This window comes from Massilia sp. TWP1-3-3, from assembly GCF_049897805.1.
Taxonomy (GTDB): Bacteria; Pseudomonadota; Gammaproteobacteria; order Burkholderiales; family Burkholderiaceae_D; genus Telluria_A.
In genome coordinates this window covers 57,672-115,342 of sequence record NZ_JAFCWX010000013.1, presented here as the reverse complement: position 1 = coordinate 115,342, position 57,671 = coordinate 57,672, and the positions used below count along the sequence as shown (strand labels likewise).

Annotated in this window: 41 protein-coding genes and 3 pseudogenes (2 of these 44 cut by a window edge); 39 read left to right on the top strand and 5 right to left on the bottom strand. The window is 62.8% G+C overall.

Going from position 1 to position 57,671, the window contains the following annotated elements:
- From ACP7D4_RS15175 to ACP7D4_RS15110, 14 genes are all read left to right on the top strand, one after another.
- Positions 1 to 624: the 3' portion of an MFS transporter gene (locus ACP7D4_RS15175; protein WP_426104966.1), read on the top strand. The gene continues 729 nt to the left of window position 1, outside the view; only the last 624 of its 1,353 coding nucleotides appear in the window; its start codon lies beyond the left edge, outside the window; the stop codon is at positions 622 to 624.
- Between the two features lie 4 nt (positions 625 to 628).
- Positions 629 to 1,573: a glycoside hydrolase family 43 protein gene (locus ACP7D4_RS15170; RefSeq protein ID WP_426209886.1), complete on the top strand. Its 945-nt coding sequence runs from the start codon at positions 629 to 631 to the stop codon at positions 1,571 to 1,573.
- A 30-nt stretch (positions 1,574 to 1,603) separates the two neighbouring features.
- On the top strand, positions 1,604 to 2,662 hold the full coding sequence (locus tag ACP7D4_RS15165) for an aldose epimerase family protein (RefSeq protein ID WP_426209885.1): 1,059 nt from the start codon (positions 1,604 to 1,606) through the stop codon (positions 2,660 to 2,662).
- Positions 2,663 to 2,664: 2 nt separating this feature from the next.
- Positions 2,665 to 3,528 (top strand): SMP-30/gluconolactonase/LRE family protein, encoded by an 864-nt coding sequence (locus ACP7D4_RS15160; protein ID WP_426104970.1) that lies wholly within the window; start codon positions 2,665 to 2,667, stop codon positions 3,526 to 3,528.
- Positions 3,529 to 3,644: 116 nt separating this feature from the next.
- The gene (locus ACP7D4_RS15155) at positions 3,645 to 4,877 is read left to right on the top strand and encodes a hypothetical protein (RefSeq protein WP_426209883.1); all 1,233 of its coding nucleotides are present in this window, start codon (positions 3,645 to 3,647) and stop codon (positions 4,875 to 4,877) included.
- A 488-nt stretch (positions 4,878 to 5,365) separates the two neighbouring features.
- Positions 5,366 to 7,105: an IlvD/Edd family dehydratase gene (locus ACP7D4_RS15150; protein ID WP_426209881.1), complete on the top strand. Its 1,740-nt coding sequence runs from the start codon at positions 5,366 to 5,368 to the stop codon at positions 7,103 to 7,105.
- A gap of 13 nt (positions 7,106 to 7,118) precedes the next feature.
- Positions 7,119 to 8,099: an AraD1 family protein gene (gene araD1 / locus ACP7D4_RS15145; RefSeq protein ID WP_426209879.1), complete on the top strand. Its 981-nt coding sequence runs from the start codon at positions 7,119 to 7,121 to the stop codon at positions 8,097 to 8,099.
- A complete protein-coding gene (locus tag ACP7D4_RS15140; protein ID WP_426104976.1) occupies positions 8,096 to 9,670 on the top strand; it encodes an aldehyde dehydrogenase (NADP(+)) in 1,575 nt (524 codons plus the stop codon). The genes araD1 and ACP7D4_RS15140 overlap by 4 nt, the downstream gene beginning before the upstream one ends.
- A gap of 45 nt (positions 9,671 to 9,715) precedes the next feature.
- Positions 9,716 to 10,480, top strand: coding sequence for an SDR family NAD(P)-dependent oxidoreductase (locus ACP7D4_RS15135; RefSeq protein ID WP_426104977.1), 765 nt, complete (start codon positions 9,716 to 9,718; stop codon positions 10,478 to 10,480).
- A 75-nt stretch (positions 10,481 to 10,555) separates the two neighbouring features.
- Positions 10,556 to 12,463 (top strand): glycoside hydrolase family 97 catalytic domain-containing protein, encoded by a 1,908-nt coding sequence (locus tag ACP7D4_RS15130; RefSeq protein WP_426209877.1) that lies wholly within the window; start codon positions 10,556 to 10,558, stop codon positions 12,461 to 12,463.
- 27 nt (positions 12,464 to 12,490) lie between these two features.
- Entirely contained in the window at positions 12,491 to 14,044 is a 1,554-nt protein-coding gene (locus tag ACP7D4_RS15125; protein ID WP_426104981.1) for an alpha-N-arabinofuranosidase, read from the top strand.
- Positions 14,045 to 14,046: 2 nt separating this feature from the next.
- Complete coding sequence (locus ACP7D4_RS15120; RefSeq protein ID WP_426209875.1) at positions 14,047 to 15,624, top strand: glycoside hydrolase family 43 protein; 1,578 nt, start codon at positions 14,047 to 14,049, stop codon at positions 15,622 to 15,624.
- 19 nt (positions 15,625 to 15,643) lie between these two features.
- The gene (locus tag ACP7D4_RS15115) at positions 15,644 to 16,648 is read left to right on the top strand and encodes an arabinan endo-1,5-alpha-L-arabinosidase (protein WP_426209873.1); all 1,005 of its coding nucleotides are present in this window, start codon (positions 15,644 to 15,646) and stop codon (positions 16,646 to 16,648) included.
- Complete coding sequence (locus ACP7D4_RS15110; RefSeq protein ID WP_426209872.1) at positions 16,645 to 18,993, top strand: beta-L-arabinofuranosidase domain-containing protein; 2,349 nt, start codon at positions 16,645 to 16,647, stop codon at positions 18,991 to 18,993. The genes ACP7D4_RS15115 and ACP7D4_RS15110 overlap by 4 nt, the downstream gene beginning before the upstream one ends.
- Positions 18,994 to 19,008: 15 nt before the next feature.
- On the opposite strand, the gene ACP7D4_RS15105 is transcribed toward ACP7D4_RS15110, so the two are convergent.
- Positions 19,009 to 20,337: an alpha-amylase family glycosyl hydrolase gene (locus ACP7D4_RS15105; RefSeq protein WP_426104987.1), complete on the bottom strand. Its 1,329-nt coding sequence runs from the start codon at positions 20,335 to 20,337 to the stop codon at positions 19,009 to 19,011.
- A gap of 213 nt (positions 20,338 to 20,550) precedes the next feature.
- Between ACP7D4_RS15105 and ACP7D4_RS15100 the strand changes: the two genes are divergently transcribed.
- From ACP7D4_RS15100 to ACP7D4_RS15055, 10 genes and pseudogenes are all read left to right on the top strand, one after another.
- The gene (locus tag ACP7D4_RS15100; RefSeq protein WP_426104989.1) at positions 20,551 to 21,507 is read left to right on the top strand and encodes an ABC transporter substrate-binding protein; all 957 of its coding nucleotides are present in this window, start codon (positions 20,551 to 20,553) and stop codon (positions 21,505 to 21,507) included.
- A gap of 2 nt (positions 21,508 to 21,509) precedes the next feature.
- The gene (locus ACP7D4_RS15095) at positions 21,510 to 23,021 is read left to right on the top strand and encodes a sugar ABC transporter ATP-binding protein (protein ID WP_426209870.1); all 1,512 of its coding nucleotides are present in this window, start codon (positions 21,510 to 21,512) and stop codon (positions 23,019 to 23,021) included.
- Positions 23,018 to 24,037 carry an ABC transporter permease gene (locus tag ACP7D4_RS15090; RefSeq protein ID WP_426209868.1) on the top strand — a complete coding sequence of 340 codons (1,020 nt, stop codon included), beginning with the start codon at positions 23,018 to 23,020 and terminating at the stop codon, positions 24,035 to 24,037. Before ACP7D4_RS15095 ends, ACP7D4_RS15090 begins: the two co-directional genes overlap by 4 nt.
- A complete protein-coding gene (gene yjfF, locus ACP7D4_RS15085; protein ID WP_426209866.1) occupies positions 24,034 to 25,008 on the top strand; it encodes a galactofuranose ABC transporter, permease protein YjfF in 975 nt (324 codons plus the stop codon). Before ACP7D4_RS15090 ends, yjfF begins: the two co-directional genes overlap by 4 nt.
- Before the next feature lie 45 nt (positions 25,009 to 25,053).
- Positions 25,054 to 26,007, top strand: coding sequence for a glycoside hydrolase family 43 protein (locus ACP7D4_RS15080; RefSeq protein ID WP_426104995.1), 954 nt, complete (start codon positions 25,054 to 25,056; stop codon positions 26,005 to 26,007).
- 57 nt (positions 26,008 to 26,064) lie between these two features.
- Complete coding sequence (locus ACP7D4_RS15075) at positions 26,065 to 27,006, top strand: LysR family transcriptional regulator (protein WP_426105092.1); 942 nt, start codon at positions 26,065 to 26,067, stop codon at positions 27,004 to 27,006.
- Between the two features lie 165 nt (positions 27,007 to 27,171).
- Positions 27,172 to 27,828: pseudogene (locus ACP7D4_RS15070) on the top strand (outer membrane beta-barrel protein); the annotation flags it as partial.
- A 45-nt stretch (positions 27,829 to 27,873) separates the two neighbouring features.
- Positions 27,874 to 28,317 (top strand): annotated as a pseudogene (locus ACP7D4_RS15065) (OmpA family protein); the annotation flags it as partial.
- A 267-nt stretch (positions 28,318 to 28,584) separates the two neighbouring features.
- Complete coding sequence (locus tag ACP7D4_RS15060; protein ID WP_426209864.1) at positions 28,585 to 29,913, top strand: ice-binding family protein; 1,329 nt, start codon at positions 28,585 to 28,587, stop codon at positions 29,911 to 29,913.
- 27 nt (positions 29,914 to 29,940) lie between these two features.
- Entirely contained in the window at positions 29,941 to 31,080 is a 1,140-nt protein-coding gene (locus tag ACP7D4_RS15055) for an OmpA family protein (protein WP_426104998.1), read from the top strand.
- 87 nt (positions 31,081 to 31,167) lie between these two features.
- Here ACP7D4_RS15055 and ACP7D4_RS15050 read toward each other — a convergent pair whose 3' ends face one another.
- Positions 31,168 to 32,646 carry an aldehyde dehydrogenase family protein gene (locus ACP7D4_RS15050; protein ID WP_426209863.1) on the bottom strand — a complete coding sequence of 493 codons (1,479 nt, stop codon included), beginning with the start codon at positions 32,644 to 32,646 and terminating at the stop codon, positions 31,168 to 31,170.
- A gap of 168 nt (positions 32,647 to 32,814) precedes the next feature.
- Between ACP7D4_RS15050 and ACP7D4_RS15045 the strand changes: the two are divergent.
- The 7 genes and pseudogenes from ACP7D4_RS15045 (at position 32,815) to ACP7D4_RS15015 (ending at position 44,546) form a co-directional block, all read left to right on the top strand.
- Positions 32,815 to 35,356: pseudogene (locus tag ACP7D4_RS15045) on the top strand (excinuclease ABC subunit A).
- A 497-nt stretch (positions 35,357 to 35,853) separates the two neighbouring features.
- Positions 35,854 to 37,530, top strand: coding sequence for a RecQ family ATP-dependent DNA helicase (locus ACP7D4_RS15040; RefSeq protein WP_426209862.1), 1,677 nt, complete (start codon positions 35,854 to 35,856; stop codon positions 37,528 to 37,530).
- A gap of 10 nt (positions 37,531 to 37,540) precedes the next feature.
- On the top strand, positions 37,541 to 38,617 hold the full coding sequence (locus ACP7D4_RS15035) for a ligase-associated DNA damage response exonuclease (protein ID WP_426105006.1): 1,077 nt from the start codon (positions 37,541 to 37,543) through the stop codon (positions 38,615 to 38,617).
- On the top strand, positions 38,610 to 40,244 hold the full coding sequence (locus tag ACP7D4_RS15030) for an ATP-dependent DNA ligase (RefSeq protein ID WP_426209861.1): 1,635 nt from the start codon (positions 38,610 to 38,612) through the stop codon (positions 40,242 to 40,244). Before ACP7D4_RS15035 ends, ACP7D4_RS15030 begins: the two co-directional genes overlap by 8 nt.
- Complete coding sequence (locus ACP7D4_RS15025) at positions 40,241 to 42,703, top strand: ligase-associated DNA damage response DEXH box helicase (protein ID WP_426105009.1); 2,463 nt, start codon at positions 40,241 to 40,243, stop codon at positions 42,701 to 42,703. Before ACP7D4_RS15030 ends, ACP7D4_RS15025 begins: the two co-directional genes overlap by 4 nt.
- Positions 42,700 to 43,350, top strand: a complete 651-nt coding sequence (gene pdeM / locus ACP7D4_RS15020) for a ligase-associated DNA damage response endonuclease PdeM (RefSeq protein WP_426105011.1) — start codon at positions 42,700 to 42,702, stop codon at positions 43,348 to 43,350. The genes ACP7D4_RS15025 and pdeM overlap by 4 nt, the downstream gene beginning before the upstream one ends.
- A 122-nt stretch (positions 43,351 to 43,472) precedes the next feature.
- Positions 43,473 to 44,546 (top strand): glycine zipper 2TM domain-containing protein, encoded by a 1,074-nt coding sequence (locus ACP7D4_RS15015; RefSeq protein ID WP_426209859.1) that lies wholly within the window; start codon positions 43,473 to 43,475, stop codon positions 44,544 to 44,546.
- A gap of 75 nt (positions 44,547 to 44,621) precedes the next feature.
- Here ACP7D4_RS15015 and ACP7D4_RS15010 read toward each other — a convergent pair whose 3' ends face one another.
- From ACP7D4_RS15010 to ACP7D4_RS15000, 3 genes are all read right to left on the bottom strand, one after another.
- Positions 44,622 to 45,434: a Crp/Fnr family transcriptional regulator gene (locus ACP7D4_RS15010; protein ID WP_426105093.1), complete on the bottom strand. Its 813-nt coding sequence runs from the start codon at positions 45,432 to 45,434 to the stop codon at positions 44,622 to 44,624.
- A gap of 455 nt (positions 45,435 to 45,889) precedes the next feature.
- Positions 45,890 to 46,534: a response regulator gene (locus ACP7D4_RS15005; RefSeq protein ID WP_426105015.1), complete on the bottom strand. Its 645-nt coding sequence runs from the start codon at positions 46,532 to 46,534 to the stop codon at positions 45,890 to 45,892.
- 180 nt (positions 46,535 to 46,714) lie between these two features.
- Entirely contained in the window at positions 46,715 to 47,179 is a 465-nt protein-coding gene (locus ACP7D4_RS15000; RefSeq protein WP_426105017.1) for a universal stress protein, read from the bottom strand.
- Between the two features lie 414 nt (positions 47,180 to 47,593).
- On the opposite strand from ACP7D4_RS15000, the gene ACP7D4_RS14995 reads away from it, so the two are divergent.
- The 8 genes from ACP7D4_RS14995 to asd all read left to right on the top strand — a co-directional run.
- Positions 47,594 to 48,448, top strand: coding sequence for a protein phosphatase CheZ (locus ACP7D4_RS14995; RefSeq protein ID WP_426105018.1), 855 nt, complete (start codon positions 47,594 to 47,596; stop codon positions 48,446 to 48,448).
- Positions 48,448 to 50,400: a chemotaxis protein CheA gene (locus ACP7D4_RS14990; protein WP_426209857.1), complete on the top strand. Its 1,953-nt coding sequence runs from the start codon at positions 48,448 to 48,450 to the stop codon at positions 50,398 to 50,400. The genes ACP7D4_RS14995 and ACP7D4_RS14990 overlap by 1 nt, the downstream gene beginning before the upstream one ends.
- 72 nt (positions 50,401 to 50,472) lie before the next feature.
- Positions 50,473 to 51,735, top strand: a complete 1,263-nt coding sequence (locus ACP7D4_RS14985) for a hypothetical protein (protein ID WP_426209855.1) — start codon at positions 50,473 to 50,475, stop codon at positions 51,733 to 51,735.
- 151 nt (positions 51,736 to 51,886) lie between these two features.
- Complete coding sequence (locus ACP7D4_RS14980) at positions 51,887 to 53,968, top strand: DUF805 domain-containing protein (RefSeq protein ID WP_426209853.1); 2,082 nt, start codon at positions 51,887 to 51,889, stop codon at positions 53,966 to 53,968.
- Positions 53,969 to 54,141: 173 nt separating this feature from the next.
- Positions 54,142 to 55,545, top strand: a complete 1,404-nt coding sequence (gene leuC / locus ACP7D4_RS14975; protein ID WP_426209851.1) for a 3-isopropylmalate dehydratase large subunit — start codon at positions 54,142 to 54,144, stop codon at positions 55,543 to 55,545.
- 32 nt (positions 55,546 to 55,577) lie between these two features.
- On the top strand, positions 55,578 to 56,225 hold the full coding sequence (leuD, locus tag ACP7D4_RS14970) for a 3-isopropylmalate dehydratase small subunit (RefSeq protein WP_426105024.1): 648 nt from the start codon (positions 55,578 to 55,580) through the stop codon (positions 56,223 to 56,225).
- Positions 56,226 to 56,234: 9 nt separating this feature from the next.
- The gene (gene leuB / locus ACP7D4_RS14965; protein ID WP_426209849.1) at positions 56,235 to 57,305 is read left to right on the top strand and encodes a 3-isopropylmalate dehydrogenase; all 1,071 of its coding nucleotides are present in this window, start codon (positions 56,235 to 56,237) and stop codon (positions 57,303 to 57,305) included.
- Positions 57,306 to 57,492: 187 nt separating this feature from the next.
- Positions 57,493 to 57,671: the 5' end (the start) of an aspartate-semialdehyde dehydrogenase gene (gene asd / locus ACP7D4_RS14960; RefSeq protein WP_426105094.1), read on the top strand. The gene runs 949 nt beyond the window's last position; 179 of the gene's 1,128 nt are visible here — the first part of the coding sequence; its start codon is at positions 57,493 to 57,495; its stop codon lies off the right edge, out of view.

Sequence of the window (57,671 nt, the reverse complement as noted above, 5' to 3'; positions counted from 1 at the left end):
TACGTGGTGCGCGGCTCGGTCGCCATTTATTACGCCAAGTATTACCTGGGCGGCGATACGGCCGTCGTGTCTGCCTTCCTGACGACCGGCGTAGTTGCCGCGATCCTGTCGATGGTCGCCTCGACCTGGATCACCAAGTCGTATTGCAAGGTCAAGCTGTTTCGCAACACCCAGATCGCCGTCGCTGCCATCAGCGTGCTGATCTATTACGCCGTCAAGCCGGGCGACATTGCACTGGCCTTCGTGCTTTACTTTGTGCTGTCGTTTGTCGTGGACTTGCACGCACCGGTGTTCTGGTCGGCCATTGCCGAAACCATCGATTACGGCCAGCTCAAGACTGGCAAGCGAGTGTCCGGCTTTGCCTTTGGCGGTATTTCCGTGTGCCAGAAGGCGGGCATGGCCGTGGCCGGCGCGCTGGTCGGCGTGTTGCTGACGTTTTTCAATTACCAGCCCAACGTGGCCCAGTCGCCGCTGGCGCTGACCGGCATTGCCCTGATGCTGACCATCATTCCTGGCTTCTTTCACCTCATCATGGGGCTGCTGATGTTCAAGTACCGCATCAGCGATGACTATTACGGCCAAGTAAAGGCCGATATGAAAATCCGTGGCTACGCAGCGATCTAAACACATGCAAAAACTGCCCCCCCTGATCGAGCAACGCGCCGATCCCCATATTTATCGCCACACCGACGGCTATTATTATTTCACGGCCTCGGTCCCGGAATATAATCGGATTGAATTGCGTCGCGCCCGCACAATTGCGGAACTTGCGACCGAGAAAGCTGTCGATATATGGCATAAGCCAGAGTCCGGCCCGTATAGCGAATTGCTGTGGGCGCCAGAACTTCATTACAACGATGGCGCGTGGTACGTGTATTTTGCGGCCGCGCCTAGCCGCGAGATCAAGAACAAATTGTTTCAGCACCGGATGTACGCCGTTCGCAACAGCAACCCCAATCCCTTGGTCGGGGAGTGGGAGTTCATGGGCCAGATCGATACTGGCATCGATAGCTTTTGCCTGGACGCCACCACTTTCACCCACCAGGGCAAGCTGTACTACCTGTGGGCCCAAAAGGATGAAGCGATCGAAGGCAATTCGAACCTGTATATCGCCCCCATGGCCACGCCGTGGCAACTGGGCGGGCCGCCTGTCTTGCTGAGCAAACCCGAATTCGACTGGGAAATCCGTGGCTTTTGGGTCAACGAGGGCCCATCCGTCATGCAGCGCAACGGCAAGATTTTCATCAGCTATTCGGCCAGTGCCACCGATGAAAATTATGCGATGGGCTTGCTGTGGGCCGACGCCGAAGCTGACGTGCTCGACCCGGCCGCCTGGACCAAACTGAAGGAACCGGTGCTGTCGACCTGCTACGAGCACGGTGTCTACGGACCCGGCCACAACAGCTTTACCGTGGGCGACGATGGCGAAACGGTGATGCTGGTCTACCACGCGCGCACCTATACCGAGATTGTCGGGGATCCCCTATGGAATCCCGACCGCCACACCTATGTCAAGCCGCTACGCTGGGACAAGGATGGCATGCCGCTGTTCGGCACGCCGTCGTTGGCCTGAACGGCGGGGACCACATCAACGAGGACTAATTTGCAAGCCAGCATCCATACAGCGCCGTTCGGGATGTTGCCCGACGGCCGCGCCGCCACACTCTATACGCTGACCAACCCCAACGGGCTGGTCGTCAAGATCACCGACTTCGGCGGCATCATCACCGCCATCCATACGCCCGACCGCGCAGGCAACCATGCCGACATCGTGCTCGGCTTCGACAGCGTGGAACCGTATATCGACGATTCGCCTTATTTCGGCGCGCTGATCGGACGCTATGGCAACCGGATTCGCGACGGCCGCTTCACGCTCGACGGCAAGCTGTGGCAACTGCCCGTCAACAATGGCACCAATCACTTGCACGGCGGGCACGATGGCTACCACAAGGTGCTGTGGAATGCTTTGCCGTTCCAGGAGGGCGATTCGGTCGGCCTGACGCTGAGCTACCGCAGCCCGGATGGCGAGCAGGGCTATCCCGGCACGCTCGATGTCGTCGTCATTTACGAGCTCAACAGCGCCAACGAACTGGTGATGCATTTCGATGCCGTGACCGACAAGGCCACGCCCGTGAACTTGACGCAGCACTCGTACTTCAACCTGGCCGGGGAGGGCGATATCCTGGCGCACGAGTTGACGATTGCCGCCGATAGCTTTACGCCCATCGATCGCGCGCTGGTTCCCACTGGCGAGATTGCGCCCGTGGAAGGCACAGCCTTCGACTTCCGCGCCCCCCGCCTGATCGGCGCGCGGGTGGGAGAAGACGATGAACAACTGCGCAACGGCAGCGGTTACGATCACAATTTTGTATTGAACAAGGCTGGCATCGACCGCCTCACCCTGGCCGCGCGCGTGCGCGAACCGGTATCGGGCCGGGTGCTCGAATTGCTGACCGAAGAACCGGGCGTCCAGTTTTATAGCGGCAATTTCCTCGACGGCAAGCTGACCGGCAAAGGCCGCAACTATGGTTTTCGCAGCGGCTTTTGCCTTGAACCGCAGCACTTTCCGGATTCGCCCAATCAACCGTCCTTCCCCAACACAATTTTGCGCCCGGGAGAAGAATATGCAACCGTGTCCAAATACAGATTTTCAGTGGAGTAACAATGCTTGAGTTAATGGTCGACGTCGAGAATCAACTTGGCGAGTGCGTGCTGTGGTGCGAGCGCAGCGAGCGGGTGTTGTGGACCGACATCCTGGGCGCCACGCTGTATGCGCACCACCCGGCCACGGGCACGACCAGCACCTGGCCGATGCCCGAACCGCTAGCCTCGTTCGCGCTGACGGGCAATGATGACAGGCTGCTGCTGGGCCTGGCGTCGCAACTGGCGTTTTTCGATTTCTCGACCGGCGCCGTGACGCCCATCTGCGCGGTCGAGGCAGGCTTGACCACGCGTCTGAATGATGGCCGCTGCGACCGCCAGGGCCGTTTTGTGTTCGGCACCTTCAATACGGTGCAGCCGCGCGCGGCCATTGGCGCTTACTACCGCCTCGGCGCCGACCTGCAGCTCGAGCGCCTGCCGCTGCCGGGCTGCGCCATTGCCAACAGCATCTGTTTCAGTCCGGACGGCGCCACCATGTACTACTGCAATTCGCCGGACCGGACGATTCGCTGCTGCGATTACGACGTTGTCACTGGCGCGATCGGTAACGAGCGCGTGTTTGCCGAACTCGAAGGCAACGCGGGCGAGCCGGATGGCTCGTGCATCGACGCCGACGGCCACTTGTGGAATGCGCAATGGGGCGCCAGCCGGGTAGTGCGTTACGCGCCGGACGGCAACATCGAGCGCGTGGTCGAGTCGCCCGCCTTGCAGCCGAGTTGCGTGGCCATTGGCGGTCCCGACGGCGATGTCCTGTATGTGACGAGCGCCCGCGTGGGGATGAGCGAGCCGGCGCTACACGATGGCGCGCTGTTCAGCGCAAAGCTGCGTGGCGTGCGGGGCTTGCCGGAGAGCCGCTTCAAACTCTGAGGGCGAGCAAGGATGGCGACACGATGCGCGGGCGAGCACTCCAGGTGCCTGGTCGCGTGCCTGAACGCCATGGCCGGGATGGTTTCGGATAAATCTTGCCGGAAATGTATTTACGCGTGTACACTTCCCACGATCTTGCAGACCAGGCGCAACGGCCGCCTTCCTTCATCTTCTCTCAGGAGTCAGCGATGAAAGTATTTGAGGTCCTTCTTAAAAACATCAGTGGCACGCTGAGCATTTCCGAAGCCGTCGCCATACTTGCAGATCAGGAAAAGATTCCGACAGTCAGTCACGCGCACATGCATCTGCGCGACGGCTTTGCGGTGGGCAAGATTCCTGCTTTTGTACTGAACAACGACCTGAGCAGGAATCACTACGAAGAAGCGCATATGACCACCGCGGCGCGGGTGCAGCCCGTAGTGGTACCGATGTGGGACGGCGTCGGCAGTCCGCCCAGCAACTGCTTCCACCTCGACGTGCGGCGCAGCGCCCTCCCGGCGCCCAATAGCACGCGCAGCAAATACGATTTGCGCTCGGCCCAAGCAGAGGTGCCCGGGATTACTCCCATCACCCGCCTGGACCCGGTCATGACGCGCAGCGACGCAATAACCAAGAAAAACGTCACGGGTCTCGCTCCAGACTTGCCGTCCTTCATGGTGGTTGATGAAGACGTGGGCGATATCCCTTCACGCGTCAAAACCCTGAACGGGCGTTTTTCCGTGGCAGCTCCCACCCAGCCCAATGGCGACTGGAAACGCGTCAGCAAGGGCGGTGAAGCGAAGGTCAGTTATGTCGCGAACGTTATCCGCCAGAAGGTCACGCGGATTGCGGGCAGTGAAAAGCACACCATGTTCGAAGACTCCGAATCGATGGCCATGCATCTGTGCGCCGCCTTGCGCTCCAGCGCCGGCCGAAGCGCGCTGGCGCTGCTGCGCAGCAAGCCGCTGGGCGATCCGGGAACGGTCGGTGTATTTTCCAAGACCGCTGTCGACCAAGTCGATCGATTCATCAACGATCCCAAGAAAAAGCTGAAGGTACCGCACCCCAAGCCGCTCGTGATCGAGCGCGTGACCGACATGCGGGCCGGCGCGGTGCGCACGGCCGGCAATCCCAATCCGGTGGCCGACACGTTTCAATATCAAAAAAAGGATATCGACCATATCGTGATGGTGCTGGGCAAGCGCGCAGATGGTTCGCTCAATGTGGTGACAATCTTCCCCAGTCCCGATACCACCCAAGCGACCATGCAGGTCGACAATAGCGGCCAGGTCGATCTCGTCGAGCCAGTCTTTATGAAGGGCACGATGGCCATGCGCATGGACCAGGTTTCGATGAACCTGAGCTGGTAAGCGCGGCGGGCCGGGCCATCCGGCTTGATCAAAAAATTTTTTCACGGACAAGCTCGCGTGGGTGGCGAAAGCACAACGCCGAGCATCGTCCGACTCCCTGGACTAAATCTAAGCAACAATTTTCCTTGCGTGACGAGGTCTTGGCCGCGTATGGGTCAACCGCATTAGCATGACGGAAATCGGCGCCCATGCTCGACCGGCAGCCGAGCGGCGAAGCGCTACGCAGATCGCGCATTAGGGTGGCGCCATGACACTCATCCCTCCGAGGAAAACTGCGTTTTAAAGCACGAAATCAAGGCGTGACGGTAGAGCTCGTGTCTGCGAGGAAACTGAGCCCGGAGTGGATTTTGGATGATTCATACCGATTTCAGTATCAATACTTGCAAAAAATTGATTGGAAAGGCATCTCAAGAGTCTCTATTATTTCTCCATCGCCAGCCGAACGACGACATGCGTTTCGATACGGCCAGAACAACTAGGAGAAATACATGTCTGAGACGAAAAAGCTTACTCTGCGCTCTGCTGAATGGTTTGGTAGCCAGGATAAAAACGGCTTCATGTACCGCAGCTGGATGAAGAACCAGGGCATTCCCGATCACGAATTCCACGGCAAGCCGATCATCGGCATTTGCAACACCTGGTCTGAACTGACCCCCTGCAATGCCCACTTCCGCCAACTGGCGGAGTATGTCAAAAAAGGTATCCTCGAAGCGGGCGGTTTTCCGGTCGAGTTCCCGGTCTTTTCCAGCGGCGAATCGAATCTGCGCCCAACGGCGATGCTTACCCGTAACCTGGCCAGCATGGATGTCGAGGAATCGATCCGCGGCAACCCAATGGATGCGGTCGTGCTGCTGGTCGGCTGCGACAAGACCACGCCGGCCCTGTTGATGGGCGCGGCCAGTGTCGACCTGCCGACGATCGTCGTGAGCGGCGGCCCGATGCTCAACGGTAAGCTCAACGGCAAGAACATCGGCTCCGGCACCGCCGTCTGGCAGCTGCACGAGCAGATGAAGGCCGGCACCATCACGCTGCACCAATTTATGTCGGCCGAATCGGGCATGTCGCGCTCGGCCGGCACCTGCAATACCATGGGCACCGCCTCGACGATGGCCTGCATGGCCGAAGCGCTCGGCACGTCGCTGCCGCACAACGCCGCCATCCCGGCCGTCGATTCGCGCCGCTATGTGCTGGCCCACATGTCGGGCATCCGCATCGTCGAGATGGTGCGCGAAGACTTGCGCCTGTCAAAAATCCTGACCCGCGAAGCATTCGAGAACGCGATCCGCGTCAACGCCGCCATTGGCGGCTCGACCAACGCCGTGATCCACCTGAAGGCAATCGCCGGGCGCATCGGCGTGCCGCTCGAACTGGAAGACTGGACCACGATCGGCAAGGGCACGCCGACCATCGTCGACCTGATGCCGTCGGGCCGCTTTTTGATGGAAGAGTTTTATTACGCTGGCGGCCTGCCGGGCGCGATCCGCCGCCTCGGCGATGGCAACCTGATTCCGCACAAAGATGCGCTCACCGTCAACGGCAAGAGCCTGTGGCAAAACTGCGAAGACGCACCGATCTACGACGATGAAGTCATTCGCCCGCTGGTCACGCCGCTGATCGAAGACGGCGGCATCTGCATCTTGCGCGGCAACCTGGCCCCGCGCGGCGCCGTGCTCAAGCCGTCGGCCGCCTCGCCGCACCTGATGCAGCATCGCGGCAAGGCCGTCGTGTTCGAAGACTTCGATCACTACAAGCGCAGCATTGTCGACCCTGATCTGGACGTGGACGCGAACTCGATCCTGGTCATGAAAAACTGCGGCCCCAAGGGTTACCCCGGCATGGCTGAAGTGGGCAACATGGGCTTGCCGCCCAAACTGCTGGCGCAAGGGATCACCGACATGGTACGCATTTCGGACGCGCGCATGAGCGGCACCGCCTACGGCACCGTGGTGCTGCACGTGGCCCCTGAAGCGATGGCGGGCGGCCCGCTCGGTATCGTCCAGGATGGCGACTTCATCACGCTCGACTGCGCCAATGGCGTGTTGAACCTTGAAATCTCGGATGCAGAAATGGCCGATCGCCTGGCGGCGCGCGCCGGCACTCAGGCGCCGACCGCGACCAGCGGCTACCAGAAGCTGTATATCGACCATGTGCTGCAGGCCGATGAAGGCTGCGACTTCGACTTCCTGCTCGGCAGCCGCGGTTCGGCCGTGCCGCGCCACTCTCACTGATCCGGGACCTACCATGCTACTCATTCAATTCAAGAACGCCGCCGGCGAGCGCCGCGTCGGCATCATCGAGCACGAAGCGATCCGCGAGATCGATGGTTTTACCAGCACCTACGCGCTGGGCCAGCAGGCCATTCGCAGCAAGACCGGCCTGGCCGAACTGGCCCAGGCCAGCGCCGGCAGCACGGAGCATGCGTACGCCAACATCACGCCGCTGGCGCCCTTCGACCATGACGACGCGGCCCACTGCTACGTCACCGGTACCGGTCTGACCCACCTTGGCAGCGCCGACACGCGCGACGCCATGCACAAGAAAATCGGCGGCGACGCCGAGACGCTGTCGGACAGCATGAAGATGTTCCGCATGGGCGTGGAAGGCGGCAAGCCGGCAGCAGGCCAGCGCGGCGTGCAGCCCGAGTGGTTCTACAAGGGCGACGGTTCGATCGTGCGCGCCGACGGCGAGCCGTTGCAAATGCCCGAGTTCGCACTCGACGGCGGCGAGGAGCCGGAGATCGCGGGCCTGTACCTGATCGGCGACGACGGCCAGCCGTACCGCCTCGGTTTCGCGATCGGCAACGAGTTTTCCGACCACGTGACGGAACGCCAGAACTATCTGTACCTGGCGCACTCCAAGCTGCGCAATTGCGGTCTTGGCGCCGCGCTGCTGGTGGGCGAGCTGCCGGACCACGTGGAAGGCACCTCGCGCATCTATGGCGTGGACGGCCAGGTGCGCTGGGAAAAGGCGTTCGTCAGCGGCGAACAGAATATGTCGCACAGTATCGCCAACCTCGAGTACCACCACTTCAAGTACGGCCTGTTCAATCGTCCGGGCGACGTGCATATCCATTTCTTCGGCACCGCCACCCTGAGCGTGGCCGACAACATCACCGTGCTCCCTGGCGAGACGTTCGAGGTCGAGGCGCCAGCCTTCGGTCCGGCGCTGCGCAACAGCCTCACGGTCGAACAATCCACTTTTACGAAAGTCAGCTCCCTATGATGATCACCGGTGACGCACTGATTGACGGGCGCCAGGTCCGCGGCAATGGCGGTTCCTTCCAGGCTTTCAACCCGGCCCTGCGCGCAGCGATCGAACCGGCCATCTACATGGTCGATGCGGCCCAGATCGATGAAGCATGCCGCCTTGCCGAAGGCGCTTTCGACACCTTCCGCGCCACCAGCAACGAGGCGCGCGCCAGCTTCCTGGAGACGGTCGCCGTGCAAATCCTGGCCCTGGGCGACGACCTGATCGTGCGCGCAATGGCCGAATCGGGCCTGCCGCGCGCGCGCCTTGAAGGTGAGCGCGGACGCACGGTCGGCCAGCTCAAGCTGTTCGCCGACTTGCTGCGCGAAGGTTCGTGGGCCGATGTGCGCATCGACAGCGCCTTGCCGGACCGTCAACCAATGGCCCGCCCTGATCTGCGCATGCGCATGATCGGCCTTGGCCCGGTCGCCGTTTTCGCGGCCAGTAATTTCCCGCTCGCGTTTTCGGTGGCCGGCGGCGACACCGCTGCTGCCTTCGCGGCCGGCTGCCCGGTGGTCCTCAAGGCCCATTCGGCCCACCCCGGCACGTCCGAGCTGGTGGCGCGCGCTGTCGTCAAGGCGGTTGAACTGTGCGCACTGCCGGCCGGCGTGTTCGCGCTCTTGACTGGAACCGGCAACGGCATCGGCCAGGCCCTGGTGGCCCATCCCGCCATCAAGGCAGTCGGCTTTACCGGCTCGCGTTCGGGCGGCACCGCGCTGATGGCTGTCGCCGCCGCGCGCGCGCAGCCAATTCCCGTGTATGCGGAGATGAGCAGCATTAATCCTTTCTTCCTGTTCCCGCATGCGCTGGCCGCGCGCGGCGTGCAGATCGCCACCGCCTTTGCCGGTTCCATGACAATGGGCGTGGGGCAGTTCTGCACCAATCCCGGCCTGGTGCTGGCGCTGGCCGGTCCCGACTTTGACGCTTTCGCCGAGCAGGCCGCGCGCTCGCTGGCCGACATCGAAGCGGGCACCATGCTCACCGCGGGCATCGCGTCTGCGTACCAGCGCGGCGTGCACATGCTCGGTTCGCACGACGCTGTCGAGCAGCTCAAGGCGCCCGCGCACGCGGAAGGCAAGGGCAGCCCGGCGCTGTTTCGCACCACCGGCAAGGCATTCATGGCCGAGCATGCGCTGCACGCCGAAATCTTTGGGCCGGCTTCGCTGCTGGTGGCCTGCGACGACGTTGACGAAATGCGCGCGATTACCGAAATGCTGGAAGGGCAGTTGACCGCCACCGTGCAGATGGATGACGCCGATCTGGAACAAGTGCGGGCGCTGCTGCCGGTGCTGGAGCGCAAAGTCGGGCGCATCCTGGCCAACGGCATGCCCACCGGCGTTGAAGTGTCGACGGCGATGGTGCACGGCGGGCCGTTCCCCGCCACCTCCGACGGTCGCAGCAGCTCGGTCGGCACGGCCGCGATCGCCCGCTTCCTGCGCCCGGTTTGCTATCAGAACTTGCCCCAGGCATTATTGCCGCAGGCCCTGCGCGATGAAAACGCCGGCGCGATCTGGCGCCGGCGCGACGGGGTGATGACCCACGATTGATGCAGCGCGTTTGACCACTATAAAAACAAGCAGGAGACCAGTAACATGAAAAAAGCCACCTACCCAAGCCTTGTAGGCAAGCGCGTATTCATCACCGGCGGGGGCAGCGGCATTGGCGAAGACATGGTCGCCGCCTTTGCCGCCCAGGGCGCCATCGTCGCTTTTGTCGATATCGTGCGCGAAGCGAGCGAAGCGCTGTGCGAGCGGATCGGCGCGGCCGGTTTCGTGCGTCCGCAATTTCGCTTTTGCGACATCACCGACATCAATACGCTGCAGCTGACGATGGACGAACTGTCCGTCAAGCTGGGCGAGTTCGATGTGCTGATCAATAACGCCGCCAACGACCAGCGCCACCAGGCCGAAGACGTCACTGTCGACTTCTACGACCAGCGCATCGCGATCAACCAACGCCCCATGTTCTTTACCTGCCAGTCGGTCCTCGAAGGCATGAAGGCCAAGGGCGGCGGCTCGATCATCAACGTCTCGTCCATGTCGTATCACGCCATGAACGGCGGCTATCCGGTCTACTGCGCGACCAAGGCTGCAGTCGTGGGTCTCACGCGCGGGCTGGCGCGCGACCTGGGCGCGCACGGCATCCGCGTCAATACGCTCACGCCCGGCTGGGTCATGACGCAGCGCCAGATCGACCTGTGGGTGGACGATGCGGGCAAGGCTGAAATCAAGCGCGCACAGTGCTTGCCGGGGCTGTTGATGCCGCACGATATATCGGCCATGGCCCTGTTCCTCGCCTCCGACGATAGCGCCATGTGCACCGGCCAGGATTTCGTCGTCGACGCCGGCTGGATCTAAATCTACAGCTTTGCCAGTTGCCCGGGGCCGTTGCGGTCGCTGGGCCTTCGCACGTCACCTATAAGGCAGCGCAGCATGAACCTCATCCACAAATCCGTCTTCGCCGCGCTCGTCGCCAGCGCATTTCCGGCCCACGCCCTCGATAGTCCCGATCGCCGCATTAGCGTCAAGGTGGCCCTCGACGCGCAGCAGACGCTGACCTATTCGGTTCAGCGCAACGGGGCGCCAGTGATCTTGCCATCGACCCTGGGCCTGCAACTGGCCGGCGCCGACCTGGCCGGCAAGCTCACTCTGGCGCAGACATCAAGCGTCAAGGCTGTCAGCGAACAGTACGAGATGGCGGTTGGCAAACGGCGCCACGTGAGCTACCGCGCCAACGAGCAGGTGTTCACGGTGCGCAATGGGGCGGGGCAGGCCATGGACGTGGTGCTGCGCGTTTCCAATGACGGCGTGGCGCTGCGTTACATCGTCAAGGGGGAAGGGCGCAAGCAGTTTGTCAGCGAAGCGACCAGCTTTGCCTTTGCGCCTTCGGCCAAAGCCTGGCTGCAGCCGATGCAGGTCGCGCAGACCGGCTGGAAAAACACCAATCCAGCCTACGAAGAACACTACGTGCGCGACATCGCGGCGGGCACCACCTCGCCATCGAAAGCCGGCTGGGTCTTCCCGGCGCTGTTCAAGACGGGCGACACCTGGGTGGCGCTGTCGGAAGCGGACATGGATGGCAGCTTTCATGCCTCGCGCCTGCAGGCCGAGTCGCCCGACGCCACCTATCGCATCGGCCTGCCGATGGCGGACGAAAAATTTACCGGCGGTGCCGTGCTGGCCGACGTGACGGGAACGCTGGTCACGCCATGGCGTCTGATCGCGCTCGGTTCCCTGCCAACGGTGATGGACTCGACCCTGGGCACCGACCTGGCGGCGCCGGCAATCGCTTTCGACAAAGCGAAAGTCAAGCCCGGCCACGCCGCGTGGAGCTGGGCCCTGCTCAAGGACGACGCCACCGTCTACGACGTCCAGAAACAGTTCATCGACTACGCGGCCGACATGAAGTGGGACTATGCACTGGTCGACGCCGACTGGGACCGCAAGATCGGTTACGACAAGATGCGCGAACTGGCGCAGTACGGCGCCGGCAAGAACGTGGGCGTGCTGGTCTGGTACAACTCGTCGGGCCTGTGGAATCAGACCGAGTATTCGCCCAAAGGCGCCTTGCTCACGGCCGACCAGCGCAAGAAGGAATTCGCGCGCTTGAAAGAGATGGGCATCAAGGGCGTGAAGATCGACTTCTTCCCGGGTGACGGCGCCTCCGTCATGGCTTACTACATCGCGCTGCTCAAGGACGCGGCCGATGCGGGCCTCTTGGTCAACTTCCACGGGGCCACGCTGCCGCGCGGCTGGGCGCGCACTTACCCCAATCTGATGAGCGCCGAAGCGATCAAGGGACTGGAATTTACGACCTTCACGCAGGTGGACCAGGATGCCGTGGTACGGCACGCAGCGATGCTGCCGTTTGCCCGTAACCTGTTCGACCCGATGGACTTTACACCCATGGTGTTCGGCGATATTCCCAACATCAAGCGCGCCACGCGCAATGGCTTCGAGCTGGCCGAATCGGTGCTGTTTTTGTCCGGCATCCAGCACTTTGCCGAAACGCCCACGGGCATGGCCAGCGTGCCCGCCTACGTCAAAAGCTTCCTGCAAGCGCTACCGCGCAGCTGGGACGACAGCAAGTTCGTCGACGGCTACCCCGGCGCCCATGTGGTCATCGCGCGCAAGGCCGGCAAGGCGTGGTACGTGGCGGGCTTGAACGCGGACGATGCCGACAAGACGATTGCGCTCGACCTTTCCTTTCTGAGCAAGCGCAAGGGTGTACTGATTGCGGACGGCGCCACAGAGCGTGAATTCACCCGGTCCGACATCGCGGGCGGCAAGGCCAGCATCACCATCAAGGCACACGGCGGTTTCGTGGCTGTATTCAAATAAGAATCAGGAAATAATCAGGAGACACGCATGAACATCATCAAGCACAGCATCGCCATTATCGGTATGGCAGGATTGATCACGGCAGGGGCGGCCATGGCCCAGGTCAGCATCACGATCGACGCGGCCAAGCCGGGACCGGTCATCAACAAAAATGTGTACGGCCAGTTTGCCGAACACCTCGGCACCGGCATCTACGAAGGCATGTGGGTGGGCCCCGACTCGAAGATCCCGAACGTCAAGGGCTGGCGCAAGGACGTTATTGGCGCGCTCAAACAGCTGCATGTGCCGCTGGTGCGCTGGCCGGGCGGCTGCTTTGCCGACGAATACCACTGGAAGGACGGGGTCGGCCCACGCGCCAAGCGCCCGGTCAAGGTCAACACCAACTGGGGCGGCGTGGAAGAGAGCAATGCGGTCGGCACCCATGAATTTTTCGAGCTGGCCGATCAATTGGGCGCCGAAGTCTACGTCAACGGTAACTTGGGCTCCGGCTCGGTGCAGGAAATGGCTGACTGGGTCGAGTACATGACTTCCGACAGCAAGTCGACGCTGGCCAACCTGCGCCGCAAGAATGGCCGCGACAAGCCATTCAAGGTCGATTACTTCGCGATCGGGAATGAGGCGTGGGGCTGCGGCGGCAACATGACGCCGGAGCACTACACCAACCTGTACAAAAATTACTCGACCTTTCTGAAGGCGCCGGAGCAGAGCCGTCCTAAATTGATCGCCAGCGGCGGCAATGACTACGACACCAAGTGGACCGATGTGCTGAGCAAGGGCCTCAAGGGCCAGACCGTCGGCATCAGCTTCCACTACTACACCATCCCGACCGGAAAATGGGAAGGCAAGGGCATGGCGACCGGCTTTCCTGAAGGCGAATGGATGTCTACGCTGGCGAACACCTTGAAGATCGATTCGATGATCGTCAATAACGTGGCCGCGCTGGACAAGAACGACCCCGAGAAAAAGATCGGCCTGCTGGTGGACGAGTGGGGCACCTGGTACGACGTTGAAAAGGGCACCACGCCCGGCTTTTTGTACCAGCAAAACACGATCCGCGATGCGGTGGTCGCTGCGCTCAACTTCAACATCTTCCACGCGCATGCAGACCGGGTCCGCATGACCAACATCGCGCAGATGATCAACGTGCTGCAGGCGATGATCCTGACCGACAAGGACAAGATGCTGCTCACGCCGACCTACCACGCGTTCCAGATGTACGTGCCGTTCCAGGACGCCACATCGCTGCCGGTTGCCGTCACGGGCAACACCACCTATAAGCTGGGCGACGCGAGCATTCCCGGCATTAGCGTGTCGGCTGCGCGCGCCAAGGACGGCAAGGTCTACCTGGCGCTGGTCAATACCGATCCGGCAAAGGCAACCGAGGTGACGGTGAACCTGGCAGGCCAGAAGCTCGCCGCCGCCAGCGGGCGCGTCTTGACCGCCGCGGCGATGGATGCGCATAACACCTTCAAGGATCCGCAGGCAGTCAAGCCGGCCCCGTTCAGCGCCCGCGGCGCCGACGGCAAGCTGTCCATCAGTGTGCCTGCCAAGGCCGTGATCGTCGTCGCACTGGAGAACTGAACATGCGCACACCACTGACTATGCGCGCTTGCGCACTTGCTGCAGCAATCCTGGCCGCCGGCTGCGGCGGCGGCGGCGGCGGCGGCGGCGGTTCTTCCGCGCCGGCGCCCGTGGTAACGCCACCCGTAGTGACCCCACCCGTAGTGACCCCACCCGTAGTGACGCCACCCGTGGTCACGCCACCGGGTTCCACCGTTCCCGATACGCTACTTGCCTTTACCGAAGCGTCGGTCCACGATCCGTCGGTCATCAAGAGCGGTGACACTTACTATGTCTTCGGCTCGCACCTGGCCGCCGCCAAGAGCACGGACCTGATGAACTGGACCAAGATCGCCGATGGCGTCGACAACAGCAACCCCTTGATCGCCAACGTGACCACGGCGCTGGCTGAGGCATTTGCCTGGTCCCAGGTCACGGGCCTGTGGGCGGCTGACGTCATTCAACTCGACGACGGCAAGTTCTACTTCTACTACAACACCTGCAAGGGCGACTCGCCGCGATCGGCGCTGGGCCTGGCGGTGGCCGACAAGATCGAAGGCCCGTACGTCAACAAGGGCGTGTTCATCAAGTCCGGCATGTGGGGCGAGGCCAGCCCGGACGGCGCGATCTACGACGCGCGCATCCATCCCAACGTGGTCGACCCGAACACGTTCCGCGACAAGGAAGGCAAGCTGTGGATGATCTATGGCTCCTACTCGGGCGGCATTTTCATCATGGGGATGGACAAGGCGACCGGCATGCCGCTGGCCGGGCAGGGCTACGGCAAGCACCTGATGGGCGGGAACCATTCGCGCATCGAGGGCGCCTACGTCATGTACAGCCCGCAGTCTGACTACTATTACATGTTCACGTCCTTTGGCGGGCTTGACGCCAATGGCGCCTACAATATGCGCGTGGCACGCTCGCGCAGCCCGAACGGGCCGTATGTGGATGCCAAGGGTACCGACATGGCGAGCGTCAAGGCCAATCCGGCGCTGCCGCTGTTCGACGACGCGAGCATCGCGCCGCACGGCCAGAAGCTGTTTGGCAACCACCAGTTCACGACGGGCGTGGGCGAAGCGGGCGTGACCTCGGGCTACGTGTCGGCCGGCCACAATTCGGCGCGCTACGAGGCGGCCACGCAGCAGTACTTCCTGTTCTTCCATACGCGTTTCCCAGGTCGCGGCGAGCAGCACGAAATCCGCGTGCATGAAATGTTCGTCAACGAAGATGGCTGGCCGGTGGTAGCGCCCCTGCGTTATGCTCCGCTGAGCAAGAGCGCCGTGCCGCTGGTGGCCGATGTGACCAGCGCCGAGGCGCAGGGCAGCTACCAGTTCATCAACCATGGCAAGGACATCACGGCCGCGACCAGGACCGCGCAGGCGATCCGGCTGGAGGCGGGCGGCGCGGTATCGGGCGCGGTGGCGGGCACCTGGACGCACCGGGGCGGCAACAAGGTCCAGCTGATGTTGACGGGCGGGGCGACGTTCAACGGCGTGCTGTCGCGCCAGTTCAACGCCAATGCCAAGCGCTTTGTCGTAACATTCACCGCACAAGCTGCAGACGGCGTGTCCGTCTGGGGCGTGCGGACCGGCGCCTGAGTCACCCAAGGAGTATCACATGCATGGTTTGATCCGATCCCTTGCCTGCAGCGCCGGCGCGTTATGGCTGGCCGCGTGCCAGGCCGCTCCGGTAAGCGTGCACGACCCGGTCATGGCAAAGGAAGGCAAGACGTTCTACCTGTTCAGTACCGGGCCGGGCATCAGCTTCTACAGCTCGACCGACATGCTCAATTGGCGCGACGAGGGCCGGATCTTCAAGCAAGATCCGCGCTGGGCCAAACAGGCGGCGCCCAATTTTGATGGCCATATCTGGGCGCCCGATATCCAGTTTTACAACGGTAAATACTACCTGTATTACTCGGTGTCGGGGTTTGGTAAGAACGCGTCGGCCATCGGCGTGACTACCAACCCCACGCTCGACCCGCGCGCGCCCGGCTACCGGTGGACCGACCAGGGTATCGTGCTGCAGTCGGTGCCCGCGCGCGACAACTGGAATGCGATCGACCCCAACATCGCCGTTGACGACAAGGGCGATGCGTGGATGGCTTTCGGATCGTTCTGGAGCGGCATCAAGATCGTCAAGCTCGACGCAACTCGCACGCGCCTGGCCGAGCCGCAGGTGTGGCATGCGCTCGCGCGCCACGAGTTGCCCGATACCGAAGCGACGCCAAATGAAGTCGAAGGGCCGCACCTCCTGAAAAAGAATGGCTATTACTATTTGTTCGTGTCATGGGGACTGTGCTGCCGCAAGCAGGAGATTACCTATCGGGTCGTGGTGGGTCGCTCCAGGCAGCTTACCGGGCCTTACCTGGACCGCAGCGGCAAGGACATGAACCACGGCGGCGGCTCGCCCGTCATTGGCGGCAACGCGACATGGAAGGGCGTTGGCCACAACAGCGCCTACACTATCGACGGGCGCGACCTGATGGTGATGCACGCCTATGAAACTGCCGACGATTACAAGCAAAAGCTCAAGATCGCCGACATCAAATGGGACCAGGATGGCTGGCCGACAGTTGACCCGCTCGACCTTGACCGCTACCAGGGCAAGCAGGTGAAATGAGGCACGCAGCGCTGGCGTTGATACTGGCCGCAGCCACCTTTCAGGCTGGCGCTGCGCAGCGTTTTCCGCTGGCCGATGTGCGGCTGACCGGCGGCCCCTTCCTGCAAGCCCAGGACACCAACCGCAGCTACCTGATGTCGCTCGACCCGGATCGCCTGCTGGCGCCCTTCAGGCGCGAAGCGGGTTTGCCGGCCCGGCAGGCCAGTTACGGCAATTGGGAAGCGAGCGGTCTGGATGGTCACATGGGCGGGCACTATCTGTCTGCCATGGCGCTGATGTACGCCTCCACCGGCGACGCCGACGTCCTCAAGCGCCTGGAATACGCGATCGCCGAATTGAAGGCGTGCCAGCAAGCCAACGGCAATGGCTACCTGGGCGGCATTCCCGGCGGCGCCGCAGCGTGGCAGGCGATCGCCATGGGCAAACTGGAGGCGGATAATTTTTCGGTCAACGGCAAGTGGGTGCCCTGGTATAACCTGCACAAGCTCTACGCAGGCCTGCGCGACGCCCATCGCTACGCGGGCAGCGAAGAGGCGCGCGCGATGCTCGTTGCGCTGTCCGACTGGGCCATCACGCTTACCGCAAAACTTGGCGACGAACAGATGCAAACCATGTTGCGCAGCGAGCATGGCGGCATGAACGAAGTCTTTGCCGACGTCTACCAGCTGACCGGCGACAAAAAATACCTGGCGCTGGCGCGGCGCTTTTCGCACAACGCGATCCTTGCACCACTGGCAGCAGGGCAGGATGCATTGACCGGCATGCACGCCAACACCCAGATCCCCAAGGTCATCGGCTTTGAACGCATTGGCGAAGTGACGGGCGAACGCAAGTGGCTCGACGCTGCCGAATTTTTCTGGACCACGGTGCGCGAGCGGCGCACGGTTGCCATTGGCGGCAACAGCGTCAAGGAGCACTTCCACGACGCCACGAACTTTGCATCCATGATCAGCGAAGTGGAAGGCCCCGAAACCTGCAACACCTACAACATGCTGCGCCTGTCGCAGATGCTGTTCGAACGCGGCGGGCAGGTGCGCTACGCCGACTATATCGAGCGCGCGCTGTACAACCACATTCTGTCGTCGCAACGACCCGGTGACGGCGGCCTGGTCTACTTCACCCCGATGCGCCCGAACCATTACCGCGTGTACTCGCAGGCGGACAAGGCGATGTGGTGCTGCGTTGGCTCCGGCATCGAAAGCCAGTCCAAGTACGGCGAATTTATTTATGCGCACGATGGCGACGCGCTGATCGTCAATCTGTTCGCACCGTCCACGCTGTACTGGCGCGCCAAGAACGTGCGGCTGACGCAGTCGACCGGTTTTCCGGATCGCGACAGCAGCCGCCTGACCATCGATGGCGATGGCGCCTTTACGCTTAAGCTGCGTTATCCGGGCTGGGTGGGGAAGGGGCGCATGCAGGTGCGGGTCAACGGCAGGGCGCTCAATATCGCCGCCGCGCCGGGCAGTTACGTCAGCGTGCAGCGCCAATGGCGCCAAGGCGACCGGGTCGACATCCGGGTGCCGATGACGACCACGCTTGAACAGATGCCCGACAAGTCGGACTACTACGCGGTACTGCACGGGCCTATTGTGCTGGCGGCGAAAACGCAGTTGTTCGCTGATGAAAAGCTCAACTTTGCGGCCGACGATACCCGCATGGGCCATATCGCGCAGGGGCCGGTCTGTCCGCTGGAAGCTGCGCCCGTGTTTGTCAGCGACACGCGCGCGTTCGCCGGAAAAATCAAACCGGTGGCCGGCGAGCCGCTGACCTTCACGATGCGCGGCCTGGTGAAAGGCGACAATGCCGGTGCGCTGCGCCTGATCCCGTTTTTCAGACTGCACGACGCGCGCTACATGCTGTACTGGCCGTATTCGACGCCCGGTGCACTTGCCTCCAGAGCGCCGGCGATTGCCGAAGCGCAGGCGCAGCAGCGCGCAGTGGACGCGCGCACGATCGACCAGGTGGCCCCCGGCGAACAGCAGCCGGAGTCCGATCACGCCTACCAGGCCGAAGGCGGCGACGCGGGCCTGGCGCCTGCCGGGCGCTGGCGCCACGCCAGCAAGTGGTTCAGCTACACCTTGAACGATCCCGTGTTGGAAGCGACATCGCTCAGGCTGACGTTTGCCGCGGGTGATGCAGGGCGGCGCTTCGACGTTGTCGTCAATGGCACGCCGATCGCCGCCGTCACGCTCGAAGAACAGGCCAACGCCGTCTTGTACCAGCGGGACTTCGCCATTCCGTCGGCCGTGAGTGCGGCGTCGCAAGGTAAGCTGGTGGTGCGCTTTGTCGCGCGCGAAGGGTCGATCGCCGGAGGCCTGTACGGCCTGCGGCTGATGCGCTAGCGCTTACTGCGTCGCTTACTGCTTCGTCTTGATGCGCCAGGTCCATGCCGCCAGCGGCGCGGCCTTGGCGCCGTCCAGCGTAAACGACTGCCGCTCTGCCGACAGGTTGACCACCACCTCGACGACATTGGTACCGAGCACACGCTTGTAGGCGAGTACCTTGTCGTTGCCGGTCGCGCTAAAGGTGGCTGGCGCGCCATACTGGCCGTTGGCCATGGCGGGATTGTCGCGCTTGACCTTGAGCAGGCCACTGTAAAAATCCGTCAAGCGATAGCTGTCCCAAGCGATCGGGTCTTTTTCAAAGAATGCGAGCTGCTTGTCCAGCGCCGACTCCTGGCCGTTGTAAATGAGCGGCATGCCGGGCAGGGTGGCCGCCACCACGGCCAGCGCCTGGTAGGCCGGGCCATACAGTGCGCGGTCGGTGCCGTGCCAGGAATTGAAGTCGTGATTGTTGGTGAACAGCATGCGCATTGCGTGCGAGGGAAATACCTTTTCCGGCTTGCTGATGTAGGCCACGATGTCGCGCGCGTCGGCGTTCCCCTTGCCGACCTTCTTGAAAATGTCGGCCAGCGCCCAGTCGTACGTCATGTCGAAGGCTTGTTCGTGCAGCGCCGGCTCGGCCCATTCGGCCAGCATGAAGACCGGCTTGATTTTGTCGAGCTCGGCGCGCGCATGGTTCCAGAATGCGACCGGCACCAGGCCTGCAACGTCGCAGCGAAAGCCGTCGATGTCCGCTTCGCGCAGCCAGAACGCCATGGCCTGCGTCATGCCTTGCCAGAGCGCGGGTTTGGTGTAGTCGAGCGCGATGACGTCGGTCCAGTATTCCACGTTGCCGCCTTCGTTGAAGGTGACGGGGAAGATGTCGCCTTTCTCGTTCTTCTTGTACCAGTCGTTGTGCTGCGCGACCCAGGTGTTGTCCCAGGCGGTGTGGTTGGCGACCCAGTCCAGGATCACGTGCATGCCCAGCTTGTGGGCCTGCGCGACCATCGCCTTGAAGTCGGCCATGCTGCCAAACTCCGGATTGACGGCCGTGTAGTCGCGCACCGCGTAGTAGCTGCCCAGCGAGCCTTTGCGGTTCTTTTGGCCGATTGGCTGCACCGGCATGATCCACAGGATGTCGACGCCCATCTTTTTCAGGCGCGGCAGATCGGCGGCAAAGGCGTTGATCGTGCCTTCCCTGGTGAACTGGCGGATGTTCACTTCGTAGATGTTGGCGTTGCGCGACCACGCGACGTGCGCCATCGTGGCAGGTGGCTGAGCCGCGTTCGCGCCATGTTGCGCCAAGGCTGGCAGGCAGGCCAGGGCAAGGGAGGCTGCGCTGAGCACGCGGGGAATGGTCTTCATACTGTCTCCGTAATTGAACTACGCGTTTTCGTTGAAAAATTTATCAGATAGTACCGCCAAACCGGTTTGAATTGTAGTTGAATTTCACCATCTGATGAAATCCGGGTCGCTTTTGCGATATCAATTTCGATATATCTTTTGCGCAAAATTTGATTGGTTCGCTATGTCGCTTTCTCCTACCATTGGGACAATAAAAATCCACAGGAGACCAGCATGAAACTCACACGCCGCACCATCCTCGCCGCCGCCCTGATCGGCGCCGCCAGCTTTCCGGCCATGGCCGCCAAACCGCTGGTAATCGGCTTTTCGCAGGTCGGCGCCGAGAGCGAATGGCGCAGTGCGAACACGCGTTCGATCAAGGAAGCGGCCAGCGCCCAGCACATTACGCTGCGCTTTGCCGACGCCCAGCAGCGCCAGGAAAACCAGGTCAAGGCAATCCGCTCCTTTATTGCGCAGCGGGTCGACGTGATTGCCTTTTCGCCGGTTGTCGAATCGGGCTGGGAAACGGTGCTGCGCGAAGCAAAGGCCGCCAAGATCCCCGTCATCCTGACCGACCGCGCCGTGAACGTCACCGACACGTCGCTGTACGCGAGTTTCATCGGCTCCGATTTTGTCGAAGAAGGCCGGCGCGCCGCGCGCTGGCTGGTGGAGCGCGCGGCCAAAACGCCGGGCAAAGTGTTCAATATCGTCGAACTGCAAGGCACCGTCGGTTCGGCGCCCGCGATCGATCGTAAAAAAGGCTTTGAAGAAGTCATCGCCGGCAAAGCCAACCTGAAAATCACGCGTTCGCAGACCGGCGACTTTACCCGCACCAAGGGCAAGGAAGTGATGGAAGCGTTCCTGAAGGCCCAGGGCAAGTCGATCAACGTGCTGTACGCGCACAACGACGACATGGCCATCGGCGCCATTCAGGCGATCGAGGAAGCGGGTCTGAAGCCGGGTGTGGACATCCTGGTGATCTCGATCGACGGCGTCAAGGGCGCATTCCAGGCCATGGCTGCGGGCAAACTGAACGTCACGGTCGAATGCAACCCGCTGCTGGGGCCCCAGCTGATGGCCGCGGCGCAGGCGGTTGCCGCCGGCAAGCCGGTCGCCAGGCGCATCACCGTTGTCGAAGGCGTGTTCCCGGCCGAGACGGCGGCGCGCGAACTGCCTAACCGCAAATATTGATCATGAGCGGCACCCTTGCCACCCCGGTGCTCGAGCTGCGCGGTATCTGCAAGCAGTTCCCCGGCGTGCGTGCGCTGCACGATGTGGCGCTGCGCCTGTTTCCGGGCGAAGTGCACACACTGATGGGCCAGAACGGGGCGGGAAAGTCGACCCTGATCAAGGTCTTGACGGGCGTGTACGCGCCCGACAAGGGCAGCATCACGCTGTACGGGCAGGAAGTCCGGCCCACGTCCACGGCGCACGCGCAAAAGCTGGGCATCAGCACCGTCTACCAGGAAGTGAACCTGTGCCCGAATTTGTCGGTCGCCGAAAATATCTTCATTGGCCGCTATCCGCGCAAGCTTGGCATGGTCGACTGGGGCGCGATGCGCGCGCGCGCGGCCACGCTGCTCGAACAGCTTGAGGTAAAGATCGACGTCAGCGCGCCCTTGTCGGCCTATCCGCTGGCGGTGCAGCAGATGGTGGCCATTTCGCGCGCGCTCAATGTGTCGGCCCAGGTGCTCATTCTGGACGAGCCCACGTCCAGCCTGGACGAGGCCGAAGTGCAGCTGCTGTTTCGGGTCCTGGGCAAGCTGCGCGCCCAAGGCATGGCGATCCTGTTCGTGACCCACTTCCTGGACCAGACCTACGCCATCTCCGACCGCATTACCGTGATGCGCAATGGCGAGCGCGAAGGCGAGTACGCATGCAGCGAACTGTCGCGCCTGGCCCTGGTCAACAAGATGATCGGCGCGGCAGAGGACTTTGACCACGCGCCGGGCGCGCTGCAAAGCGCCGCGCCGGGCGACGTTTTTCTCGAGGCGCGCGCCTTGGCCCGCAAGGGCGCGCTGGCGCCGCTCGACATTTCCCTGCGTTCCGGCGAAATCCTCGGCTTGTGCGGGCTGCTCGGCTCGGGCCGGACCGAAACGGCGCGTTTGCTGTTTGGCGCTGACCGCGCCGACGGCGGCACCATCAAGGTGGGCGGCGCCGAACGCGCGTTTGCCACCCCGCGCGACGCGATTGCCCAGGGCATCGCGTTTTGTTCGGAAGACCGCAAGCATGAAGGCGCCATTCTTGAACTGTCGGTGCGCGAAAACCTGATCCTGGCGCTGCAGGCGCGCGCCGGCCTGCTGCGCGCCATTCCGCGCAAGGTGCAAGAGGCGATGGCGCTCGACTACGTGCATAAGCTGGGCATCAAGACGGCCGACATTGAAACCCCGATCGGATCGCTCTCCGGCGGCAACCAGCAAAAGGTGCTGCTGGCGCGCTGGCTGGTCACCTCGCCAAAGATGTTGATCCTCGACGAACCCACGCGCGGCATCGACGTGCGCGCCAAACAGGAAATCATGGACTACGTCAGTGGACTGTGCCGCAAGGGCATGGCAATTCTCTTTATCTCGTCGGAGCTGCCCGAAGTGCTGCGTTGCAGCGACCGGCTGCTGGTCATGCGCGACCGTCAAGGCTGCGGCGAGTACCAGCGCGGCGAGCTTGACGACAGCTCGGTGCTGCAAGTAATCGCAGGGGAGGCGGCATGAGTAGCTTGAGCGCGCGCGCAGCCGGCTCGCCATCGGTGCTGCAGCATGCGCTGTTTCGCCCGCTGGCGGCGCTGGCGCTGCTGCTGGTGATCGACATCCTGGCCATTCCCGGCTTTCTGCAGCTCTCGCTCAAGGATGGCCACCTGTACGGCAGCATTGTCGACATTCTCAACCGCGCCGCGCCCCTGATGCTCGCTGCGCTCGGCATGACGCTGGTGATCGCCACGCGCGGCATCGACATTTCGGTGGGCGCGGTGGTGGCGCTGTCGGGCAGCGTGGCCGCCGTGCTGGTGGGCGGCGGGCCGGAGGCCCAGACGCCGCTGTTGTGGGCGATGGCGGCGGCCATGGGCGTGGCGCTGCTGTGCGGCTTGTGGAACGGCATGCTGGTGGCCGCGCTCGGCCTGCAGCCGATCGTTGCCACCTTGATCTTGATGGTGGCCGGGCGCGGCCTGGCGCAGTTGCTCACCGACGGCCAGATCATCACGGTGTATCACACACCCTACTTCTTCTTGGGCGGGGGCCACTTCCTCGGGCTGCCGTTTTCGCTGACCGTCGTCGCGCTGGTGTTTGCGGCGATCGCATTCATGATGCGCAAGACGGCGCTCGGCCTTTTTATTCAGGCGGTCGGCATCAACCCCGTGGCCGCGCGGCTGGCCGGCTTGAGAACGGCCACGCTGATCGTGTTCGTGTATGTGTTTTGCGCTGCCTGCGCGGGCCTGGCGGGCATGATGGTCAGCTCGAACATCAAGAGCGCCGACGCTAACAACGCCGGCCTGCTGCTCGAACTGGACGCCATTTTGGCCGTCACCCTGGGCGGCACGTCGCTGGCCGGCGGCAAGTTCAGCCTGGTGGGCAGTGTGATCGGCGCGCTGATCATCCAGACGCTTACCTTTACGATCTATTCACTGGGCGTGCCGCCCGAGGTCAACATGGTTGTCAAGGCAGTGGTGGTGTTCCTGGTGTGCCTGTCGCAATCGGCCCAGTTCAAACAGCTTTTTTCGCGGAGGAGCGCATGAAGTCCCCGGCTTTTACCCCGCTTTTTACTCCGTTTGTGACGCTTGCGCTGCTGGCGGCAATGCTGTCCATCGGCGGCGTCGCCTATCCCGGCTTTTTGTCGGTGCAGGTCTTGTTCAACCTGTTGATCGACAATGCCTTCCTGCTGGTGCTGGCAATCGGCATGGGCTTTGTGATTCTGTCCGGCGGGATCGACCTGTCGGTCGGCTCGGTGCTGGCGCTGGCGACCATGATATCGGCCTGGCTGCTCAACGTGGCGCACTGGCCGCCGGCGCTGGTGATCATCACCGTGCTGGTGCTCGGCGCCCTGTTCGGCGGCGCCATGGGCTTGCTGATCCACGCCTTCAAGCTGCAGCCCTTCATCGTAACGCTGGCCGGCATGTTTTTGGCGCGCGGCCTGTGCTACCTGATCAGCATCAATTCGATCACCATCGACGACCCGCTCTACCTGTCGATGTCGCAGGCCCAGTTTGCGCTGCTGGGCGGCTTTGTCTCGCCCAGCGCGCTGGTGGCGCTGGCGATGCTGGCGCTGGCGGTCTGGCTGGCCCACTACACCGCTTTCGGACGCAGCGTGTATGCGATCGGCGGCAGCGAGCAGTCGGCGCTGATGATGGGCCTGCCCGTGGGCCGCACCAAGGTGCTGGTGTATGCGCTGTCCGGCTTTTGCGCGGCGCTGGCGGGGGTGCTGTTTTCGTTCTACATGCTCTCCGGTTACGGCCTGCATGCGCAGGGCGCCGAGCTCGATGCGATTGCGGCCGTGGTCATCGGCGGCACCTTGCTCTCGGGCGGCTACGGCTACATCGCCGGCGCGCTGTCGGGCGTGCTGGTGCTGGGCACCATCCAGACGCTGATCGCCTTTGACGGCACGCTCAGTTCGTGGTGGACCCGGATCGTCATCGGCGCGCTGCTGTTCCTTTTTTGCGCCGTGCAGCGGTTGATGGCAATGGGCGCCGCGCGCCGGCTGCAAACGTAATATCAGCAACGCCAGACCTACATAAAAAACACAACAGGAGAATATATGATCAAGCAGACACTTTGCGCACTGGCGCTGGGCGTGGCCGCGGCGTGCGCGCACGCGGGCAATCCGCTCGTTACCGATATCTTTACCGCCGACCCGGCAGCGCTGGTGGACGGGGGCAGGGTCTACCTGTACGTGGGCCACGACGAAGCGCGCGAAGGGGGCAAGGACTACCTGATGAACGAGTGGCGCGTGTACTCGAGCTGCGACATGCAGCGCTGGACCGACCATGGCTCGCCGCTGCAGTACTCGACCTTCAAATGGGCCGGACGCGATGCGTGGGCCGGCGACGTAGCCAAGCGCGACGGCAAGTACTATTTTTACGCAACGGTCGATCACAAGACGGTGCCGGGCAAGGCAATCGGCGTGGCCGTCTCCAGCAGCCCGACCGGGCCGTTCGTGGACGCGCGCGGCACCGCCTTGGTCACCAACGACATGACCAAGCAGAGCGCCATCATGTGGGACGATATCGACCCGGGCGTATTTGTCGACGACGATGGCCAGGCCTGGCTGTACTGGGGCAATACGGTGCTCAAGTACGCCAAGCTGAAACGCTCGATGACCGAACTGGACGGCCCGATCCTGAGCCATGACATCAAGGATTTCACGGAAGCGCCGTATGTCCACAAACGCGGCAAGACGTACTACCTGACGTACTCGCGCTTTTTCCCGGAGGAGACGGTGTATGCGACCAGCAACAGCGCCGCCGGGCCGTGGACTTACCAGGGTGTTGTGATGGACAAGAACGAGGGCGTCAAGACGATTCACCAGGCGATCATCGACTTCAATGGCAAGTCGTACATTTTTTACCACAACGCCAAGCTGAAGGGCGGCGGTGAATTTCGCCGTTCCGTCGCCGTCGAGGAACTGCATTACGACAAGGACGGGCGCATCGGCCTGGTGGCGCAAAGCGCTGCCGGTCCCCGCGCCAACCCGGCGCCTGGCTGCAAGTGATATGAATAGTTATATCGGTTTCGCATCCTCGATATGGATTGCGGGTAGAATTTTATGATGGATACCCTCAACCCCAATTGGTTCTTGAAAGCGCGCCTGAAAACGCGCCAGCTGCTGCTGCTCATTGCGCTGGACGACCATCGCAACATTCACCGCGCCGCTGACGAACTGCACATGACCCAGCCGGCTGCCTCGAAGCAGGTCAAGGATCTCGAGGAGATGCTCGACGTGCGCCTGTTCGACCGCCTGCCGCGCGGCATGGAGCCGACCATGTATGGCGAAACCATGATCCGCCATGCGCGCATGGCCTTGACCAGCCTGGCGCTGGCGCACGACGACATCGTCGCCCTCAAGGCCGGGCTGGCGGGGCAGGTGGAAGTGGGCGTGATCATGACGCCGGCCATGTCGCTGCTGCCGCGCGCCATTGCCAACGTCAAGAAGGTGGCGCCGATGCTGCGCATCGAGGCGCATGTGGAAGCGAGCAATGTGCTGCTCGACCGCCTGCAGCGCGGCACGCTCGACTTCATGATCGGGCGCATCCTTGAAAAAGAGAATTCTTCGGGCTTGGTGTACGAGGAATTGACCGAGGAGCCGGCCTGCGCCGTGGTGCGCGTGGGCCATCCCTTGCTGCAGGTCGAAAAGCTGAGCCTGGAAGATATTTATGACAAGGCCTGGATTTTGCCGCCGCACGGTAGTATCCTTCGCCACCGATTCGACATGATGTTTCGCCGCGCGGGCCTGGACGTGCCTGTCAATGTTGTCGATACCACTGCTTTATTGCTGATCACGGCATTGCTGCAGCAGACCGATTCACTGCACGTGATGCCGGTCGATGTGGCGCACTATTACGCGTCCCTGAACGTGATTAGCGTTTTACCTATAGAATTGCCGTGCAAAATGGATGCGTTCGGTATCATCCGCCAGAAGGATCATCTGTTGTCTCCGGGAGCAGAGCTGTTGCTCAAAGCGGTACGCGCCGCGGCCGGAGAACTCAGCTAAGCTTGCGAACAACTTGAAAGTGTTGTATTTTTGCGAAATCGACACGTGAACAAGTTGTTATGTTCGGTAACGAACCGAGTTGTAGTTGATAAGAAGGAATAATATGTACTCTGCTACGAATCAGTCCTAGCGAGCCCCCAAAACCACACTAGCGAGAGAAAAAACATGAAATTTACAACAAAAGTTGCATCGATGACCGCGATTGCTGCCGCAGCAGTCCTGATGAGCCATGGCGCGAGCGCGCAGAGCACCGAATTCGTCAACCCTGACTGGGCTGACCACGCAATGTATATCGGCGCATCGGTCGGCCAGACCAAGGGCAACCTGAACGTGGACGATACCCGCCGCTCGCTGGCAACCAACGCTGTCGTGCTGAGCTCGTTCAGCAGCGACGACAAGGACGTTGGCTATCGCCTGTTCGTCGGCAAGCAACTGAACCGCTTCTTCAGCGTTGAAGCTGGTTACTCGGACCTGGGCGAAACCACGTTCACGAGCAACTCGCAAATCGGCACCGCCGGCGCGAACATCAAATACCGCGGCGTGAGCCTGGACCTGATCACCCAGGTGCCATTCACCGAGCGTTTCTCGGCTTACACCCGTCTGGGCGTAGCGTACATGGAAGCGAAGACCGAGCACACTGGCATTCGTAACGCTGGCCGTGGCAACCAAACCGAAAAAGGCGCCGCTGGTAAAGTCGGCCTGGGCCTGGAATACAAATTCTCCGAAGCGCTGGCAATGCGCGCTGAATACGAGCGCACCCGCCTCGACGACAGCATCCGCACCAAAGCCAACGTCGACCTGATGTCGCTCGGCCTGGTCTACAAGCTCGGTCGTCCGGTAGCAGCGCCAGTGGTCTACACGCCGCCGCCAGCACCAGAGCCAGTTGCAGAAGCACCGGCACCAGCACCAATGCCAGCACCGGCACCGGCACCAGCGCCAGTGCCAACGTCGGAAAAAGTATCGTTCGCTGCTGAAGCGCTGTTCGACTTCAACAAGTCGGCTGTCAAGCCAGAAGGCAAAGCTGCTCTGGACGACCTGCTCAACAAGCTGCAAGGCATGAACACCGAAGTCATGGTTACCGTTGGCCATACCGACTCCGTCGGTTCGGACAAGTACAACCAGAAGCTGTCGATCAAACGTGCTGAAGCTGTCAAGGCTTACATCGTCTCCAAAGGCGTTGATGCATCGCGCGTCTACACCGAAGGCAAGGGCGAGTCCCAGCCAATCGCTGACAACAAAACTGCAGCTGGCCGCGCCAAGAACCGTCGCGTAACCGTTGAAGTTGTTGGTACCCGTACCACGACGAACTAATTTTTCATCATTAGTTCAAAAAGCCGCCGGGCTCGCCCGGCGGCTTTTGTCGTTTACGGCCCCGTGCGTGGCTGTTGCAAAAGGATCGACGGTGCAGCGGCACTATATCGTCCTCGCACCGTCGCAGTGTTTTTTGTTGTTGTGGTGGTAAATATCTTTTTTAGGCAATTGCTAAGTGCGGTGCCGAACAGATAGATAGGCTGTCAATGAGCAATAGTGTAATCCTCAGAACTACACATCAATGCGTGACCACGCTAAGGAAACACCATGAACGTCACAAAAAGCACCAGAACTTTATTTTGCGCGGCAGGCCTGATCCTGACGACGTTCCTGTCCGCCTGCGGCGGGGGCGACAACGGACGCGATCCGATCCTTGGCCTGGACGGCACCAGCGTGGTCAGCGTGGCGGTGACCCCGGCCACGGCCACGATTCGCATGACCGGCACCCAGCAATACACCGCGACGGCCAGCTATGCCGACGGCACCACGCGCAATGTGACGACACTGTCGCAATGGGTTGCGGGCACGCCGGCCGTCGCCAGCGTCGGTGCGGCTACGGGCCTTGCCACGGGTATCAAGGGCGGTAATACTAACATCACCGCCAACTATGGCGCCAAGTCCGGCACGGCAGCGCTGACCGTGCTGCCTGACCTGGTCGGCATCCGCATCGCGCCCGCGCAACCGGTCATCCTGTCGGCATCCACCCAGCAATTTACGGCTACCGGTTCGTACTCGGACGGCACCTTCGCCCCGATCACCGCGCCGGTGACCTGGTCGCGTTCGAACGTCCTGGTCGCCAACGTCTCCCCGACCGGCCTTGCCACCGGCCTGGTCCCAGGACAGACGTTGATCACCGCCACCAGCGGCCTGCTGAGCGGCAGCGCAGTGCTGACCGTGGTCGCGCCGCCGCCGCCGGTGCCGCCAGTGCCGCCGCTGCCAGGCGCGCCAATTCCACCTGTTGTGCCGCCAGTCGCACCGCCCGTGGTACTGCCAATTCCGCTTAACACCGTCAACCTGGGCGCCGCCACCAATTTCGCCGTCCTCGCTGGTACCGCGCTGACCAACAACTCGAACGTCACCACGATCATCGGCGGCGACGTCGGTTCGCCATCGCAGACCGTGCCACCGCGCGTGTTGCCGGGCTTTTTCAATTATGTCGCCGGTCCTGAGTTGACCAACGGCCTGGCCTCACTGACGACTGCCATCACCGACGCCAACAGCCGCACCTGCACCGTCAGCTCGCCTTCCGGCGTTGATCTTGGCGGCAAGATTCTGCCGCCTGGCGTGTATTGCTACGACGGCGCGATCAGCATCACCGGCACCTTGATCCTGAACGGTCCCGGCGTGTATATTTTCCGCACCAAGATGACGCTTGATTCAGTGGCCGGCGCGATCGTCGCCACGATCAATGCCGATCCGTCGCAAGTGTTCTGGGTGCCGGTTGGCGCCACCACGCTGGGCGCCAACGGTCACTTTCAGGGTTCGATCCTGGGCCAGGCGTCGGCCATCACGGTTGGCGACAACACCGACCTGTTCAACGGTCGCGTCTTGTCGCAAGCGGCCGTCACGCTCGCCAGCAACAAGATCAACAAATAAGCCACGCACACTTCCCGAAAGCAGAACATGAAACTATTAAAACAAGTGGGCGCGCTAAGCGCCATCGGTTGCGCCTTGCTGGCCAGCCAGGTTGCGTTTGCTGCTGACGAGCCCTTCGTCAACCCGGACTGGGCCAACCACGCCTGGTACGTTGGCGGTGGCATCGGCGGCTCGCAAGCAACCATCGACGAGGCGCGCATTCGCAGCGCGCTGGCCAGTAATGGCTCGACCGTGACGGCCTTCACCAAAGATGAAAAATACGCCATTGCCTACAAGGTTTTCGGCGGCAAGCAGCTGAGCCGCAATTTTGCGCTCGAGGCGGGCTACTTCGACCTGGGCGACTTCGTCTTCAACGCCACCACGTCGGACGGTTCGCTGGCCGGCAAGGCGCGCATCCATGGCGTCAACCTGGACCTGGTGGGTCAGTTGCCGATCACCGAGCGCTTTTCGGTGCTGGCCCGGATTGGCGCGCAGTACGCCAAGACCAAGACCACGTTTTCGGGCAACCGCCTCAATGCCGTGACCAGTCCGAACAATAGCCAGAGCAATACGAGTGCCAAAGTCGGCCTCGGTCTGGAGTACAAGTTCAACGAAGCGCTGGCAGCGCGCGCCGAACTTGAACGCTTCCGCGTCAAGGACGCCGTCGGCAACCGCGGCGACATCGATGTGGCCACCATTGGCCTGGTCTACAAGATGGGTCGTCCGGCTGCCGCCGCGCCGGTCTACGTGGAACCGCCGGCGCCGGTTGCCGCGCCGGTCGTGGTCGAGCCCGCGCCCCAGCCGGCACCAATGCCGGCCCCTGTGCCGGTATCGGAAAAGGTGTCGTTCGCCGCTGAAGCGCTGTTCGACTTCGACAAGTCGGTCGTCAAGCCGGAAGGCAAGGCAGCGCTGGACGACCTGCTTACCAAGCTGGCCGGGATGAACACGGAAGTGATGGTCACCGTCGGCCATACCGACTCGGTCGGCACGGACGCGTACAACCAGCGCCTGTCGCTGCGCCGCGCCGAAGCGGTCAAGGCCTACATCGTCTCCAAGGGCATTGATGCATCGCGCGTGTACACCGAAGGCAAGGGCGAAAGCCAGCCGCTCGCCGACAACAACACTGCCGAAGGCCGCGCCAAGAACCGCCGCGTGACCGTCGAAGTGGTCGGTACCCGCACCAAGTAAGCAGGCGCAAAGCTGCAAGGCAGCGATAAGCGGCAACAAAAGAGCCGCCGGGCCACAAGCCCGGCGGTTTTTCTCATTATTTTTCGCTTAGAGCATGGGCAGGCGCAGCATGTCGACTGTTTTGCGGATCAGGTACAGGCGCTTGGCGGTGTAAGGCGGGAAAAACAGCTTGATCAGCATCAGCGGGGAGGAGCGCAGGACGCCGCGCTCGTGCGAGAACGCCTTGAAGCCGTAAATGCCGTGGCCGTTGCCGATGCCGGAATTGTTGACGCCGCCAAAGGGCAGGTTGCCGTGCGCGAACTGGGCCACGCAGTGGTTCACGCAGGCGCCGCCGGAACTGGTGCGCAGCAAAACTTTGTCGATGTGCTTCTGGTTGCGGCTCCAGATGTACAGCGCGAGCGGCTTTTGCCCCGCGTTGATGGAGGCTAGCACGTGGTCAAGGTCGCTGTATGCCATGATCGGCAACAGCGGCCCGAATATTTCTTCTTCGAGGATGGCGCTGCCGGGAGCGATGTTGTCGAGCAGGGTGGGCGCGATCCAGCAGGTCGCGGTATCGACGTCGCCGCCGGCATGCACCACGGCGCCTTTGGCCAGTGCATCGGACAGCAGGTGCGCCACGCGCTCGGCATGGCGCCGGTTGACGATGCGCGTCAGGTCGACACTGGCTTTTTGCGCAGCGGCGCCGCTGCCATAACGCGCGGCCAGGACTTTTTTGCATTCCTCGATGAATGCCGTTTTCACCGAGGCGTGCACGTACAGGTAGTCGGGCGCGACACAGGTCTGGCCGTTGTTGATGAACTTGCCCCACATGACCGTTTCGGCCGCCAGCTTCAGGTTGGCCGTCTCGTCGATGATGGTGGGCGATTTGCCGCCCAGCTCCAGCGTAACGCTGGTCAAGTGCTTGGCCGCCGCCGCCATGACGATCTTGCCCACCGCCGGCGAACCGGTAAAGAAGATATGGTCGAAGGGCATCGCCAGCAGCGCGCTCGAGGTGGGCAGGCTGCCTTCGAACAACGCCACTTCATTGCTGGGAAATACGTCGGCGATGATGCTCGCCATCAAACGCGACACGGCCGGCGTCATTTCGGACGGTTTGATGATCGCGGTGTTGCCCGCCGCTAGCGCCGACACCAGCGGGCCAAAGCACAGGCTGAGCGGGTAATTCCACGGTGCGATGATCAACACGCGTCCGCGCGGCTGGTACTGGACCCAGGCCGACGTGCCCAGCATGGTCGTGGTCGGCCACATTCTGGTCGGCTTCATCCAGCGCTTGAGCTGGCCCAGCACATGGCGAATTTCTTCCATCACCGGCAAGAATTCGGACGCTTCGACTTCGGCCGGCGCCTTGCGGTAATCTTGGGCGAAAGCGTCGTAGAATTGCTCGCGTTTGGCCATCATAGCCTCGCGCAGGCGCTTGATGCGCTCGATACGCTGGCGCGCGTCCGACTCGCGCCAGCGCAGCGCGGTCTCGTGCTGCGCGTCGAACACCGCCGCCATCTGCGCGGGTGAGGCTTCGGCGACGGCTGGCGCGCCCGCCTGGACGGGAATGGTGTGGAGCTGGGTCATGGCTGGGGCTTCCAAAATAAGCTTCCAAAATGCGAGGTTGCCCAGCGTACCATGCGCAAGGTTTGCTGATTTACAGGATTATTCTAACTTTTGTTGCTTTGTCGGCAGGACTGCCGTTTCGGTGAGGCACCGAACGGTAGCGGCGGGCCGCCCGGGTTGTAATACGGTATGCGAAAACCTGCTTCCTCCGCGGCCCCGTCACCGCCCGTGCGCCCCGGCTTTGTCCAGGTACGCGGCGCGCGCGAACATAATCTCAAAAACGTCACGCTCGACATTCCGCGCGACGCGTTGGTCGTCTTCACCGGCGTGTCCGGCTCGGGCAAGTCGTCGCTCGCCTTCGGCACCTTGTACGCCGAAGCGCAGCGGCGCTACCTGGAATCGGTCTCGCCCTACGCGCGGCGCCTGTTTCACCAGATGCCGGTGCCGGAAGTGGACGACATCAGCGGCTTGCCGCCGGCAGTTGCGCTGCAGCAGCAGCGCGGCGCGAGCACCACCCGCTCGTCGGTCGGCAGCGTGAGCACCCTGTCCAATTCGCTGCGCATGCTGTACTCGCGCGCCGGGACCTACCCGCGCGGCCTGGCGCTGCTGTATGCCGAATCGTTTTCACCCAACACCCCGGAAGGCGCGTGCCAGCAATGCCATGGCCTGGGCCGCGTCTATACAGTGACGGAACAGTCGATGGTGCCGGACGATACGCTGACTATCCGCGAACGGGCCGTTGCCGCCTGGCCCACGGCCTGGCATGGCCAGAATTTGCGCGACATCCTCGTTACGCTCGGGATCGAGGTCGATACGCCCTGGCGCGAGCTGCCGAAAAAAGTACGCAACTGGATCTTGTTCACCGATGAACAGCCCACCGTGCCGGTGTACGCGGGCTTGACGCCGCCAGAGGCGCGCGCCGCGCTAAAACGCAAGGATGCGCCCAGCTACCAGGGCACCTTCACGGGCGCCCAGCGCTATGTGCTGCACACGTTCGCCGGCACCGAAAGCGCCTCGATGAAAAAGCGCGTGGCGCGCTACATGGTCAGCGCCGAGTGCCCGCTATGCCGCGGCAAGCGCCTGCGCCGGGAGTCGCTGTCCGTCACCTTTGGCGGCATGGATATCGCCGACATCTCGCGCCTGCCGCTGGCGCGCCTGCATACGCTGCTGCTGCCGTTTGCCGAAGGACGCGCGCACCCACCCGGAACAACTGATCGTCATGCGCCGCATCGCCGAAGACCTGGTCGCGCGCCTGGACGTGCTGCTGGCGCTGGGACTGGGCTACCTCGCGCTCGAACGCAGCACGCCCACGCTCTCGCCCGGCGAATTGCAGCGCCTGCGCCTGGCCACGCAAGTGCGCTCGAACCTGTTCGGCGTGGTCTATGTGCTCGATGAGCCGTCGGCCGGGCTGCATCCGGCCGATACCGAGGCGCTGTTGACGGCGCTGGCGCAACTGAAAGCGTCGGGTAATTCGCTGTTTGTCGTCGAGCATGCGCTGGATGTAATCGCGCACGCGGACTGGATTGTGGACGTCGGCCCGGACGCGGGCGAGCAGGGCGGGCATATCCTTTACAGCGGGCCGCTGGCCGGCTTGAAACAGGTGCAGCAGTCGCACACGCGGCGCTACCTGTTCGGCGAGCAGCGCATGCCGGCGCGCACGCCGCGCGTGCCAAGCGCCTGGCTCAGGCTCGAAGGCGTCACGCGCAACAACCTGCACGGCCTTGATGTCGACCTGCCGCTCGGCGTGCTGGCCAGCGTCACCGGCGTGTCCGGTTCGGGCAAGTCGACGCTGGTTTCGCAGGTGCTGGTCGAGCTGGTGTGCGCAGAACTGGGGCAGGAAGGCTGGCCCGAAGCAGTGCCCGACGCGCAGGAGGGCGAAGCGCTGGAACAGGATGCCGCCATTCCCACCGAAGGGCGGATCGTGGACGGCATGGCGCACATCAAGCGCCTGGTGCGGGTCGACCAGAAACCCATCGGACGCACGCCGCGCTCCAACCTGGCCACTTACACGGGGCTGTTCGACCACGTGCGCAAACTATTTGCAGCGACCAGCATGGCGCGTGCGCGGCGCTACGATGCAGGGCGTTTTTCGTTCAATGTCGCCAAGGGCCGCTGCGAGCAGTGCCAAGGTGAAGGCCAGGTAATGGTCGAACTGCTGTTTTTGCCCAGCGTGTATGCGCCGTGCCCGACCTGCGCGGGTGCGCGCTATAACGCCAGGACGCTGGAAGTGACGTACCGCGACAAGAATATCGCCGAGGTGCTGGGCATGACAGTTGACGCCGCCGCGGCTTTTTTTGAAGAGGAAGCGCCCATTTTTCGCTCGCTTGACGTCTTGCGCGACGTGGGACTGGGCTACCTGCGTCTTGGGCAACCGGCCACGGAATTGTCGGGCGGCGAAGCGCAGCGCATCAAGCTGGCGACCGAACTGCAGCGCGCCGCGCGCGGGAACATGCTCTACATCCTGGACGAACCGACGACGGGCCTGCATCCGGCCGACGTCGACCGGCTGCTGGTGCAGCTCAACCGCCTGGTCGAAGCGGGCAACAGCGTGATCGCGGTGGAACACAATATGCGCGTGGTGGCGGCGAGTGACTGGGTGATCGATATCGGTCCGGGCGCCGGTGATGCCGGCGGCGCCGTGGTGGCCAGCGCTCCCCCGCACCAGCTGGCGAAGTCGGCACGCAGCCGTACCGCCCCCTACCTGTCCACATTTCTCGCCAGAAAAAGCTGACGGGCCGGCTGTTTGGTGCCGACAATGAGCACCGTTGAAAACATCGAATGCAATTACGGTTTCAATAGCTCTATACTACGGATCAATGAATCAATGAATCAATGAATCAATGAATCAATGAATCAATGAATCAATGAATCAATGAATCAATGAATCAGTGAATCATGATGAGGGCAGCGCCCGTCAGAATGTCCGACGAGATGAGCAGGTAAGTGGCGGCGCTGGCCAAGCCAAGGTGGAGAGCGGCCCAGGTAAGTGGAAATATGCGCATGATGGGTGTCCTTCGGGAGCGGTTGGTGCATTGTTTTTGATAATATGACTGGATCTTAAACACTGTTGTGCCTGTCACGTATCGGCGAACCGTCCGGCACCATGTAGGACGTTGGCTTGCACCTATCAATGATGCTAAGCTCCTACGTGAAATGTAGGCTGCGTCCTATGGCGCGGTCCAATTGCGCGCCTTACAGTTGGGTATGACGACACTAAATCCTCTCCTTATGAATCATGGTGCGCGCGCCGCCCGGCGCAACAAAATCAACAAGCTCTTGCGTGGTGTATTTGGCGTAGAAAAATTGCGCGACGGCCAGCAGCAAGTCATCGACAGCGTCCTGGACGGCAAGGATACGCTGGCCATCATGCCAACTGGCAGCGGCAAGTCGCTGTGCTACCAGATTCCGGCGCGCATGCTCGACGGCACCACCGTCGTCGTGTCGCCGCTCATTTCGCTGATGAAAGACCAGCTGGAAAAGCGCGAATCGTTGGGCATTCGCGCCGCCCAGGTCAACAGCAGCCTGAATCGCGAGGAAGAAGAAGCGGCGCTCGAAGGCATCCGCAGCACCTTCCACGAAATCGTGTTCTGCACCCCGGAGCGGCTGTCGAACCCGGATTTTCTCGCCGTGCTGCGCCAAGTGAAGATCGCGCTGGTCGTCATCGACGAGGCGCACTGCATCTCGCACTGGGGCCACGATTTCCGTCCGGCCTACCTTGAGATGGCCGCCTCCATCGATGCCCTGGGCAAGCCGCCCGTGCTCGCGCTGACCGCCACCGCCACCGACGACGTGGTGGAAGACATCGGCAAGCAGCTGGGCCGGACGCACCTGCACGTGGTCAATACGGGGATCTATCGGCCCAACTTGCACTACGGCGTCGTCCAGGTCATGAACAACGACGAGCGCTATGCGCGCGCGCGCGAACTGGTGCAAGGCGCACGCGGCGTGGGCATCGTCTACGCCGCCACCGTCAAGGCGGCCGAAGAAATGCTCGCCCTGCTCGAAGCTGCCGGCGAAAGCGTTACCATCTACCATGGCAAGCTGGCCGCGGGCGAACGCAAAACCAATCAGGACCTGTTCATGGTGGGCGAAAAGCGCGTCATGGTCGCCACCACCGCGTTTGGCATGGGCATCGACAAGCCCGATACGCGCTTCGTGATCCACCTGCAGCTGCCGGCCAACCTGGAAGCGTATTACCAGGAGTCCGGCCGCGCCGGGCGCGATGGCGACGACGCCAACTGCACGCTGCTGTACTTCCGGGATGACAAGCGCTTGCAGCAGTTTTTCCTGGTGAAGCATTACCCAAGCTCGAACGACCTGAAAATGATTTACGAGCTGGTGCGCGGCATGGCCGGCGAAGGCAAGTTGACTTCGGCCGCCATCGAGGCGGCGGTGGACGAGCTGGCGTCGAGCAAGCTGAAGGTTTGCCTGAAGCTCCTCAAGGACGGCAAGCTGCTGCGCCAGAACCGCAAGCGTGAATATCTCGTCTCCTCGGCCGAGCCGGGCGCCGCGCTGTTCGAGGAACTGGCCGGCCTGTACGCGCAAAAGCAGGAGCGCGACCGCACCGCGCTCGAGCAGATGGTGTCGTACGCGGTGAGCGGCTTTTGCCGCTGGAAGGTGCTGCTCGATTACTTCAACGATGAAGTCGACGGCTTCGAGAAGTGCTGCAAGTGCGACAATTGCCTCAACCCGCCGGCGGTTGCCGAGATCGAAATCCGCGACGATGAATTCGACACCTGCGCCAAAGAGAGGGAGAGCGCGCCTTTGTTCGAACCTGGCGCGCGCGTCAAGGTGCCCAAGTTTGACGAAGGCACCGTCATGAGCGTGGCTGCCGACCAGGTCACCATCAGCTTTCCCGACCAGAGCACCAGGACCCTCCTGGCTGACTTTGTCACCCTGGCATAAGGAGCAGCGCATGGCAGACATGGTCGTCGTTCGCAAGGAAGGCTTGTACTGCGTTCCGGGGCAGTTCTACATCGATCCGTGGCGCCCGGTCGAGCGCGCGGTGATCACACACGCGCACGGCGACCATGCGCGCGTGGGGCACGGCCATTACCTGTCGGCCGCCAGCGGCGTGGGCGTGCTGCGCTCGCGCCTGGGCGAGATCCATATCGATGGCCTCGAGTACGGGGCGACGGTGGAGCACAATGGCGTGAAAATTTCGCTGCATCCGGCCGGCCACGTGCTCGGCTCGGCCCAGGTGCGCATGGAACACCGCGGCGAAGTGTGGGTAGCCTCGGGCGACTACAAGGTGGAGCCGGACCGCACCTGCGTGCCGTTCGAACCGGTGCGCTGCGACACCTTCATCACCGAATCGACCTTCGGTTTGCCGATTTACCGCTGGCAGCCGGAGCAGGAGATTTTCGACGACATCAACGCCTGGTGGCGCAAGAACGCGGCCGAGGGACGCTGCAGCGTCATTTTTGCGTACGCCTTTGGCAAGGCGCAGCGCATTCTGTCGGGCCTTGATCCGTCAATCGGCCCCATCATTTGCCATGGCGCGGCCGAGCCGCTCAACCGCGTGTACCGCGAGGCCGGCGTGGCCTTGCCGCCCACCGTGATGGTGACGGCGGTCGAGAAAGCCGACATCAAACGGTCCATCGTCATTGCACCTCCGTCCGCCGGGGGCAGCACCTGGATGAAGCGCTTTGGGGACTATTCCGACGCCTTTGCCAGCGGCTGGATGCAGCTGCGCGGCGCGCGCCGCCGGCGCGGCGTGGACCGCGGCTTTATCCTGTCGGACCATGCGGACTGGCCCGGCTTGATGAGCGCGATTCGCGCCACCGGGGCGCCGCGCGTGATTGTCACCCACGGCTCGATTCCCATCATGGTGCGCTGGCTGCGCCAGGTAGGGCTGGACGCGAGTGGTTTCGACACCGAGTACGGCGACGAGGATGAGGACCAGAACGGCGCGGCCGGCGAGATTGTCGTGCCCGCCGTGGCCGCCGTGCCCGCCACCGCGGTCCCCGCCGCCGAGGAAAACGATGCGTGAATTTGCCCGCCTCTACACGGAACTGGACGAGACCACCGCCACCAACCGCAAGCTCGAAGCGCTGCAAGGCTACTTCGGCAGCGCCGCCCCGGAGAACGCGGCGTGGGCCGTGTACTTCCTGGCCGGCGGCAAGCCGCGCCAGGCAGTGCCGTCCAAACTGCTGCGCCAGTTCGCGGTCGAGTACGCGCAGCTCGACGAATGGCTGTTCGACGAGTCGTACAACGCCGTGGGCGACCTGGCCGAAACCACTGCCCACATCCTGCCGCCGCCCACCAGGCGCAGCGATATCGGCCTGGCCGAGTGGATGCAGGAGCGCATCGGCCCCTTGCGCGGCGCTGATCCGGCGACGATCCGCAGCGCGCTGTTCGGCTTTTGGGATGAACTGGACTGGCGCGAGCGCTTCCTGCTGGTCAAGCTGATCGGGGGCGGCTTTCGGGTCGGCGTGTCCAAGCTGCTCGTCACGCGCGCGCTGTCGGCAGTGGCGGCGGTGGACAGCAAAGTCATTGCCCAGCGCCTGATGGGCTGGACCGACGGCAGCGTGCGCCCCACCGCCGCGGGCTTTCTGCAACTGATCGCGCAACAGTCGGACCAGGAACACCAGCTGCGCGGCGGCCAGCCGTATCCTTTTTTCCTGGCCCACCAACTGCAGGGCGAGCCGGGTGCGCTGGGGGACCTGAAGGACTGGCAGGTGGAGTGGAAGTACGACGGCATCCGCGCGCAACTGGTGCGGCGCGGCGGGCAGAACTATCTGTGGTCGCGCGGCGAAGACTTGATCACCGAGCGCTTTGCGGAGCTGGCTGCGCTGGCGCTGCCGGAAGGGACGGTGATCGACGGCGAAGTGCTGATCTGGACCGATACCGATACCCCTGCGCCATTTGCGGACCTGCAAAAGCGCATCGGGCGCAAGACGATTTCGGCCAAGATGCTGAGCGAACTGCCCGCCGTGCTGGTCGCCTACGACTTGCTCGAGGAAGAGGGCGTGGACTTGCGCGCGCTGCCTCAGCACGAGCGGCGCGTGCTGCTCGAAGCGCTGGTCAAGGGAGCAGCCAGGCCACAGCTGCGCCTGTCCCCGTTGATTGGCGCGGCCAGCTGGAGCGAGCTCGAAGCCATCCGCACCGAGTCGCGCGCCCGCGGCGTGGAGGGCCTGATGGTCAAGGCCGTGAGCGCGCAGTATGGGGTAGGCCGCACCAAGAATGTGGGCACCTGGTGGAAGTGGAAAGTCGAGCCGTACGCGATTGACGCAGTGCTGATTTACGCCCAGGCCGGGCACGGGCGGCGCGCTTCGCTGTACACCGATTACACGTTCGCGGTGTGGGATGCCGATGAAACCGGCGAACTGAAGCTGGTGCCGTTCGCAAAGGCGTATTCAGGGCTGACCGACGCCGAGATCAAGGTTGTCGACAATGCGATTCGCAAGACGACGATTGAAAAATTCGGACCGGTGCGCTCGGTCAAGCCGACCATGGTGTTCGAAATTGGTTTTGAAGGCATCCAGCTCTCGACGCGGCACAAGGCTGGCATTGCCGTGCGCTTTCCGCGCATCTTGCGCCGCCGCGACGACAAGACCGTCGCCCAGGCTGATACGCTTGACACGCTCAAGGGCCTGCTGGCCGCTGCCGGCGCATGAGCAAGTCGGTGATGGGGCAAGCGGTCGACGCCTGGTTCGCCACGCGCGCCTGGAAAGTGTTCCCGTTCCAGCGCGCCGTGTGGAAGGCGGCCGTGGCGGGCAAATCGGGCCTGCTGCACGCCAATACCGGCGCCGGCAAGACCTACGCCGTGTGGTTTGCGGCGCTGCTGCGCGGTGCGCTCGTCAAGCAGAAAAAGTCGAGTGGCTTGCGCGTGCTGTGGATCACGCCCATGCGCGCGCTGGCGGCCGACACCCAGCGCGCGCTCGAAGCGTCCGCCAAAGACCTGGCGCCCGGCTGGACGATCGGTGCACGCACCGGCGACACCACCTCCGCCGAGCGCGCGCGCCAGTCCAAAGCCTGGCCTTCGGCGCTGATCACCACGCCCGAAAGCCTGTCGCTGCTGCTTAGCCATGCCACGGCGGCGGTGCAGTTTGCACAGCTGGACATGATCATCATCGACGAGTGGCATGAGCTGATGGGCAGCAAGCGCGGCGTGCAGGTGCAGCTGGCGCTGGCGCGCCTGCGCCACTGGCGCCCGGAGCTGGTTGTATGGGGCCTCTCGGCCACGATGGGCAACCTGGCGCAGGCGCAGGATGTGCTGCTCGGCGTTGGCCAGGGCGTGCTGGTGGAGGGCGACCTGCGCAAGGAGATCCGGGTCGACTCGCTCATTCCCGCCAATGTGTCGCGCTTTCCGTGGGGCGGGCACCTGGGCATCGCGATGCTGCAGCCGGTGATCGCCGAGATCGAGGCCTACAACGCCACGCTGGTGTTTACCAATACGCGCTCGCAGTCCGAGTTGTGGTACCAGAACATCCTGGAGGCGCGCCCCGACTGGGCCGGCCTGATCGCGCTGCATCACGGCTCGCTCGACCGGGAGGTGCGCGAATGGGTGGAGGCAGGACTTAAAAAGGGCGAACTGAAGGCAGTGGTGTGCACTGCCAGCCTGGACTTGGGCGTGGACTTTTTGCCGGTCGAGCGGGTGCTGCAGATCGGCAGCGCCAAGGGCATTGCGCGCTTGCTGCAGCGCGCCGGGCGCAGCGGCCACGCGCCGGGGCGCGTCTCGCGCGTGACGCTGGTGCCCACCCACAGCCTTGAAATCCTGGAGGCGGCCGGCGCCCGGCAAGCGGTTGCCACGCGCCGCATCGAGGCGCGCCTGGTGCCCAACAAGCCGTTCGACGTGCTGGTGCAGCACCTGGTGACGGTGGCGCTGGGCGGGGGCTTCGACGCGCATGCGCTGTACAAGGAAGTGTGCAGCGCCTGGTCGTACCGCCACCTGAGTTGGGAAGAATGGCAGTGGGCGCTCGACTTTGTCGTGCGCGGCGGCCAGAGCCTGGTCGCCTATCCGGAATACCAGCGCGTGGTCGCCGACGAAGAGGGCGTGTACCGGGTGCCGAGCATTGCGCTTGGCCGGCGCCACCGCATGGGCATCGGCACCATCGTGTCCGACTCGAGCGTGCAGGTGAAGTACATGAGCGGGGGGCGCATCGGCAGCGTGGAGGAGTCGTTCATTTCGCGCTTGAAGGCGGGCGACCATTTCCTGTTCGGAGGGCGCATCCTTGAATTTATCCGGGTCCACGAGATGACCGCCTTCGTCAAGCGCGCCAGCGGGGCGCGCGGGGCGGTGTCGCGCTGGCAGGGCGCCAAGATGCCGATGTCGTCCGAGCTTGCGCACGCCGCGCTCGAACAGTTGCGCCAGGCCGCACTGGGCATCTTTGCGGGACCCGAAATGCAGGCCATCAAGCCGCTGCTCGAGATCCAGCAGCGCTGGTCGGCCCTGCCCACCATCGACACGCTGGTGGTCGAGAGCATGAAAAGCCGCGAGGGCTATCATCTGTTCGTCTATCCATTCGCGGGGCGCTCGGTGCACATGGGCCTGGCGTCCTTGTTCGCTTACCGGATCGGGCGCACGCAGCCGATCACGTTTTCGATCGCGATCAACGACTATGGTTTCGAGCTGCTGGCGGGGGAACCGGTGGCCTGGGAACGCGTGTTCAATGCGCCCACCGGTGCGGGCGTGGCGCTTTTTTCCACCGAGGCTCTGCTGGAAGATGTGCTGGAAAGCTTGAACGCGACGCAGTTGTCGCAGCAGCGCTTTCGGGAAGTGGCGCGCATCGCCGGGCTGGTGTTCCAGGGCTATCCGGGCCAGCCGAAAAGCGCGCGCCAGGTACAGGCCTCGTCGTCGCTGTTTTTTGAAGTCTTTCGCAAGCACGACGCGGGCAACCTGCTGCTCACGCAAGCGCAGCGCGAAGTGATGGAGCAGGAACTCGAACTGACGCGCCTGCGCGACACCTTGACCGAACTGCATGGCCGCGCCGTGGCGCATTGCGCCGTGCTGCGCGCCACGCCCTTCGGCTTTGCGCTGATGGTGGAACGCTTCCGCGAAAAGCTGACCACCGAAAAACTGTCGGACCGCGTCAGCCGCATGCTGCGCGAGCTGGAAAAGGCGGCCACGCCTTGAATGGACGCGAGATTGTGCTGGCGGGCGAACCCGTGCTGCTGCTGCCGGAAAAAGCGCTGTACTGGCCGGCACGCAAAATGCTGGTGATCGCCGATATCCACTTTGGCAAGGCGGCGTCGTTTCGGGCGCAGGGCGTGCCGGTTCCGCGCGGCACCACCACCCAGAACCTGGAAGCGCTCGATGCGCTGATGGCCGAACATGACACCGTGGAAATTGTCTTCCTGGGTGACTTTTTGCACGCCAGGGCGGCGCACGCGCCGGCAACGTTGGCCGCCATGCTGGCGTGGCGCCAGCGCAACAGCAAGCTGCGGCTGACGCTGGTGCGCGGCAACCACGATTTGCGCGCCGGCGATCCGGCCGCCGCGCTCGCCATCGACATGGCCGACGAGCCGCACACGGTGGGCGCTTTTTCCTTTTGCCACCACCCGGACATTGCCGCGCCCGGCTATGTGCTGGCCGGGCACGTGCATCCGGTGTATATCCTGTCGAGCCGGCTCGATTCACTGCGACTGCCCTGTTTTCTGGCAGGCCCGACGCGCATGATCCTGCCATCGTTCGGCGCCTTTACCGGCGGCCACCCGGTCAACCCAAGTGCCGGTGAGCACGTTTATGTCAGCTCAGGCGAGGCCGTGCACTCTGTACGCTAACGTACTGACGTGTATGCATGCGCAGCGTACCTTACTGTTGAGAGTCGGAAAGATCCGGCACCGCCGTTTAACCTTTCAAGGAGAGCATCATCAAAACCTCACAAAAACTATTCACCGGGCTGATGGCCGTTGTTCCGATGTTTTCCATCTCGCTCGTCAGCGCGCCTGCGCAAGCGCAGCAATACCAGACTGCCACCACCGTGAGCGCGCCGCGCATCCGCGGCTTTGAAGTCGACGAAGTGCGCCGCCTGGTGCCGGGCGCCGAACTTAGCTTCAAGCTGTACGGCACGCCCGGCGGGCGCGCCAGCCTGAACATCAAGGGCGCTACGCGCAATCTGAACCTGACCGAAGTGGATCCGGGCGAATACGAAGGCACCTACACCATCAGCAGCCGCGACCGCATTACGGCCGACAGCCAGGTCACGGCCAACCTGCGCGTGGGTAATCTTGTCACCAGCGGCGTGCTGGCTGAGTCGGTCCAGCGCGGCCCTGGCGAGCGCCGCAACGACCGCGGCCAGTACGCCACCAATGACGGCGCCCCGCGCATCGAGCGTTTCGACGTGCGCGGCGACACCCAGCTCACGCCGGGTAATGAACTGAACTTCATGGTCTACGGCACCCCGGGCGCCAAGGTCGACATGGCGATCGAAGGCGCCAAGGGCGTGTTCTTCTTGCCGGAAGTTAAGCCGGGCGAGTATGCCGGCGAATACATCATCCGCCGCACCGACCGCATCGCGTCGAACAGTGTCGTGACGGCCAATTTGCGCGTCGGCAACCGTGTCGCGACAAGCAAGCTGAACAAGCCTCTGCTGCTGGCAAGCACGACGCCGATGACGGTCACGGCCGTGCCGCGCTATTGCGGCAATTGCGCGGTGGTTGAAACGGTCAACGTGGTGCAGGTGGATGGCGACGGCAGCTACCTCGGCACCATCGGCGGCGGTGTGATCGGCGCGGCAATCGGCAGCCAGATCGGCGACGGCAAAGGCAAAACGGCGGCGCAAATCGCCGGCGCACTGGGCGGCGCGTATATCGGCCGCAACATCGAGCGTAATGCCAAGCGTACCCAGCATTACGAAGTCGTGGTCCGTTTCGCCAATGCCGGTACCCAGACGGTGACGTATGAGCAGGACCCTGGTCTGCGCGTAGGCGAAAAGGTCAAGGTTAACAACGGCGTACTGGCCCGCGATCCGGGCTAAGCGCGATCTGCCAATTCTGTCGCTTGAATAAAAAACGGCGCCCTTTGGGGCGCCGTTTTTGTTTGAGCACTGGGGTCAAATCGTCGTTGCCAGTGACTGGTCGTTGCCGGCTGCCGCTTCGGCCTCGGCCTTGGCCTTGGCGGCGGCATTCGCCGTTGCCTTGGCGCGCGAACGGGAAGGCGGCAGGCGACGCAGCGTCTTGAGCGCTTCGGCGTCCTTGATGCCGATGGTGCGCTGGTCGACGGTGATCAGGCCGATTTCGTTAAAAGCCGACAGCGTGCGGCTCACCGTTTCTAGCGTCAAGCCCAGGTAGCTGCCGATTTCGTGACGGGTCATGCGCAGGTTGAACAGCTTGCTCGAGTAACCCATGGCAGCGAAACGGTCGGCCAGCGAGACCAGGAAACGGGCCACGCGCGCTTCGGCCGACAGGGCGCCGAGCATGCCGATCATGGCTTGTTCGCGCACCAGTTCGCGGCTCATGACGCCGTACATGACGTTTTCCAGTTCCAGGTGCACGCGGCCGAGCGCGGTCAGTTTTTTGAATGGCAGCAAGATCAAGTCGCAATCGGACAGCGCGACCGCTTCCGAGGCGTAATGACGGGTGTGAATGCCGTCGACGCCGAGCATGTCGCCCTTCATGGGAAAGCTGAGCACCTGCTCGTTGCCGAATTCGTCGATCAGGACGGTTTTGAGAAAGCCCGAGTTGACGATGTACAGCGTATCGAAGGCTTGGCCGATGGTGTGCACGCGCTGCCCCGTCTTGAACTGCACATGCTGGAACAGCAATTCTTCGCTGTTAACGGACACGGCGGCGGTAATGTGCAGCAAGTCGCACACTTCCTTGAGGTTGGACCAGAGGCGGCCTTGACGCTGGCGACCGGCTTCCATGGGTGAGGAATGCAGGGTCGACGAGGGGTTGGTACGGTTATCTGACGTTGGCGTGGACAGCATGCTCATCTCCAGGTGAAAAAACTTTTAGGTTCAAGCTGCGGCAATCACGGGCTAAAACAACGATCTGTGATGCCGCGACCGGAGCTTTGAAAGTGATGGAACAGCACGGCTGGGATAGCTTGCGTCGTTGAAAGTGAACCGCAGGAAAGCCCGAATCGTTGGATTTAGTATGCCAACTCGAGTCCGGTATTGATATCAGCGACGGCTGAATCTGGGAGTAGGATATGGCGGGCCTTTGTAGGATGAATCCTAACAAACGTTGGCATTGTCATAGGGGGAGGGGGCGGAACGGCGTGGCGGAAAAACGCTTGGCAAATACCTGGCGAAAGCATTCGATTGACGTTTGTCCGCACGAAATTGCACGGATGTTGTCTAAAAATCTTCGCTTTGCTTCATGAACGAAATGGGGAAAGCAAACGGTGCGCCACTGCGTACTGGACCATTTCGGACAGCGAGGTCATGCCCATTTTTTGCATGATGCGCGTCTTGTGGGTGCTGACCGTCTTGACGGACAAGTGCAGGCCGTTGGCGATTTCGGTGATCGACTTGCCGCCCACGAGCAGGGAGAAAACTTCGAATTCGCGGTCGGACAATTGCTTGTGCAATAGTTGCTCGTTGGGCGTCATGATGTTCAGCGCAAGCTGTTCGGCCACTTCGGTGCTGATGTACGGGCGCCCGGAGGCGACCTTGCGGATCGCGCCCACCAGTTGCGTGCCCGCGCTCTCCTTGGTCAGGTAGCCCTGGGCGCCGGCGCGGATCGCGCGCACCGCGTATTGCTCTTCCTCGTGCATGGTGAGGATCAGGATGGCCAGCTTGGGCGCTTCGCTCTTGATCTGGCGAATCAGGTCGACGCCGCTGCGCCCGGGCATCGACAAGTCCAGCAGCAGCAGGTCGAAGCCGCCCTGGCGCACGTGCGAGAGCACTTCGAACCCATTGGTGGCTTCGCCCACGATGTCGATATCGAGTGCGCCGTCGAGAATGCGTTTGAGGCCTTCGCGCATGATCGTGTGGTCGTCGGCAACTACTATTCGTATCATAAGTGGGCAATCTGGCAGTGTGGAGTATCCGATTATTACCGGTTGTTAGTTACTAACTTGTAAAAATGTAAGTACACCCGTAGCCTACGGTGGAATTGGCAGCAACGCAACAGTTATGACGCCAAGCTGCCCGCTTAGCTGCCCGCTAGCTGCCCGCTTAGCTGCCCGCTAGCTGCCCGCTTAGCTGCCCGGTTCGCTGATCAAGCGGTGCACCAGCACCGGTTTGGTCGTGTGCGAGAGGACCTTGTTGGTGACGCTGCCGAGCAACAGCTGTCCCCAGCCGCTACGCCCGTGCGAACCAATGAAGATCAGGTCGCAGCGTTCGCTGTCGGCAATCTCGTCGATCTTGAGGCCGGCCGAATCGGCGAACGCCGTCATGGCGTCGGCAACCAGGCCGGCCTTGCGCGCCGCCTGCACCACCGCGCCCGTGTGCTCGTCGCCCACGCGGCGCATGTGGGCTATGTAGTCTTCCTCGCTGGGATAGGCCGGCGGCACGATCTCGACATACACGGGGTACTGGTACGAAGGCGCCACATACAGCACCAGCACCTGCGCGCCCATCTGGCGGGCAAACTCCACCCCCGCGCACGCGGTGTGACGCGAGACTGCCGAGCCATCCGTGGTAATCAGAATTTTTTGGTACATGCTGCATTTCTCCCAGAGTTTAGGTACATTTTCCCGTTTTCCAGGGTTTCTGACTATTGATAGAGCGCAAACGTTTGATACGGATCAAACTCCGTCTTGAGAAACAGCGCGTGCAGGGGCGAAATTTATTACTCAGGCGCGCCAAAATTCCCGACGTCGCGATGGTACGATTACGAAATACAACAGATGTTGACGCCATTTTGACCGCAAAGACACATTTTGCTTGTCGTGCTCACAAGTTTCTGACCTGATTAGGGGGCCGGGACCGCACAGTGATTTACCGCAGCCGCATAGCACTGCTACACTCGCATGAACGCGGCAAAAAGTTGCCACGGGTCATGCTCTGCCAAAAACTCGCAAGGCACAAATCATTCTGGACCACCGCGACATTTAATATTATGGAGAAGCAGGGATATGACCGACGCCGCTGATGATTTCGACGCACTGTTCGATGAAGTGTCTGCGCAACGAGATACCGCAATTGCAGCGCAACCGGCCGCCGCGCCCGCCAGCGCCGAAGATGACATGGACGCCCTGTTTGACCAGGTCGCCGCTGCCCATCCGCAACTGGTGGCCGTGGCGCCTTCCGCGCCCGCCCCGACACCGGCTGCAGCCGAACCTGCTGTCGCAGCTGAATCGGCCGCGCACGCCGACGGCGCCGAGGTCAACGCCGCCGACAAGCCGATGTTCGAGCGCCTGGGCGGCATTGTGCGCCTGCTGCACGATTCGCTGCGCGAACTGGGCTACGACAAGGCGCTCAATGAAGCGTCGAGCCAGATCACCGACGCCCAGGACCGCCTGGAATACGTCGCCAGCCTGACCGAACAGGCCGCCAACAAAGTGCTCAACACGCTCGACGAAGGCATGCCGGCCCAGGACGTGCTGTCGAAAAAGTCGAAAGCGATGGAAGCGCGCTGGGCCGACCTGTTTGCCGGCAAGCTGAGCATTGACGAATTCAAGACCCTGGCGGGCGATGCGCGCTCCTTTGCGCAAGCGGTGACGGAAGCGACCGAGGCCGAAAAAGCGCGTTTGCTCGACATCATGATGGCCCAGGACTTCCAGGACATCACCGGCCAGCTGATCAAGAAGGTGGTCACGATCACCAAGACGGTCGAGCACGAACTGGCCCAGCTGCTGCGCGACAATGCACCACCGGCCGTACGCGACAAATTGCAAGCCAAGCCTGCCCTGATGCAAGGTCCCGCGCTGCCGTCGGTGGCGCTCGACCAGGACAATGTTGACGATCTTTTAGCTGATCTGGGATTCTAATGGACGATATGCTCAAGGATTTCGTCGTCGAGGCGATGGATCTTGCAGTCAACGTAGAAGAGCACTTGCTGCGCCTCGAGCGTGACCCGAACAACAAGGAAACGCTGAACGCGGTGTTCCGCTCTTTCCATACCATTAAGGGCGGCGCCGGGTTCATGAACCTGCCGGCGCTGGTGGCCGCTTGCCACCTGACCGAAAACCTGTTTGACGCCTTGCGCACGGGCGCCGCGCCGGTAACGCCGATCGCGATCGAGGCGGCGCTGCAGGCGTCCGGTTTCGTGGCCGACCAGTTGACCGACCTGTCGAACGGCGCCTTGCCCGAGCAGCTGGCGTCGATGCCCGATTCGCTGGAACGCATTTTGGTCAACGCCATCGAAGGCAATACCGTTTCCGCACCCGCGGCGCCGCTGCCGGCCGCCCAACAGGCAACGCCGGCGATGCCAGCAATGCCGGTGGCGCAAGCACTACCGGTCACCTCGGTCGGCGCTGACGGCCTCGACTGGGAAGCAATGTTCATGGCGGTGGTGCCACCGGGCACCTACACTCCGGCCAACAGGCACGCTGCCGCATCCGCTGCGCCTGCGCCAAGCGGCGGCCCAACTATCGGCTCAACTACCGGCCCAACTACGGGTCCAACTACGGGGTCAACCCATGCGCCGGCTCACGCCCCAAGCGCCGGGGCAGCGGCCCAAGCCAAGCCGGCCGGCTGGGACGGCCAGGAGCGTCGCGACGAGAAGGTCCAGGAATTCCGGGCCGCCTCGGCACCCGTCAAGGAAGACAGCATCCGCGTCGACGCCGTCAAGCTCGACGCGCTGCTGGAAGTGGCGGGCGAATCCGTGCAAGCTGCCAATCAGGCGGCCGTACTGTTAGAGCGCCTGCTGCAGTTCAAGTTTGAAGGCGTGGCCGCCACGCTGATGGCAACGCTGAGCGAAACGCTCGAGCGCGCCTCGCGCTATTCGGCCGAGCTGCAGCGCGCCACACTGGCGACCCGCATGCAGCCGGTAGGGCGCTTGTTCCAGAAGTTTCCGCGCCTGGTGCGCGAGCTGGCCAAGGACCTGGGCAAGGATGTCGAATTGACCATTGAAGGGGCGGAAACGGAAGTGGACCGCGTCGTCGTCGACAGCCTGTACGATCCCTTGGTGCACATGTTGCGCAACGCGCTGGACCATGGCGTGGAGTCGCCCGAAGACCGGCTCGCGGCCGGCAAGCCGGCCAAGGCCTTCATTTCGCTCAAGGCCTGGCAAGAAGCCAACAGCGTGATGATCGTGCTGCAAGACGACGGCAAGGGCATGGATCCGGTGCGCCTGCGCAAAAAAGCCATCGAAAAGGGTTTGATCAACGAATCCGGCGCCCAAAGCGACGAGGAAGCTTATCAGTTGGTATTCTTGCCGGGCTTTTCGACCAAGGATGTGGCGTCCTCCGTTTCCGGACGCGGGGTCGGCATGGACGTGGTCAAGACTGCGGTCGAAAAAAACCGCGGCGCGATCCATATCGAGTCTTCGCTCGGGCACGGCACCAAGTTTGCCATCCGATTGCCGATCGAATTGTCGATCGTGCCAACGATGCTGGTGTCGACCTCGGGCGCAATGCTGGCGCTGCCGATGGCTGTCGTCCAGCGCGTGGTAGAGTTGCCCGACAGCTTCATGAATGTGGGCGGCGCCCCGGTCTTGAAAGACCAGGGCCGTCCGCTGCCGGTGCGTTCGCTGGCCGGCGCGCTCGGCTACGATGCATGCCTGGAGAAAGTGGGCATCGTGGTCGCTGCGCCCCAGCCCTACATCCTGGCGGTCGCTGCGGTCGACGGCACGGCCGACCTGGTGATCAAGCCGATGACCGCCATCACGGTCGACGGCATCACCGGCACGGCGCGCTCGGCCGAGGGCGAGCTGGTGCTGGTGGTAGGATTGTCGTTCCTGATGGACGGTTGCCGCGGTAACTTGAAGGTTGCCGCCTGAATCTTGCGCCGCCGCGCTGTTGCCCGGTGCGGCGGCAACCATTCCTTCCCGCTTTTGTGAAGGCTGACAGTCATGCTGCTTGAAACGTTCGAGCCGGTTCTGAAGGCGGCGCAGCTTGCCGGATCGCTGACGCCCGCCTGGAAGAAATTCATCAAGACCAAGTTTTTCGTTGCCATCCTGCGCTCGCCGGATGATGACCCGAAAAATTTTTTGCTGTCGATGTCACGCAATCCGGGCGACGGCAAGCCGGTCGTCATCATTGCCGAAGTGCGCGACCGGATCGACCAGCACCAGGGCGATGGCGTAGTCGCCGTCTCCGGGGCCGATATCGTGCGCCGGCTAGGCGACCAGGGCGCCATCCTGGTCGAATTGAGCGACGGCGTATTTACGGTGTCCAGGAAGCGCGTCGCTTGGTTGCAAAGCGGTATACAAGTGACGCAGGCGCGCGTGGCCACCCGCAAGCGCTTGCAGGCGGCCGCTCCGGCCGCGCCGCTGCCGGTGTTGTCGGTCCAGGCAGCGCAGCTGGTCGGCAGCGCTGCCCCGGTTACGGTGCCGGCGCCAGCGCCGGTGCGCCGTTCCCTGGAAGCGCTGGCCGCGTTGCATGTGCCCAAGCAGGCCAAGACGGGCCTGGAGTTTTTTGAGCCGTCGCAATGGAACGATGGCGCCGCCGCGCCCGCCGGCAAGAGTGCGTCGGGCGCACGCGCGTTTGCCACCTCCATGCCGGCCATGCTGAGCGTGATCGCCGTCGGCATCGCGGCCGTCATTTACCTGGTGCTTGGCGGTGTAGGCGCCTCCGATACCGAGATGGCGCCAAGCGCGCGCGCGCCCGCTGCGACAGTGCCGCCGCCTGCCGCCGCGCCTGTCGTCGTGGTGCCGAGCGCCCCACTGGCCCCTGGCGTACCGTTTTCCCCGGTCGACAACAGCTTCACCGTCAATGTGCCCGGCATGCCGGAAGAGCTGGAGCTCTCGCCCGACCAGGTCCAGCAGATGGGCGACTTGCGCATGCACCAGTACAAGCTGGCCATCGGCGAGCGCATCTACACCATGCAGTCGACCGATTACGGCGCTCGCGTGCCCGACGACCTGGTCGTGGCGATGGATGGCATGCAACGCTCGATCGTCGGCCAGGATGGCACGCTGATCAAGGCCAGGCCGGTCTCGCTGCGCAGTGCGGCCGGGCGCGAAGTGCGCGTGCAACTCGCCAACGGGGCGGTGCGCGCCGCGCGCTTTGCCTTTAGCGGCAGCAAATTTTGCATGGTCGCGGTGGTGGCGGCCAATGGCCAGAAGTCGGGGCCCGAGATCGACGCTTTCCTCGATTCCTTCAAGCTCAACTGACACGTTGACCGGCTCGCCGCGCGGCATGCGCGGCCGACAGCTGCTAAATTAATTTCGAACAACTTTATGATTGTATTGCTATTCAATACATGGCAATATCGCCATGTATTTTTTTTGCAATTTGAAAACTATAATTGAAGGTTGTTAAGTAATGTCGTCGGAAACATTTGAACAAGTCCTGGCAGCGGCGCAGGCTGCAGGCTCCACCACGCAAGCGTGGAAAAAATTTGTCAACACCAGGTTCTTTGTGGCGATCGTGCGCTCGGCCGACGGCAACCCGAAAAACTTCACGCTGCAGCTGGCAGACGCCGACGCCGACGGCAACATCGCGGTCCGCATTTCAGAGCAGCGCGAGCGTCTCGTTGTCGGCGGCGGCAATACGCTGGTGACCTTGTCGGGCGCCGAAGTGGTGCGCCGCTTGCAGGCCGAGGCGGGCATCCTGGTTGCGCTCAGCGAAGGCGTCTTTGCCATCGCCCGCGACCGCGTCGACTGGCTCAGAAAAGGCATTGAAGCGGCCCGGGCGCGCGCCGCCGAAAAGGCGCAGCCGGCTGCGGCGAGCTTCCCTTCGCTCGAGCAAGGTAGTTTGCCGGCTCCGGCCTCAGCTCCGGATTCCGCTCCGGCTCCGGCTCCAACCCTGGCGCCCCTGGCCCCGGCCGCAGCGCCCCTGACGCTGGCCAAGGCAGCGCCGCAGTCGTCGCCCGTCACGCGCAACCAGGTCGGCGTGCTGGACGTGGCCGCCCTCAAGCCGCGCAATGTGACGATGCCGAAAATCGGCCTCGAGTTTTTTGTGCCGGCCAGCTGGCAAGAGAGCGCCACCGCCACCGGCCTGCGCTTCACCGGCACCGAACACGCCTGCACGGTCGAGGCAAGCGGCTTTCACCGCCCCAACCTGTCGATGGCGCAGTGGCTCGAGATGCGTCTGGCGCTGGTGCGCCAGGAAATGCGATACCTGACCCAGGATGGCGAATCCTACCCATTTGAAGGCGAACTTTGGCGCGGCCGCGTGACGGGCATGGCGACCGAATTTACCGGCACCTTTCCCGGCGACGCCTGCGAGAGCCGCTATCTGGTCGCCTGCATCTGGACCGACGGCGTGCTCGCGTCGATCACCGTGCGCGCGCCGGCCGGCGCATTTGAAGAGCAGCGCGCACTGTGGAAGTGGCTGCTCGGCCGGGTCGACATGAATGCCAGCGCGGCCAGCGTGTACAGTCCGCCGGCCAGCCTGGGCGGCATTGGCGGCGACTGGGAAGAGGCCGAAACGCCGCCTATGTTTGGCTTTTCGCTGGCCGGGCGCATGGGGCGCATGCGCGTGCTCGCTTATTCGTTTCCGGTGATGCTCTCGCTGGCCGTGGTCGGCATCATTGCCGCGGTGCTGGTCCCGGCCAGCAAGGCGCTCGGTCTGACCTTGCTGGTGGCCGGCGTGCCGGCCTGCATCTGGTTTTCGGTGCGCCTGATGGTGCTGCGCATGCACGACGTGAACCTGAGCGGCAAATGGCTGGCCGGCGCCTTCGCCCTGATGCTGCTCGGCGGCGTGCTGCAAAACTGGATCATGCTTGGCGTGCTGTTCGTCGTTTTCTGGATTGCGTCGATGGTCATTTACTGCTTCATTCCCGGCACCGATGGCGAGAACGACTACGGCGAACAGCCCGGCCCCAACTCCACGCTCGTCAATGTCGGCGCGACGCTGTTCATCCTGCTGCAGTTCGGCCAGATTGGGGCGGCCAGTTCGGGCAAGTACAACAACCGCCTGCCGTTTCCCGTCCCGCGCGGCAGCGCCGCTGCTGCCAAGGCCAGCGTACCGTTTTCACCGCCCGGCAACCCATTTACGGTCGCGCTGCCCGGCGTGCCCGTGAAGGTCGCCTTGCCGGCGGCCATGGTCCAGCAATTGGGCGAGGTCGAGCTGCACCAGTACCAGCTGGCCGCTGGCGGCAACGTCTATACGGTGCAGTCGATCGACTATCACGACCGCATGCCCGACAATCGCTTCGATGTCATGGACGCGATGCAGCGCTCGGTGATGGCCAAGGATGGCACGCTCATGGAAGCGACGCCCACCCTGCTCAAGGGCGCCACAGGCCGTCAGGTCAAAATCGGCACACCGGGCGGCGGCCTGCGCGCGGCCCGCTTTGCGGTGGTCGGCACGCATTTTTACATGGTCAGCATCGAGGTGCCGGACGCGGCCAAGGGAGCGGCCGCCACGGACGCTTTCCTGGCATCGTTCAAATTGAACTAAAGAAAGAAAATGACCGTTCGTTTGTTGACGTGATACATTCAGTGAACAAACTTCTGTCAAAGCGTATCAAAAGGAACGAAAGTATCAACATGGTGCAGGTACTACCGCAGTGCACAATTATGGCATAATCAAATGCGGTACTCGATTATTGCCTTCGCCTGACACCAACTATCATGATAAAAACGCTGTACGACAAACTCTGGGAATCGCACGTGGTGCGCGCCGCCGACGACGGCACCACCGTGCTGTATATCGACCGCCACTTGGTCCATGAAGTAACCAGCCCGCAGGCGTTTGACGGCCTGCGCGAAGCGAAGCGCTCGCTGTGGCGCACCTCGGCCAACCTGGCCGTGGCCGACCACAACGTGCCCACCACCGACCGCAAGGACGGCATTGCCGATCCTACCTCGCGCCTGCAGGTTGAAACGCTGGACGCGAACGCGAAAAGCTACGGCCTGACGTACTTCAACATGAACGACAAGCGCCAGGGCATCGTGCACGTGATCGGGCCCGAACAGGGCGCCACGCTGCCCGGCATGACGGTCGTCTGCGGCGACTCGCACACCTCCACCCACGGCGCTTTCGGCTGCCTGGCGCACGGCATCGGCACCTCCGAAGTGGAACACGTGCTGGCCACGCAAACGCTGCTGGCCAAAAAATCCAAGTCCATGCTGGTGCAGATCGACGGCGCGTTGCCGTTCGGCGTGACCGCCAAGGACATTGTGCTAGCCGTGATCGGAAAAATCGGCACCGCCGGCGGCACCGGCTACGCCATCGAATTTGGCGGCTCGACCATCCGTTCGCTGTCGATGGAAGGGCGCATGACGGTCTGTAACATGGCGATCGAGGCGGGCGCGCGCGCGGGCATGGTCGCCGTGGACGAGACCACCATCAATTACGTCAAAGGCCGGCCGTATTCGCCGGCCGGGCCGCACTGGGACCGCGCCGTGGATTACTGGCGCACGCTGCATTCGGACGCCGGCGCCCAGTTCGACATGGTCGTTACCCTCAACGCGCTGGAAGTCAAGCCGCAGGTCACCTGGGGCACCTCGCCCGAAATGGTCACGTCGATCGACGGGCGGGTGCCCGACCCGGACCAGGAAAAGGACGCCGTGCGGCGCGACGCGATGGAAAAGGCGCTGGTCTACATGAACCTGCAGCCGAACATGCCGATCGCCGACATCCGCATCGACAAGGTCTTCATCGGTTCATGCACCAATTCGCGCATCGAGGATTTGCGCGCGGCTGCAGCGGTCGTGCGCGGCAAGCACCGCGCCTCGAACGTGCGCCTGGCGCTGGTGGTGCCGGGTTCCGGCTTGGTCAAGGACCAGGCCGAGCGCGAAGGGCTGGACAAGATTTTCCGCGATGCCGGCTTTGAATGGCGCGAGCCGGGCTGCTCGATGTGCCTGGCCATGAACGCCGACCGGCTCGAACCGGGCGAACGCTGCGCCTCCACCTCGAACCGCAACTTCGAGGGCCGGCAGGGGCAGGGCGGGCGCACCCACCTGGTCTCGCCGGCAATGGCGGCGGCGGCCGGCATCAGCGGCCACTTTGTCGACGTGCGCGCGCTGCGCTGACCATCTACGCGGATCAATTACTTATACAGCTCATGGAAAAATTCACGATATACGAAGGCTTGGTGGCGCCGCTCGACCGCGCCAACGTCGACACCGACGCCATCATCCCCAAGCAGTTCCTCAAGTCGATCCACCGCACCGGTTTCGGGCCCAATCTGTTCGACGAGTGGCGCTATCTTGATCACGGCGAGCCGGGCAAGGACAACAGCGGTCGCCCTCTCAATCCCGGCTTCGTGTTGAACGAGGCGCGCTACCAGGGCGCTTCGATCCTGCTGACGCGTAAAAATTTCGGCTGTGGCTCGTCGCGCGAACACGCGCCGTGGGCGCTCGACCAGTACGGATTTCGCGCCATCATCGCGCCCAGCTTCGCCGACATCTTCTTTAACAACTGCTACAAGAGCGGCCTGCTGCCGATCGTGTTGCCGGAGTCGCAGATCGATCACTTGTTCAATGAAGTCAAAGCCTTTCCCGGCTTTCGCCTCGTGGTCGATCTGGAGCAGCAGCGCATCGCCACCAGCAACGGCTCGCTGTCGTACCAGTTCGACATCGACCAATTCCGCAAATACTGCCTGATCAATGGCCTGGACGACATTGGCCTGACGCTGCGTCACGCCGACGAGATCCGCGCCTTTGAAGAGCGCCACCTGGCCGCCCAGCCGTGGCTGGCCAACGTCATTTAAAAGAACCACATGAAAATTGCAATCCTGCCCGGCGACGGCATTGGCCCAGAAATCATGGCGCAAGCGGTCAAGGTCTTGAACGTCCTTGGCGAACAGTTCGAACTTGAAAGCGCGCAGGTCGGCGGCGCCGGCTACGCCGCGCACGGCCACCCGCTGCCCCCGGCCACGCTGGCGCTGGCCAAGTCGGCCGACGCGGTGCTGTTCGGCGCCGTGGGCGACTACCAGTACGACAACCTGGAGCGCGCACTGCGCCCGGAACAGGCGATCCTCGGCCTGCGCCGCGAACTGGCGCTGTTTGCCAACCTGCGCCCGGCGATCCTGTATCCCGAGCTGGCCGGCGCCTCGACGCTCAAGCCTGAAGTGGTATCCGGCCTGGATATCCTGATCATCCGCGAACTGACCGGCGACATCTACTTTGGCAAGCCGCGTGGCGTGCGCGAGTGCCCCGACGGCCCGTTCAAGGGCGAGCGCGAAGGCTTCGACACGATGCGCTACGCCGAGACCGAGATCCGCCGCATCGCGCACGTGGCCTTTCAGGCCGCGCAAAAGCGCGATGGGCGCGTGACCAGCGTCGACAAGGCCAACGTGCTTGAAACGTTCCAGTTCTGGCGCGATATCGTCACCGACGTGCACCGCGACTATCCTGGCGTGGCGCTCGAACACATGTATGTCGATAACGCGGCGATGCAGCTGGTGCGCGCGCCCAAAAAATTTGACGTGATCGTGACGGGCAATATGTTCGGCGATATTCTGTCGGACTGCGCGGCCATGCTGACCGGCTCGATCGGCATGCTGCCGTCGGCCTCGCTTGACGCCAACAACAAGGGACTGTACGAGCCGTCGCACGGCTCGGCGCCCGATATCGCGGGCAAGGGCATTGCCAATCCGCTGGCGACGATTCTGTCGGCCGCGATGATGCTCAAATTTACGTTCAATAAAACCGAGCAGGCGGACCGGATCGAGAACGCGGTCAAGAGCGTGCTGGCGCAAGGTTTGCGCACGGCCGATATTTTTGAAGCGGGAACGACCAAGGTGGGCACCGAGCAAATGGGTGACGCGGTGGTAAAAGCCCTCGGCTAGCAGCAAAAAGTTACATCGTCCTCGCGAACGCGGGGACCCATCGAAAGGATGCCAATCGTTTTATTGGAATCAATGCGTTACAGTGACTAGCTCGAATAATGGAAACTGTCACTCGTCGGTTCTATGGGTCTTCGCATGCGCGAGGACGACGTAGTTTTCTACACATTTTTATACTTGAGAGAGCATGATGAAATTAGTTGGCTTGGTAGGTTGGCGCGGTATGGTCGGTTCAGTCCTGATGCAGCGCATGCAGGACGAGGGTGATTTCGCCCACATTGAACCGGTTTTTTTCACCACCTCGAACGCGGGCGGCAAAGCCCCGGCGATGGCGAAAAATGAAACCACATTGAAAGACGCGACCGATAT

Excerpts from the sequence above, each read along its gene's own strand:
- ACP7D4_RS15170 (WP_426209886.1), top strand. The coding sequence starts at position 629 with ATGCAAAAACTGCCCCCCCTGATCGAGCAACGCGCCGATCCCCATATT.
- ACP7D4_RS15160 (WP_426104970.1), top strand. The coding sequence starts at position 2,665 with ATGCTTGAGTTAATGGTCGACGTCGAGAATCAACTTGGCGAGTGCGTG.
- ACP7D4_RS15150 (WP_426209881.1), top strand. The coding sequence starts at position 5,366 with ATGTCTGAGACGAAAAAGCTTACTCTGCGCTCTGCTGAATGGTTTGGT.
- araD1 (WP_426209879.1), top strand. The coding sequence starts at position 7,119 with ATGCTACTCATTCAATTCAAGAACGCCGCCGGCGAGCGCCGCGTCGGC.
- ACP7D4_RS15140 (WP_426104976.1), top strand. The coding sequence starts at position 8,096 with ATGATGATCACCGGTGACGCACTGATTGACGGGCGCCAGGTCCGCGGC.
- ACP7D4_RS15135 (WP_426104977.1), top strand. The coding sequence starts at position 9,716 with ATGAAAAAAGCCACCTACCCAAGCCTTGTAGGCAAGCGCGTATTCATC.
- ACP7D4_RS15130 (WP_426209877.1), top strand. The coding sequence starts at position 10,556 with ATGAACCTCATCCACAAATCCGTCTTCGCCGCGCTCGTCGCCAGCGCA.
- ACP7D4_RS15125 (WP_426104981.1), top strand. The coding sequence starts at position 12,491 with ATGAACATCATCAAGCACAGCATCGCCATTATCGGTATGGCAGGATTG.
- ACP7D4_RS15120 (WP_426209875.1), top strand. The coding sequence starts at position 14,047 with ATGCGCACACCACTGACTATGCGCGCTTGCGCACTTGCTGCAGCAATC.
- ACP7D4_RS15115 (WP_426209873.1), top strand. The coding sequence starts at position 15,644 with ATGCATGGTTTGATCCGATCCCTTGCCTGCAGCGCCGGCGCGTTATGG.
- ACP7D4_RS15110 (WP_426209872.1), top strand. The coding sequence starts at position 16,645 with ATGAGGCACGCAGCGCTGGCGTTGATACTGGCCGCAGCCACCTTTCAG.
- ACP7D4_RS15105 (WP_426104987.1), bottom strand. The coding sequence starts at position 20,337 with ATGAAGACCATTCCCCGCGTGCTCAGCGCAGCCTCCCTTGCCCTGGCC.
- ACP7D4_RS15100 (WP_426104989.1), top strand. The coding sequence starts at position 20,551 with ATGAAACTCACACGCCGCACCATCCTCGCCGCCGCCCTGATCGGCGCC.
- ACP7D4_RS15095 (WP_426209870.1), top strand. The coding sequence starts at position 21,510 with ATGAGCGGCACCCTTGCCACCCCGGTGCTCGAGCTGCGCGGTATCTGC.
- ACP7D4_RS15090 (WP_426209868.1), top strand. The coding sequence starts at position 23,018 with ATGAGTAGCTTGAGCGCGCGCGCAGCCGGCTCGCCATCGGTGCTGCAG.
- yjfF (WP_426209866.1), top strand. The coding sequence starts at position 24,034 with ATGAAGTCCCCGGCTTTTACCCCGCTTTTTACTCCGTTTGTGACGCTT.
- ACP7D4_RS15080 (WP_426104995.1), top strand. The coding sequence starts at position 25,054 with ATGATCAAGCAGACACTTTGCGCACTGGCGCTGGGCGTGGCCGCGGCG.
- ACP7D4_RS15075 (WP_426105092.1), top strand. The coding sequence starts at position 26,065 with ATGGATACCCTCAACCCCAATTGGTTCTTGAAAGCGCGCCTGAAAACG.
- ACP7D4_RS15060 (WP_426209864.1), top strand. The coding sequence starts at position 28,585 with ATGAACGTCACAAAAAGCACCAGAACTTTATTTTGCGCGGCAGGCCTG.
- ACP7D4_RS15055 (WP_426104998.1), top strand. The coding sequence starts at position 29,941 with ATGAAACTATTAAAACAAGTGGGCGCGCTAAGCGCCATCGGTTGCGCC.
- ACP7D4_RS15050 (WP_426209863.1), bottom strand. The coding sequence starts at position 32,646 with ATGACCCAGCTCCACACCATTCCCGTCCAGGCGGGCGCGCCAGCCGTC.
- ACP7D4_RS15040 (WP_426209862.1), top strand. The coding sequence starts at position 35,854 with ATGAATCATGGTGCGCGCGCCGCCCGGCGCAACAAAATCAACAAGCTC.
- ACP7D4_RS15035 (WP_426105006.1), top strand. The coding sequence starts at position 37,541 with ATGGCAGACATGGTCGTCGTTCGCAAGGAAGGCTTGTACTGCGTTCCG.
- ACP7D4_RS15030 (WP_426209861.1), top strand. The coding sequence starts at position 38,610 with ATGCGTGAATTTGCCCGCCTCTACACGGAACTGGACGAGACCACCGCC.
- ACP7D4_RS15025 (WP_426105009.1), top strand. The coding sequence starts at position 40,241 with ATGAGCAAGTCGGTGATGGGGCAAGCGGTCGACGCCTGGTTCGCCACG.
- ACP7D4_RS15015 (WP_426209859.1), top strand. The coding sequence starts at position 43,473 with ATGGCCGTTGTTCCGATGTTTTCCATCTCGCTCGTCAGCGCGCCTGCG.
- ACP7D4_RS15010 (WP_426105093.1), bottom strand. The coding sequence starts at position 45,434 with ATGGAAGCCGGTCGCCAGCGTCAAGGCCGCCTCTGGTCCAACCTCAAG.
- ACP7D4_RS15005 (WP_426105015.1), bottom strand. The coding sequence starts at position 46,534 with ATGATACGAATAGTAGTTGCCGACGACCACACGATCATGCGCGAAGGC.
- ACP7D4_RS15000 (WP_426105017.1), bottom strand. The coding sequence starts at position 47,179 with ATGTACCAAAAAATTCTGATTACCACGGATGGCTCGGCAGTCTCGCGT.
- ACP7D4_RS14995 (WP_426105018.1), top strand. The coding sequence starts at position 47,594 with ATGACCGACGCCGCTGATGATTTCGACGCACTGTTCGATGAAGTGTCT.
- ACP7D4_RS14990 (WP_426209857.1), top strand. The coding sequence starts at position 48,448 with ATGGACGATATGCTCAAGGATTTCGTCGTCGAGGCGATGGATCTTGCA.
- ACP7D4_RS14985 (WP_426209855.1), top strand. The coding sequence starts at position 50,473 with ATGCTGCTTGAAACGTTCGAGCCGGTTCTGAAGGCGGCGCAGCTTGCC.
- ACP7D4_RS14980 (WP_426209853.1), top strand. The coding sequence starts at position 51,887 with ATGTCGTCGGAAACATTTGAACAAGTCCTGGCAGCGGCGCAGGCTGCA.
- leuC (WP_426209851.1), top strand. The coding sequence starts at position 54,142 with ATGATAAAAACGCTGTACGACAAACTCTGGGAATCGCACGTGGTGCGC.
- leuD (WP_426105024.1), top strand. The coding sequence starts at position 55,578 with ATGGAAAAATTCACGATATACGAAGGCTTGGTGGCGCCGCTCGACCGC.
- leuB (WP_426209849.1), top strand. The coding sequence starts at position 56,235 with ATGAAAATTGCAATCCTGCCCGGCGACGGCATTGGCCCAGAAATCATG.